At 40.4% G+C, this 57,671-nt stretch carries 38 protein-coding genes and 1 pseudogene (1 of these 39 only partly in view); 20 read left to right on the top strand and 19 right to left on the bottom strand.

Going from position 1 to position 57,671, the window contains the following annotated elements; translation table 11 throughout:
• The 7 genes from U2718_RS25510 to U2718_RS25540 all read left to right on the top strand — a co-directional run.
• Window positions 1-3,640 carry the 3' portion of an amino acid adenylation domain-containing protein gene (locus U2718_RS25510; RefSeq protein ID WP_342002890.1) on the top strand. The gene continues 950 nt to the left of window position 1, outside the view, so the window shows 3,640 of its 4,590 coding nt (coding positions 951-4,590); the start codon falls outside the window, past its left edge; it ends in the stop codon at window positions 3,638-3,640.
• A 12-nt stretch (window positions 3,641-3,652) separates the two neighbouring features.
• Complete coding sequence (locus U2718_RS25515) at window positions 3,653-6,790, top strand: condensation domain-containing protein (protein WP_342002891.1); 3,138 nt, start codon at window positions 3,653-3,655, stop codon at window positions 6,788-6,790.
• Window positions 6,791-6,903: 113 nt separating this feature from the next.
• A complete protein-coding gene (locus U2718_RS25520; protein WP_342002892.1) occupies window positions 6,904-11,487 on the top strand; it encodes an amino acid adenylation domain-containing protein in 4,584 nt (1,527 codons plus the stop codon).
• 1 nt (window position 11,488) lies between these two features.
• Window positions 11,489-15,907 carry an amino acid adenylation domain-containing protein gene (locus tag U2718_RS25525; protein ID WP_342002893.1) on the top strand — a complete coding sequence of 1,473 codons (4,419 nt, stop codon included), beginning with the start codon at window positions 11,489-11,491 and terminating at the stop codon, window positions 15,905-15,907.
• Between the two features lie 25 nt (window positions 15,908-15,932).
• Window positions 15,933-17,336, top strand: a complete 1,404-nt coding sequence (locus U2718_RS25530) for an aspartate aminotransferase family protein (RefSeq protein ID WP_411813365.1) — start codon at window positions 15,933-15,935, stop codon at window positions 17,334-17,336.
• A gap of 47 nt (window positions 17,337-17,383) precedes the next feature.
• The gene (locus tag U2718_RS25535) at window positions 17,384-18,142 is read left to right on the top strand and encodes a class I SAM-dependent DNA methyltransferase (protein ID WP_342002895.1); all 759 of its coding nucleotides are present in this window, start codon (window positions 17,384-17,386) and stop codon (window positions 18,140-18,142) included.
• A gap of 28 nt (window positions 18,143-18,170) precedes the next feature.
• Window positions 18,171-18,401, top strand: a complete 231-nt coding sequence (locus U2718_RS25540) for an MbtH family protein (protein ID WP_342002896.1) — start codon at window positions 18,171-18,173, stop codon at window positions 18,399-18,401.
• A 378-nt stretch (window positions 18,402-18,779) separates the two neighbouring features.
• Here the strand turns inward: U2718_RS25540 and U2718_RS25545 are convergent, their stop codons facing one another.
• Complete coding sequence (locus U2718_RS25545; RefSeq protein ID WP_342002897.1) at window positions 18,780-21,374, bottom strand: tetratricopeptide repeat protein; 2,595 nt, start codon at window positions 21,372-21,374, stop codon at window positions 18,780-18,782.
• Window positions 21,375-21,565: 191 nt separating this feature from the next.
• The gene (locus U2718_RS25550) at window positions 21,566-21,973 is read right to left on the bottom strand and encodes a universal stress protein (RefSeq protein WP_342002898.1); all 408 of its coding nucleotides are present in this window, start codon (window positions 21,971-21,973) and stop codon (window positions 21,566-21,568) included.
• Between the two features lie 366 nt (window positions 21,974-22,339).
• Here U2718_RS25550 and U2718_RS25555 point away from each other — a divergent pair, with 366 nt between their 5' ends.
• From U2718_RS25555 to glpK, 4 genes are all read left to right on the top strand, one after another.
• The gene (locus U2718_RS25555; RefSeq protein ID WP_342002899.1) at window positions 22,340-23,542 is read left to right on the top strand and encodes a phosphoglycerate kinase; all 1,203 of its coding nucleotides are present in this window, start codon (window positions 22,340-22,342) and stop codon (window positions 23,540-23,542) included.
• 501 nt (window positions 23,543-24,043) lie between these two features.
• Window positions 24,044-24,589, top strand: a complete 546-nt coding sequence (locus U2718_RS25560; RefSeq protein ID WP_342002900.1) for a CAP domain-containing protein — start codon at window positions 24,044-24,046, stop codon at window positions 24,587-24,589.
• Window positions 24,590-24,782: 193 nt separating this feature from the next.
• Window positions 24,783-24,974 carry a hypothetical protein gene (locus U2718_RS25565; protein ID WP_342002901.1) on the top strand — a complete coding sequence of 64 codons (192 nt, stop codon included), beginning with the start codon at window positions 24,783-24,785 and terminating at the stop codon, window positions 24,972-24,974.
• Window positions 24,975-25,121: 147 nt separating this feature from the next.
• Window positions 25,122-26,642 (top strand): glycerol kinase GlpK, encoded by a 1,521-nt coding sequence (gene glpK / locus U2718_RS25570; protein ID WP_342002902.1) that lies wholly within the window; start codon window positions 25,122-25,124, stop codon window positions 26,640-26,642.
• 142 nt (window positions 26,643-26,784) lie between these two features.
• Here the strand turns inward: glpK and aspS are convergent, their stop codons facing one another.
• The 4 genes from aspS to U2718_RS25590 all read right to left on the bottom strand — a co-directional run bounded on the left by aspS (window position 26,785) and on the right by U2718_RS25590 (window position 31,354).
• Window positions 26,785-28,083, bottom strand: a complete 1,299-nt coding sequence (aspS, locus tag U2718_RS25575) for an aspartate--tRNA(Asn) ligase (RefSeq protein ID WP_342002903.1) — start codon at window positions 28,081-28,083, stop codon at window positions 26,785-26,787.
• 876 nt (window positions 28,084-28,959) lie between these two features.
• Window positions 28,960-29,958, bottom strand: coding sequence for a glycosyltransferase (locus U2718_RS25580; RefSeq protein WP_342002904.1), 999 nt, complete (start codon window positions 29,956-29,958; stop codon window positions 28,960-28,962).
• Between the two features lie 113 nt (window positions 29,959-30,071).
• A complete protein-coding gene (locus tag U2718_RS25585) occupies window positions 30,072-30,725 on the bottom strand; it encodes a DUF6391 domain-containing protein (RefSeq protein ID WP_342002905.1) in 654 nt (217 codons plus the stop codon).
• 350 nt (window positions 30,726-31,075) lie between these two features.
• Complete coding sequence (locus U2718_RS25590) at window positions 31,076-31,354, bottom strand: helix-turn-helix domain-containing protein (protein WP_016873275.1); 279 nt, start codon at window positions 31,352-31,354, stop codon at window positions 31,076-31,078.
• Between the two features lie 350 nt (window positions 31,355-31,704).
• On the opposite strand from U2718_RS25590, the gene U2718_RS25595 reads away from it, so the two are divergent.
• Window positions 31,705-32,688: a carbohydrate kinase gene (locus U2718_RS25595; protein ID WP_342002906.1), complete on the top strand. Its 984-nt coding sequence runs from the start codon at window positions 31,705-31,707 to the stop codon at window positions 32,686-32,688.
• A gap of 15 nt (window positions 32,689-32,703) precedes the next feature.
• Here the strand turns inward: U2718_RS25595 and U2718_RS25600 are convergent, their stop codons facing one another.
• The 3 genes and pseudogenes from U2718_RS25600 to modB all read right to left on the bottom strand — a co-directional run bounded on the left by U2718_RS25600 (window position 32,704) and on the right by modB (window position 36,034).
• Complete coding sequence (locus tag U2718_RS25600; protein ID WP_342002907.1) at window positions 32,704-33,702, bottom strand: DUF6745 domain-containing protein; 999 nt, start codon at window positions 33,700-33,702, stop codon at window positions 32,704-32,706.
• Window positions 33,703-33,914: 212 nt separating this feature from the next.
• Window positions 33,915-34,154 (bottom strand): annotated as a pseudogene (locus U2718_RS25605) (MFS transporter); the annotation flags it as partial.
• Between the two features lie 68 nt (window positions 34,155-34,222).
• The gene (gene modB, locus U2718_RS25610) at window positions 34,223-36,034 is read right to left on the bottom strand and encodes a molybdate ABC transporter permease subunit (protein WP_342002909.1); all 1,812 of its coding nucleotides are present in this window, start codon (window positions 36,032-36,034) and stop codon (window positions 34,223-34,225) included.
• Here modB and U2718_RS25615 point away from each other — a divergent pair.
• Entirely contained in the window at window positions 36,026-36,160 is a 135-nt protein-coding gene (locus tag U2718_RS25615; protein ID WP_342002910.1) for a hypothetical protein, read from the top strand. The genes modB and U2718_RS25615 overlap by 9 nt on opposite strands.
• A gap of 141 nt (window positions 36,161-36,301) precedes the next feature.
• Here U2718_RS25615 and modA read toward each other — a convergent pair whose 3' ends face one another.
• Window positions 36,302-37,081 (bottom strand): molybdate ABC transporter substrate-binding protein, encoded by a 780-nt coding sequence (gene modA / locus U2718_RS25620; RefSeq protein ID WP_342002911.1) that lies wholly within the window; start codon window positions 37,079-37,081, stop codon window positions 36,302-36,304.
• 94 nt (window positions 37,082-37,175) lie between these two features.
• Here modA and U2718_RS25625 point away from each other — a divergent pair, with 94 nt between their 5' ends.
• The gene (locus tag U2718_RS25625; RefSeq protein ID WP_342002912.1) at window positions 37,176-37,616 is read left to right on the top strand and encodes a molybdopterin-binding protein; all 441 of its coding nucleotides are present in this window, start codon (window positions 37,176-37,178) and stop codon (window positions 37,614-37,616) included.
• Between the two features lie 171 nt (window positions 37,617-37,787).
• Here the strand turns inward: U2718_RS25625 and U2718_RS25630 are convergent, their stop codons facing one another.
• Both U2718_RS25630 and U2718_RS25635 read right to left on the bottom strand, forming a co-directional pair.
• Window positions 37,788-38,141, bottom strand: a complete 354-nt coding sequence (locus U2718_RS25630) for a circadian clock KaiB family protein (RefSeq protein WP_342002913.1) — start codon at window positions 38,139-38,141, stop codon at window positions 37,788-37,790.
• Window positions 38,142-38,522: 381 nt separating this feature from the next.
• Window positions 38,523-39,212 carry an MBL fold metallo-hydrolase gene (locus U2718_RS25635; protein ID WP_342002914.1) on the bottom strand — a complete coding sequence of 230 codons (690 nt, stop codon included), beginning with the start codon at window positions 39,210-39,212 and terminating at the stop codon, window positions 38,523-38,525.
• A 1,544-nt stretch (window positions 39,213-40,756) separates the two neighbouring features.
• Between U2718_RS25635 and U2718_RS25640 the strand changes: the two genes are divergently transcribed.
• On the top strand, window positions 40,757-41,851 hold the full coding sequence (locus U2718_RS25640; protein WP_342002915.1) for a glycoside hydrolase family 5 protein: 1,095 nt from the start codon (window positions 40,757-40,759) through the stop codon (window positions 41,849-41,851).
• Window positions 41,852-41,969: 118 nt separating this feature from the next.
• Here the strand turns inward: U2718_RS25640 and U2718_RS25645 are convergent, their stop codons facing one another.
• The 4 genes from U2718_RS25645 to U2718_RS25660 all read right to left on the bottom strand — a co-directional run bounded on the left by U2718_RS25645 (window position 41,970) and on the right by U2718_RS25660 (window position 48,169).
• Window positions 41,970-42,911, bottom strand: coding sequence for a fused MFS/spermidine synthase (locus U2718_RS25645; RefSeq protein WP_342002916.1), 942 nt, complete (start codon window positions 42,909-42,911; stop codon window positions 41,970-41,972).
• 326 nt (window positions 42,912-43,237) lie between these two features.
• Window positions 43,238-43,687 carry an adenosylmethionine decarboxylase gene (speD, locus tag U2718_RS25650; RefSeq protein WP_289792092.1) on the bottom strand — a complete coding sequence of 150 codons (450 nt, stop codon included), beginning with the start codon at window positions 43,685-43,687 and terminating at the stop codon, window positions 43,238-43,240.
• Between the two features lie 218 nt (window positions 43,688-43,905).
• Window positions 43,906-46,173, bottom strand: coding sequence for a serine/threonine-protein kinase (locus U2718_RS25655; protein ID WP_342002917.1), 2,268 nt, complete (start codon window positions 46,171-46,173; stop codon window positions 43,906-43,908).
• 268 nt (window positions 46,174-46,441) lie between these two features.
• The gene (locus tag U2718_RS25660) at window positions 46,442-48,169 is read right to left on the bottom strand and encodes a serine/threonine-protein kinase (RefSeq protein ID WP_342002918.1); all 1,728 of its coding nucleotides are present in this window, start codon (window positions 48,167-48,169) and stop codon (window positions 46,442-46,444) included.
• 297 nt (window positions 48,170-48,466) lie between these two features.
• Between U2718_RS25660 and U2718_RS25665 the strand changes: the two genes are divergently transcribed.
• Entirely contained in the window at window positions 48,467-49,975 is a 1,509-nt protein-coding gene (locus U2718_RS25665) for a phenylacetate--CoA ligase family protein (RefSeq protein WP_342002919.1), read from the top strand.
• Window positions 49,976-50,587: 612 nt separating this feature from the next.
• Here U2718_RS25665 and U2718_RS25670 read toward each other — a convergent pair.
• The 3 genes from U2718_RS25670 to U2718_RS25680 all read right to left on the bottom strand — a co-directional run bounded on the left by U2718_RS25670 (window position 50,588) and on the right by U2718_RS25680 (window position 53,047).
• A complete protein-coding gene (locus U2718_RS25670; protein WP_342002920.1) occupies window positions 50,588-51,445 on the bottom strand; it encodes a phosphatase PAP2 family protein in 858 nt (285 codons plus the stop codon).
• A 329-nt stretch (window positions 51,446-51,774) separates the two neighbouring features.
• Window positions 51,775-52,011: a hypothetical protein gene (locus tag U2718_RS25675; protein WP_342002921.1), complete on the bottom strand. Its 237-nt coding sequence runs from the start codon at window positions 52,009-52,011 to the stop codon at window positions 51,775-51,777.
• 166 nt (window positions 52,012-52,177) lie between these two features.
• Window positions 52,178-53,047, bottom strand: coding sequence for a universal stress protein (locus U2718_RS25680; RefSeq protein ID WP_342002922.1), 870 nt, complete (start codon window positions 53,045-53,047; stop codon window positions 52,178-52,180).
• Window positions 53,048-53,309: 262 nt separating this feature from the next.
• Here U2718_RS25680 and U2718_RS25685 point away from each other — a divergent pair, with 262 nt between their 5' ends.
• The 4 genes from U2718_RS25685 (at window position 53,310) to U2718_RS25700 (ending at window position 57,652) form a co-directional block, all read left to right on the top strand.
• Window positions 53,310-56,048 (top strand): cation-transporting P-type ATPase, encoded by a 2,739-nt coding sequence (locus U2718_RS25685; RefSeq protein ID WP_342002923.1) that lies wholly within the window; start codon window positions 53,310-53,312, stop codon window positions 56,046-56,048.
• A 123-nt stretch (window positions 56,049-56,171) separates the two neighbouring features.
• Complete coding sequence (locus tag U2718_RS25690; protein WP_411813366.1) at window positions 56,172-56,774, top strand: DUF2459 domain-containing protein; 603 nt, start codon at window positions 56,172-56,174, stop codon at window positions 56,772-56,774.
• A gap of 100 nt (window positions 56,775-56,874) precedes the next feature.
• Window positions 56,875-57,042 (top strand): hypothetical protein, encoded by a 168-nt coding sequence (locus tag U2718_RS25695; protein WP_342002925.1) that lies wholly within the window; start codon window positions 56,875-56,877, stop codon window positions 57,040-57,042.
• 481 nt (window positions 57,043-57,523) lie between these two features.
• Window positions 57,524-57,652, top strand: a complete 129-nt coding sequence (locus U2718_RS25700) for a hypothetical protein (protein WP_342002926.1) — start codon at window positions 57,524-57,526, stop codon at window positions 57,650-57,652.
• Window positions 57,653-57,671: the final 19 nt, after the last annotated feature.

Below are 57,671 nucleotides of genomic sequence, written 5' to 3' on the forward strand. Positions count from 1 at the left end.
TTCCTGGATGCAGAGATTACAGGTTCAGCAAATTGAGTCCAGACAGTATGAGTACTGTTCATTGATCGATATTCAAGCCGGGAGTGAAGTTGCACGGGGGGTGCCACTGTTTGAAAGTATTATCGTCTTTGAAAACTACCCTAAGGACGCTTCCTTACAACAACGGGTTGGCAGTTTGCAAATACGTAAAGTTAATTCTATTTTAGAAACTAATTATCCTTTGACAGTATTAGTAGGAGCATTTCCTAATTTTTATCTCAATATTTTATATGAGCGCGATCGCTTTGCAGATGCCACTATCACCAGAATGCTGGGGCATTTGCAGACAATGTTGGTAAATATCATTGCTCATCCCGAACGGTGTTTGGCAGACTTACCATTATTAACAGAGGCAGAACTACACCAGGTACTCCAAGAATGGAATAATACTTCGCAAGAATATCCATTAGATAAGTGTATTCATCAGCTATTTGCCGAGCAGGTAGAACGCACACCGGATGCAGTGGCGGTAGTATTTGAAAATCAGCAACTCACCTATCGGCAACTCAATCAGCAAGCCAACCAACTAGCACATTATTTGCAAAAATTAGGTGTTGGGCCAGAAGTATTGGTAGGGATTTGTGTAGAGCGATCGCCTTTAATGGTAATTGGACTATTGGGCATTCTTAAAGCTGGTGGTGCTTATGTACCGCTTGACCCTAGCTATCCCCAACAGCGTCTAGCTTTCATGTTGGAGAATTCCCAGACCCCAATTTTATTGTGCCAACATCACTTAGCTGAAAACCTCCCTACAGACAAAACCCAGTTGCTCTGCTTAGACATCAACTGGAAACAAATTGCCCAGGAAAGCAAAGAAAATCCTGTCTGCAATATCCAACCGGAAAACCTAGCCTATGTAATTTACACTTCTGGCTCTACAGGTAAACCAAAGGGGGCAATGAATAGCCACCAAGGTATCTGCAATCGCTTACTGTGGATGCAAGACACTTATCAATTAACAGCAGTAGATTGTGTATTGCAAAAGACACCTTTTAGCTTTGATGTGTCAGTTTGGGAGTTTTTCTGGCCTTTGCTAACAGGTGCGCGTTTAGTCATAGCTCGACCAGATGGGCATCGAGATCCTACATACTTAGTTAATTTAGTTCAACAAGAGCAACTTACCACCTTACATTTTGTGCCTTCTATGCTGCAAGCATTCTTAGAATCAGAAGGTCTAGAAAATTGTAAATCTCTCAAACGGGTGATTTGCAGTGGTGAAGCGCTATCAGTCGAACTACAAAAACGCTTCTTTAATCGTTTGCAAGCCGAACTACACAATCTGTATGGGCCAACGGAAGCTGCGATTGATGTTACCTATTGGATGTGTTCACTTGACAGTACACATCACCAGACAGTTCCCATTGGTAGTCCGATCGCCAATACTCAGATTTATTTACTAGATAAATATTTTCACCCCGTACCTGTGGGAGTTATAGGCGAACTTTACATTGGTGGTGTGGGAGTTGGTAGGGGTTACTTGCGTAATCCCAAACTCACAGCCGAGAAATTTATTCCTAACCCTTTCTGTACAAAGGCGGGAGAACGTCTTTATAGAACTGGTGATTTAGCCCGGTATTTACCAGATGGCAACATTGAATTTTTGGGGCGAATCGATCACCAAGTAAAAGTGCGCGGATTCCGCATTGAACTGGGAGAAATTGAAGCTGCTATCAATCAACATCCAGCAATACAAGCATCTGTGGTGATTGCTCAGGCTGAGGGCAGGCTAGTTGCCTATTGGGTAGCAAAACAACAGCCTGTACCCACAATGAGCGATCTGCGCCGTTTTCTGGGCGAAAAATTGCCCAACTATATGATTCCGGCTGTATTTGTGCAGATTCCAGCCCTACCATTGACAGCAAATGGCAAAATAGACAAGCAAGCATTGCCAGCAGCAGATTACCTCCGAGCAGAATCGGATCAATTCGTTCCTCCCCGTACCCCCACAGAAGTCCAATTAGCCCAAATCTGGGCAGAAGTTTTGCGTGTCGAACAAGTGGGCATTGAGGATAACTTCTTTGACTTAGGCGGAGATTCTATTTTAACTATCCAGATTGTTGCCAAAGCTAACCAAGCAGGTTTACAACTGACTCCACAACAGTTATTTAAGTACCAAAGTATTGCTGAATTAGCTGCCGTTTGTGAGACGAATGAGATCATCCAAGTTGAGCAAGGACTTGTAATTGGTGCAGTACCTCTGACACCCATCCAGCATTGGTTTTTCCGCCAAAATTTACCAGATCCACATCATTTTAACCAAGCTGTTTTACTGGAAGTTCGAGAAGCGATCGCTCCAAATTTACTACAGCAGGCGATACAGCATTTATCCATTCACCACGATGCTTTGCGGTTACGGTTTGAGTATACCGAGTCTGGCTGGCAACAGATAATAGCAGCACCTGAGACAGAGTTATCGTTGCTCCGATACGATTTTTCCACATTGGCAGCAGCAGAACAACCAGCAGCCATAGAAGCTGCTGCTAACAAATTGCAGGCAACTTTCGATTTATCAAGTGGACTTTTAGTTAAAGTAGCACTTTTTGATTTGGGTACTCATCGGCCAAACCGTTTGTTGATTATCATCCATCATTTAGCTGTAGATGGTGTGTCTTGGCGAATTTTGTTAGAAGATTTGCAAACAGCCTATGAGCAGCTTGATCAAGGTAGAGTGATCAAATTACCAGCCAAAACTACATCCTTTCAAAAATGGTCAAATCAGTTACAAGCGTATGCTAATTCAGAAGTTTTAGCACGAGAGCAGCATTACTGGTTAGCCTTATCGCAAGAGAAAATTCCCCCCCTACCAGTAGATTATCCTGATGGAGAAAACACAGAATCTTCGCAACAAAAAGTATCAATAAAACTAAGTACCGACCAAACTCAAGCATTATTAAAAGAAGTACCACAAGCCTATAACACTCAAATTAACGACGTGTTGCTCACGGCGCTGGGACAAACTTTTGCTGATTGGACTGGTAATCAATCTCTATTAATAGAGTTAGAAGGACACGGACGGGAAGAAATTTTCGAGAATGTGGATTTATCTCGTACCGTCGGCTGGTTTACAACTATCTTTCCATTACACATCAATTTAGCAACAGCCTTCGATTTAGGAACAGCATTGAAGATAGTCAAAGAACAACTGCGGAGTGTTCCTCAGCGGGGTATTGGTTATGGTGTACTGCGCTATTTCAGCCATGACCAACAAATTAAAGAAACGCTAGATAGTATGCCACAAGCACAAGTGCTTTTTAATTACTTGGGGCAGTTTGACCAAACATTTTCTCAGTCTTCTTTGTTTGACTTTGCCCAAGAATCTAGCGGATTGACTCGGAGTTTGGCAGGTACAAAAAGTCATCTTTTAGAAATTAACTGTTTGGTAACAAATAGTAAACTCCGAGTGGATTGGACTTATAGTAAAAACCTTTATCGTCAAACTACAATTGCATCTCTAGCACAGAAATTTCAGGAAGTTTTGTGTGAACTCATTGATCACTGTTTATCTCCAGAAGCTGGAGGTTATACTCCTTCAGACTTTCCTGATGTGACACTTGATCAAAATCAATTAGAAAAAGTTATGGCTGAAATGGATTTGGGTTAGGAGGAAAAGGCAATGAATAAGAAAAATATTGCAGCTATTTATCCCTTATCTCCAACCCAACAAGGGATGCTATTTGAAACTTTATTCACTCCCAATTCAGGTATTCATCTTGAGCAATTCACCTGCACTTTAGAGGGAAATGTGAATGTGTCAGCTTGTGAGCAAGCTTGGCAAAGGATTATTGCTCGGCACTCAGTTTTAAGAACAGGCTTTGTTTGGAAGGAGCAAGAACAGCCACTGCAAGTAGTTTTGCAGCAAGTCGCAATTAACATTGAGCAGCAAGACTGGCGAGAATATTCTTTGCCCGAACAACAGGCACAATTACAAGCTTATCTGCAAAGCGATCGCGATCGTGGTTTCAACTTATCTCAACCACCTTTGATGCGCCTAGCGCTTTTCCAAACTCATGAAAATACTTATCAATTCGTTTGGACTTTTCATCATATTCTCATGGATGGCTGGTGCAGCCCGTTACTGTTTCAAGAATTCTTATGTTTTTACCAAGCTTTAAATCAAGGGCAAGATTTACATCTCAAACCAGTTCGTGCTTACAGAGATTATATTGCCTGGCTCAAGCAACAAGATGAATCACAAGTTAAAGAATTTTGGCGGAAAAATCTCCGAGATTTTGCCAAACCCACCCCACTAGGCATGGCTGCTGAGACTAGATGTGATAGTGAGCAAACAGCAACCTATGGTAAGCAAGAAGTATATTTAGACTCCACAAACACAGCAATTCTCAAATCTTTAGCGAAAGCTCATCGCTTGACATTAAACACTATAATTCAAGGAATTTGGGCATTACTTTTGCATCGCTATAGTAGCGAAGATGATGTCATTTTTGGGATTACAGTCTCCGGTCGTCCAGCAAATTTGTCAGGTATCGAATCAACGATTGGGCTGTTTATTAATACTTTACCTTTAAGAATAAGAATTTTGCTATCAGAAAATTTATGGTGCTGGCTCAATAATATTCAAAATTCTAATTTGGAATTACGCCAATACGAATACAGCAATTCCGGTTTAGTTCATGAATGTAGTGAATTACCTGGATATTTATCTCTTTATGAAAGTATTTTAGTTTTTGAGAACTATCCTGTAGATATCAGTGCATTACAGCCACCAAACTTAAAAATAAATATATCTGGTTCTCGTTCGATTGGCGCACAAACTAAATATGCCCTCACCTTTTTAACAATTGTTAATTCAGAACTGAATTTGCAATGCGTTTACGACCAACGCCGTTTTGATAGTCCTGATATAGCAAAAATTTTAAACCATTTTTTAATCTTATTAAATAGCATTATTTCTCAGCCAGAAACAACACCGCAAACTCTTTTAGCGCACATTTCCCTAGAGCAAATCCCCAAAGTTAGATCTGTGCCAAAATCTGCATCTGTGACGAAAAAGCAAGCTATTCCAACTCAACGCACGGCTGTAGAAGAAGTATTGGCAGGAATATGGGCAGAAATTCTGGGTAGAGAATACGTTGGTAATGACGAGAACTTTTTTGAGTTAGGCGGACATTCACTGTTAGCAACTCAGTTAATATCTCGTCTCCGGGATGCTTTTAGTGTTGAGATACCACTAAGTTACTTGTTTGAATCGCCAACTATAGCAGGATGCGCCCAGAAGATACAAACTAAAATCAGAACTGGGGAAAAATTGGCGACTTTGCCAATAAAACCTGTCAACAAAAGTGAAAATTTACCTTTGTCTTTTGCCCAACAAAGATTGTGGTTTCTCAACCAATTACACCCAAACGATGATACCTATAATATTCCTATAGCTGTGCGCTTGACTGGTTCACTCAACATTACAGCTCTAGAGCAAAGTCTGAATGCAGTTGTCAGTCGTCACGAAAGCTTACGCACTGTTTTCACTACAGTTGCAGGGCAACCGGTTCAAAACATTATCCCGGCTATGCATTTTACTATACCCCTAGTGGATCTAGTAGTAAATGAGCGATCGCTCCAACAACGAGAAGCCGAAGCAAAACGCATTGCCCTCGAAGAAGCACAACGCCCATTCAACCTAGCACAAGGGCCATTACTACGAGTGACGCTACTCCAGCTAGACACAACAGAGTATGTATTACTGCTGACAATGCACCACATTATCTCCGATTTGTGGTCAATGGCGATACTGATTCGGGAACTAGCGGAACTTTATACAGCCTTTTGCCAGAGTAAATCTCTGACACTCCCAGACTTGCCAATCCAATATGCTGATTTTGCTGTTTGGCAGAGAGAATGGATGCAGGGAAAAGTGCTAGAAACTCAGCTAACTTACTGGAAACAGCAACTCCAAAACGCTCCTACAAGGCTAGAGTTACCCACTGACAAACCTCGACCTGTGCAACCTACTTATACTGGCACAACTCAATCGTTTCAGCTACCAAAAGACCTCAGCAATGCCCTGAAATTACTTAGCCAGCGAGAAGATGTCACCCTCTCCATGACCATGCTAACGGCATTCAACGCCTTGCTCTACTACTACACGAAGCAAGAGGACATACTTATAGGTTTAGCTATTGCTAATCGCAACCGCAGTGAAATTGAAGGATTAATTGGCTTTTTTGTCAATAGTTTAGTTCTACGGACAAATCTTTCAGGAAACCCTAATTTTCGAGAATTGCTACGTCAAACACGCCAGATAACTTTAGGAGCTTATGCTCACCAAGATATACCTTTTGAAAAGTTAGTACGAGAATTACAGCTAGAGCGAGACTTAAATTACAATCCACTATTTCAAGTGTGGTTTGCTTTCCAAAATGTAGCCACATTAGACATCCAAAAACTAACTTTATCTTTACCCAATCTCACCCTTAGTCCATTTGAGGTTAACAAGCAAAGAGTTCCCTTTGATTTAGGAATATTACTTTCAGAGCAATCAGAATTTATTAGTGGATGCTTTGAATACAAAACTGATTTATTTGAACCTGCCACTATAATCCGCATGACAGAACAATTAGAAGTACTTTTGCAGAGTGTAGTTGTACAACCAGATATTCAACTCAATCAGCTAATAGAAAAACTCCATGAATCTGATTGTCAAAAAAAATTAACTCAAGAACAAGAATATAAACAAACCATTCGCAATAAACTCATGAAAATTAAACAAAAAACAAATATTAGTAATAACTCATAACTCTCGGCATCTGTGATGAAAAACCTAATTAACCGTCGCAGATGCAAAGCGATTTTCCGTAGAGTTGGACGCGGATAAAGACCGATAAAAATTAAAAGTAATAACTGATTTATATGCAAACTCAAATTCTTGAAGGTGTTCGAGTCTCTCCACTCCAAAAACATCTGTGGTTGTTACAACATCCCGATCAGCATACACCATTTCGCGCTCAATGTGCAGTTTTAATAGAAGGAGATTTAGACAAAAATATTCTCAAAGCAGCTTTAACAAATATTGTTAATCATCATGAAATTTTGCGAACAAAGTTTCAGTTTTTACCAGGAATGGAAATTCCAGTTCAAGTTATTGGTGATAGTGACATTTGTTGGGAAAATGATCATAATTTAAGCGACTGGGAGCCTCAGCAGCAAGCAGCTAAAATTGATTTGATTTTTCAAAGAATGCTTCAGTTGCCTTTTAATTATGAAAAAGGACGAGTTTTGCGGGTATGTTTGATAACTTTATCACCACAAAAATATATATTAATCTTGAGTTTACCTAGTTTGTGTGCGGATTATGTGAGCTTACAAAACTTAGTACATGAAATCAGGAAATATTATGCAGCTTATTTACGAAGTCAGGATTTAACTGATGAAATTCTACAATATGCTGATATTGCCGAATGGCAATATGAATTACTTGAATCAGAAGATACAGAAATAGGCAAAGAATATTGGCGTAAACAGAATATTACTCATTTTTTGGATTTACATTTGCCTTTAGAAAATCAATTACAAGTGAATCAAGAGTTTCAGCCTCAAGTTGTAAGCTTGCAAATAAATCCTGATTTTACTAATGAAATTAAAACTTTAGCTCAGAAATATCATACTTCTATTTCTGTAATATTATTAACTTGTTGGCAAGTTCTACTGATGCGCTTAAGTGGACAATCGGAAATAGTCATTGGTATGGCTACTGATGGTCGCAATTATGAAGAATTAGAAACGGCATTAGGATTATTTGCTAAATATTTACCGTTACAGAGTTATTTAACATCAACTAGTATTTTTAGTGAGGTTTTACAACAAAATCAAGAACGAATTTTAGAAATTTATAAATGGCAAGACAGTTTTAATTGGGAACAAATTAAACACAACAGTCAAGAGATAAATACATTATTTTTTCCATTTTGTTTTGAGTTTATATCACAAAATGATAAATGTGCTAATGATGATTTTGGCTTGAAAATTTACAATCAATATGTTTGTGTTGATAGATTTAAAATCAAATTTTTATGTCTAGAAAATCATGATAGTCTGACTGTAGAGTTTCACTACGATTCTTACCTATTTAGTGCAGAAAATATCAAGCGTTTGGCAGATGAGTTTGAGACTTTACTGTATAGTGTTTTGCATAATCCGCTATGTACAATTAGTAAGTTAAAGCTAGTACCGCCAAATGAGTTACAGCAATTACTATTTGAATTTAATAATACTCAAATTGATTATCCACAAAATAAGTGCATTCATCATTTATTTGAGGAGCAGGTAAACTGTACACCAGGAAATATTGCTGTTATTTATGAAAATCAGCAGTTAACTTACACCGATCTCAATACCCGCGCTAACCAACTAGCACATTATCTACAACAATTAGGAGTTAAGCCAGAAGTAGCAGTGGGGATTTGTGTTGAACGCTCCCTCGAAATGGTGGTTGGTTTGTTAGGTATCCTGAAAGCAGGTGGAGCATATCTCCCGATTGAGCCAAGCTATCCTTTAGAACGTCAAGCATTTATCTTAAAAGATGCTCAAATCCCTATAGTCATAACTCAGCAACATTTAGCTGCAAATTTACCAACAGCAGCAACTCAAGTTATTTGCTTAGATACTGATTGGCAAATTATCACTCAACAGCCAACACATAACCCAGACAGTGAGATTACAACTCTCAATTTGGCTTACATTATCTATACTTCTGGTTCGACTGGTAAACCCAAAGGAACGTTAATTCACCATCAAGGACTAGTTAATTACTTGAGCTGGTGTACTCAAGCTTATACTGTTGACCAAGGTACAGGAACAATCGTTCACTCTCCTTTAGGGTTTGATTTGACGATTACCAGTTTGTTTTCTCCGTTACTGGTGGGAAATCAAGTAGAAATTCTCTCGGAAGATGAAGGTATTGAAACTTTAGGGAATGCACTACGCGATCGCACTAATTTAAGTTTAGTTAAAATTACGCCTGCTCACCTCAAGTTATTGTGTCAAATCCTATCACCAAAAGAAGCGGCAGATCGTACCAGAGCATTTATTATTGGTGGTGAAAATTTGTTGGCAGAAGATATTGCTTTCTGGCGGGAGTTTGCACCAGATACAATGTTGGTGAATGAATATGGGCCGACAGAAACGGTGGTTGGTTGTTGCGTTTATCAAGTACCAATAGGAGAACGTCTTGCCACTTCCGTTGCGATTGGGAATGCGATCGCTAATACTCAGTTATATGTACTTGACGAACACTATCAACCTGTACCTATAGGTGTGGTGGGTGAGTTATACATCGGCGGTTTGGGATTAGCAAGAGGTTATCTCAATCAGCCAGAATTGACAGCGCAAAAGTTTATTCCTCACCCGTTTTCAGCAAAATCAGGGGAGAGGCTGTACAAAACTGGTGATTTGGCGCGTTACCGCCCAGATGGAATTCTAGAATTTTTAGGACGAATTGACAATCAAGTAAAGATTCGTGGTTTTCGCATTGAACTAGCAGAGATTCAGTCAGTAATTTTAGAGCATTCTGGAATCAAGGAAGCTGTAGTTATAGCACGAGAGGATGTTCCAGGTAACAAATATTTAGTTGCGTACATTGTTTGGAATGCACAATCGCCCAGTTCTATCAACGTTCTGCAAAGCTTCTTATCAGAAAAATTGCCTGATTATATGGTTCCTGCGGTTTTTGTACCGTTAAAAGCTTTGCCTTTGACAGTTAATGGCAAGGTAGATACAAAAGCCTTGCCAGCACCAGAACAAGTTAGAGCCGAGTCAAATACTTTTGTGGCTCCGAGTACGCCGACTGAGAAATTATTAGCAGAAATTTGGACTCAAGTTTTGCGTGTGGAACGAATAGGCATCCACGATAATTTCTTTGAGTTGGGCGGCGATTCTATCTTGAGTATCCAGATTGTTGCTAAAGCTAATCAAGCTGGTTTGCAATTAATTCCCAAGCAGATGTTTGATAACCAGACAATTGCCAAATTGGCAGCAGTAGCGGGTATGGTTCGCTCGATCCAAGCAGAACAAGGATTAGTGACAGGCGAGGTATTTCTTACTCCAATTCAAAACTGGTTTTTTGAGCAAAATCAACCGGAGCCACACCACTGGAATCAATCAATTTTGCTGGAAATGCAGCAAAATCTGGACACAGAGATTTTACAGCAGGTGATGCAGTGGTTAATCTTGCATCATGATGCACTGCGTTTGTATTTTGTTAAGGAAAATTCTGAATGGCAGCAATTTATGGCTAGTTCTGTAGATATTGTGCCAGTTACATACTACGATTTTTCTACATTGTCACAGCCAGAACAAGAATTAGCGATCGCTTCTATCGCCACAAAATTACAAGCTAGTTTCAACCTTGGTAATGCGCCATTAATACGAGCAGCTGTATTTGAGCGTGGTGCAAATCAGCCCAGCTACTTATTACTAATAATTCACCATTTAGCTGTTGATGGTGTTTCTTGGCGCATCCTAATAGAGGATTTCCAAACGGCTTATACCCAAATACAAGCGGGTGAGGCAATTAAATTACCAGCTAAAACAACTTCTTTCCAGCAGTGGGCGCAAAAGTTGAAACACTACGCTCAGTCAGATGAGCTTCAGGAAGAACTAGAATACTGGTGTGCGCAATCCCGTCAGCAAGTTTCTCATATCCCAGTAGATTTCCCTGAAGGTGATAACACAGAGGCTTCGGCTCGTACTATATCTGTTGCCTTGAGTGTGGCAGATACCCAAGCTTTGTTACAAAAAGTACCAACTTTTTACCAAAGCCAAATTAATGATGTGTTACTAACAGCACTGGTACAGACTTTTGCTGACTGGATGGGAGAACCGACACTACTGTTAAATTTAGAAGGGCATGGGCGGGAAGAAATCTTTGACGATGTAGATTTGTCACGGACTGTGGGCTGGTTTACGACAATTTTCCCAGTATTATTAAACTTACTCGCAAGTTCTGAGGAAGCAACGGCGGTAAAAACTATTAAGGAGCAGTTACGGGAGATTCCGAATCGGGGAATTGGTTATGGTTTACTGCGTTATCTGAGTAACGAAGAATCAATAGTAGAAAAACTGCAAACCTTACCTCAAGCTGAGGTGCTGTTCAACTACTTGGGGCAGTCGGATCAAGTTCTTTCAGAATCATCACTGTTTAGTCTAGCTCATGCAGATATTGGCGCTACACACAGTCCCAAAGGAAGCCGTCGCCATCTATTAGATATTAATGCGATTGTGGTTGCACAGCAACTACAAATTAGTTGGACTTATAGCAATAACATTCATCGTCAAACCACAATTGAGAATCTGGCTGAGAATTTTCTCAACACCCTGCGATCGCTAATTCACAATTCTCAGGCTTCTGACAACAACTCACTTCCAGGAGATTTATCAGACTTCCAATGGAGTCAAACTGACATCGAAAACATCATTGCAGCAATTGGAGACGTTTGAAATGGGTATGCAAAATGTCGAGGATTTCTATCCTCTTTCACCAATGCAACAGGGATTACTTTTTCATACCCTATCTGCACCAGATACAGGAGCGTATTTTAATCAGCTAGTGTGTACTCTTTCTGGTCATCTGAATATTCCTGTATTTGAGCAGGTTTGGCAACAGGTGATTCAGCGTCATCCAATTTTGCGGACTTGTTTTCGCTGGCAAAATTTAAAAGAACCTGTACAAGTGGTGTTGCGTCAGGTACAACTGCCTTTTAAACATTACAACTGGCAGAGTTTTTCAGCTGTTGAGCAGCAAGACAAGTTAGCAGCTTTTTTAGAGAGCGATCGCACTTTAGGTATTGATCTCACCCAAGCGCCGTTGATGCGTTTAGTGTTAATTCAACTTAGCGAAAATACTTACCAATTTGTCTGGAATACCCATCATCTCATTATCGATGGGTGGTCTACATCATTGTTACTAGAGGAAGTCTTTAGATTTTATACTGCCTTCTGCCAAGGTGAAGAATTACGCTTAGAGCCTAAGCGCCCTTTCCGAGATTACATTAAATGGCTACAGCAACAAGATTTACAAAGGGCTGAGACTTTTTGGCGACAGACGTTAAGCGGTTTTTCTGCTCCTACTAGCCTACGTATTGAAAAAATGCTTGGTAGTAAATATAGCAAATTTTCACATCATGCAACTCAACAAATCAAACTCTCAGCTAGTCAAACCGCAGTAATGCGATCGCTTGTTCGTCAGCACAAAATTACCCTTAATACTTTAGTACAAGGCGCTTGGGCTTGGCTTCTTAGTTATTACAGTGGCGAGAAAGACGTAATTTTTGGTGTTACCGTCTCTGGTCGTCCGGTAACGCTAGCGGGAGCTGAATCGATGATAGGATTATTCATCAATACCTTGCCTCTTAGAGTACAGGTATCTGATGATACTTCAGTTGTGGCTTTGCTCAAACAAATTCAAGCTCAACAAGCAGAAATTTCCCAGTATGAATATAGCCCCTTAGTACAGGTACAAGGGTGGAGTGAAGTACCACGGGGGATATCCTTATTTGACAGTATCTTGGTGTTTGAAAATTACCCGGTGGATACTTCAAAACAGCAAATTGACAATTTAGAAATCTTGAATGTTTTTGTAGATGAACGGACAAATTATCCTTTAACCGTCACAGTCATACCTAATCAAGAGTTGTTGGTGGAAATTGCTTATGAGTGCGATCGCTTTGATGATGATGCCATAACTCGGATGCTGGGGCATTTGAGCAATTTATTAGCTGGTATGGTTGCGAATCCTGAAAAGCGCCTGTCAGACTTGTCATTGTTAACAGCAGCCGAAAAACAAACTTTATTAGTCGAGTGGAATAATACTGAAATTGAGTATCCACAAGATAAATGCATTCATCAACTGTTTGAGGCACAGGTAGAAAAAACGCCTTATGCTGTCGCAGTAGTATATGAAAATAAATATTTAACTTATCAACAACTCAATCAAAAAGCCAATCAACTCGCCCACTACTTGCGAAAACAGGGAGTCAAGCCGGAGGTACTGGTGGGGATTTGTGTAGAGCGCTCCCTAGAAATGATTGTTGGTTTATTGGCAATTCTCAAGGCTGGTGGAGCATATCTTCCACTAGATCCGGTGTATCCACAAGAACGGCTAGCGTATATGTTAGCGGATGCCCAGGTGTCAGTATTGCTTACCCAGGAATCTCTCTTCGTAAATTTTCTAGATACCTCAGCCAAGATTATATGTACAGATAATGCAGAGTTAATAGCACAGCAACCACAAACCAATCCCATCAATCTCAGCAAACTTGATAATTTAGTATATGTAATCTACACATCTGGTTCGACTGGCAAACCTAAAGGGGTGATGATTGAACAAGAGTCTTTAGTTAACTATACACAAGCAGCAATCAGAGAATATGGCATAAAATCTAGCGATCGCATTCTCCAATTTGCCTCAATTAGCTTTGATGCAGCTGCCGAAGAAATTTTTCCTTGTTTAATCCAGGGAGCAACTTTGGTACTGCGAACTAATGAAATGTTAACTTCAATTCCTCACTTTTTGGAAAAATGTCAACAACAATCACTGACTGTATTAGATTTACCAACAGCTTTTTGGCAACAATTAATTTCTGAGTTAACTGTACTCAAATTAACTTTACCGTTATCTCTACGATTAGTGATTATTGGTGGAGAAAAAGTCTCAGTAGATAAAGTATTAACTTGGCAAAAATATGTAGATTCAAACATCCAGCTAATCAATAGTTATGGCCCTACTGAAGCCACTGTAGTAGCAACAACTTGTGATTTATCAAGACAAGATTTTAGCCAAGAAGTACCTATTGGCAAACCTATTTCTAATATTCAAACTTATATCTTAGATAGATATTTGCAACCCGTTCCTATAGGTGTTATTGGCGAATTATATATTGGCGGTAAAGGTTTAGCACGTGGTTATTGCAATCAACCTGAATTAACTGTTGAGAAATTCATTCCTAATCCTTTTGAAGAGGGTAAAAGACTATATAAAACAGGAGACTTAGTACGCTATTGTAATGATGCTAATATTGAAATTATTGGTCGTATAGATCATCAAGTAAAAATTCGTGGCTTCCGCATTGAATTAGAAGAAATTGAAACCAAACTAAATCAACATTTTGCTGTACAAGATGCTGTAGTTATAGTTAGAGAAGATAGCCCTGGTGACAAACGTCTAGTAGCGTATATCGTTCCTAATACTCAAAATTTAGAGCTAGACAATAAGAGTGAATTCACACTACATTTACGACAATTACTCAAAGCAAGTCTACCAGAGTACATGGTTCCTTCTGCTTTTGTAATACAGGACAAACTACCACTGACAACAAATGGTAAAATAGACAAACGAGCGTTAACTATACCTGACTATTACTTGTCAAATAACGAAACCAAGTATATAGCACCACGTACACCAATTGAAAAAGAATTGGCAAATATTTGGACTGAGTTACTAAAGGTAAAACAAGTTGGCATTGAAGATAACTTTTTTGATTTGGGAGGGCATTCTTTACTACTCACACAGCTTGTTTTTCGAGTACGTCAAACATGGCAAATAGAACTACCTTTAAGCAGTTTATGGGAAATGCCGACAATCGCTCTTTTAGCCGAAAGTATTGAAATGGCTCAAAAAATGGGTGATTCTACAATTGCTATTACTCCAAAAAATAAAATTAATTGGCAAGCTGAAACTGTTCTTGATTCTGTAATACGTCCTCACACACCAACTAAATTTCCAACTGAGCCTGCCAATATTTTCTTAACTGGAGTCACAGGTTTTGTCGGAGCATTTTTACTTTATGAACTTCTGCAAAAAACTAATGCAGATATCTATTGCCTAGTACGTGCTGATAATTCAGAAGAGGGCAAAAAAAGAATTCAAAATAGCCTCAAATCATATTTGATTTGGGACAATTCTTTCAACTCCAGAACTATTCCCATTGTCGGTAACTTATCTGAGCCACTTTTGGGAGTTTCTAAACCAGAATTTCAAGCACTGGCTGAGTTAATAGATGTGATTTATCACAACGGCGCATTGGTTAATCATGCTTCTCCATACCATACACTCAAGCCTGCGAATGTGTTAGGAACTCAAGAAGTTTTGAGATTAGCAAGCCAAGTTAAAGTCAAACCCGTGCATTTTATGTCAACCGATGGGGTTTTCTCCCCCGCAGGTTATTCGGGTGTGAAGGTAGTTCGAGAACAAGATAGCCTCGATGATTATCAAGTGCCATTTGGTGGCTACACTCAGAGTAAATGGGTTGCTGAAAAGTTAGTTACCATTGCACGCGATCGCGGTCTTCCTGTATGCATATATAGAATAGGACGCGTATCCGGACACAGTAAAACCGGAGTTTTTAATCAAAATGATTTCTTATACAGACTGATCATAGGCTGTATAAAACTTGAAAAAGCTCCACAGGACAATATGATTGAGGACATAGCGCCTGTAGATTACGTAAGCAAAGCTATAGTCCATTTATCAAGACAAGAAAAATCTATAGGCAAGGCATTTCACTTTGTAAACCCTCAACCTTTTCATTCCAGCAAGTTAATCAAATTACTCCGTTCCCTTGGCTATCCACTGCAACAAATTTCTAATGAGCAATGGCGAGCAGATTTACTCAAAATAGCCGAATCCTACCCAGAACATCCACTATATCCACTTGTACCATTGCTGATTAACAAAGATTCCAACAATAGTAATCATACCTGGGCAGAACTAAAGTTTGATTGTCAAAATACACTCGATGGGCTTGCAAATACCTCTATTTTTTGTCCACCTATAGATGAGAATTTGCTGAGTGTTTATTTGCAATACCTTATGCAACAAGACTTTTTAGAAGTCCGAAAGCATGAATTTATCAATATTTAGCAAAAAAATACTACCCATTAATGCCATGCAATTAATCAATTCATTATCTACAACTACCTTAAATTCTCAACAGCAATACCTAGAAAAATTTATTGCCCGTTATACTAATAAAACACAAACATCAAAGCAGCTAACCCAAGCATATCGTTCTGTGCTGGCAGATAGAAGAGGCTCCGCAGGATTTCGCCAAACAATCAAAGAAATAGTTTATCCTATCATTGGTAAATATGCTTCCGGTTCTAAAATTTGGGATATTGATGGTAACGAATATATAGACCTTGTAATGGGTTTTGGAGTCAATCTGTTAGGACACAATCCAGCCTTTATTAAAGAAGCCATACAAGAGCGATTAGAGCAAGGTATACATATCGGCCCACAATCAGATTTAGCTGGTGAAGTTGCACAGTTATTCTGTGAAATAACAGGCATGGAACGGGTGACTTTTAGTAATACTGGTACAGAAGCTGTAATGACGGCATTACGTTTAGCACGCGCTACAACAGGTCGTCCAAAAATTGTTATGTTTGCAGATTCTTACCATGGACATTTTGATGGAACCTTAGTAAAAAGACAGAAGTTAGATGATAATTTAGTTGTAGTTCCAAGTTTTTCAGGAGTATTACCTAATGTAGCTCAAGATGTTTTAGTTTTGGATTATGGTGATTTTAAATCATTAGAATTAATCAAAGCTTATAAACATGAATTAGCTGCTGTTTTAGTTGAACCTATTCAGGATTTCCGTCCAGATATACAGCCTCGTGAGTTTCTTAAACAATTAAGAGAAATAACTAAAGAATCAGGGATAGCGTTAATTTTTGATGAAATTCTTACAGGCTTTCGCATCCATTTAGGTGGAGCGCAAGCATGGTTTGGTATTGAAGCAGATATAGCAACTTATGGAAAGATTGTAGGTGGTGGTTTGCCTATCGGAATTATCGCTGGTAAAGCAACCTACATGGATAGAATAGATGGTGGAATGTGGAGCTATGGAGATGCATCTTTCCCTGAAGTAGAAACAACATTTTTTGCAGGAACTTACTGCAAACATCCCCTAGCTATGGCTGCTGCACGAGCAATGCTTAATTATTTAAAAAGTCAAGGTAATGCTCTTCAAGAGAAATTAAATGGGCGTACTTCTCAGTTTGTAGAAACACTGAATACTTACTGTCAAGAAGATGGAGTACCGATTCGGTTAGTTAATTGCGGTTCGATGTTTAATTATTCTTCTGTAGGGAATTCTAGCGCTTCTAGTGATTCTAGTTCAGAAAATATGGATTTGATATTCTATCATCTTCTCAATCGCGGAGTCTTTATTCTTCCAAGTGGTGGTTTACTATCTACAGCCCATACCAATGAAGATATTGAATACATAATTCAAGCTGTTAAAGATAGCGTCAAGGAACTACGAGAAAGCGGTTTTTTACCATAGAAATGATAATGAGAATATAAACAAATAATTAAGAGGAGAATAGGCAAATGATTGCAGTAAATCCTAAGGCTAAATACGACCCTTGGGCTAAAATTTATAATGATTATTGGGGGTTAAGATACTGTCAAAATATTTTACCCGCTTTTGAAAAGTTACTACAACAATATAATATTCATCAAGGAGCAAATATTCTTGATTTATGTTGTGGTACCGGACATATAGCTCAACATTTAATCGAGCAAGGCTATCAAGTCACAGGTCTTGATATTTCTGAAGCTATGTTGCAATATGCTTGTGAGAATGCACCCAATGCTAAATTAATTCTTGATGATGCTCGTTTTTTTAATTTACCACCTGCTTTTCATGCAGTGATTTGTGCTAATGCTGGACTTAATGAAATAATCAATCTTGAAGATTTACAAGAAGTATTCACAAAAGTATATAATTCCCTTTTTGATCATGGGATATTTTTGTTTGGATTAAATTTGGAAAATTTCTATAAATCTTGGCATGGTACAATTTCAGATGGTGATGTCAAAGATGATTTCGCTTGGGCTTGTTGCGATAGCTATAACCCAGAAGAAAAAATCGGACAATTTAGGATTACAGTTTTTCAGTTGGTAGAAGAATCTTGGCAACGTTTAGATATTAATAATCTAGTCAGGGGTTATTCTCGAACTGAAGTTGTCACGGCTCTTGGAAATGTAGGTTTTACAGATATTAATATCTACGATGAAGAAGGAAATTTAGCAGATTCTCAATATGACCATCATGCTATATTTTCTGCATACAAGCAATCTAAATAGATAAAACAGAAAAATTTGGAGTCAAAGAATGAGTAGTCTGGATACAGAAGAACAAACAATTTATAAAGTTGTTGTTAATCATGAAGAACAGTATTCTATTTGGCCTATAGATCGAGAAAATGCTCTCGGTTGGAAAGACATAGGTAAAAGTGGACTCAAATCAGAATGTCTAGAATACATTAAAGAAGTATGGACTGATATGAGACCTTTAAGTTTACGGAAGAAAATGGAAGAGTTATCGAATCAAATTAATACTTAAATAACTTTAATATTACTATTTGCCGAGAAAATAAACTAGGTGGATATAAAATTTTAAAATGCCACAGGCTATAAGCTTGGGGCGATAAATACGAAGCCTGCCTGTGCAAGCAGGTTTTTTAGTGTAGCAATACCCTATAAGGGTATTGATTAAAAAAGTGGTATACTCCCAATTGGCTCCCTTTACTATAATTTTATTTAGCAAAAACTAAGAGTATTATTATACGTGCATAATACAATAATCAAAGTGATTTATTTTTCTGATTTTATTGATGAACGACAACTTTACTAACACTCAAGAATGGTTCACTGTGTTAGGTTACTTAAGCTTTACGGTTTTTATTGCATGGTGCGTATTTGCCACCCAGAAAAAATGAGTTTACGCTCGCACATTGGTGTTTGCTACTAGCTCCTGAAAACGTTTATCTGTGGCAATTAAATCAAAATCTATGTCAGCTTCTGCCTGTTGCCTGTATCTAGGATTGAGATTAATAGCCTGTTGTAAATTCTCCAAGGCTAATTCTACTTTTTCCTGCAAAGCGTAACAGGTTGCTTTGTTGTAATAAGCGTTGGCATAGTCAGGTTTAATTTTCAGGGCTTTGTCAAAGCTTTCAATTGCTTCATCGTCATAACCAAGCATGACTAGTGCGTAACCTCGATTATTCCAAGCTTTATAAGAATCAGGGTTAAGTTGAATAGCTTGATCAAAAGATGCGATCGCATCTTCATATCGTTCTAAATCTTCCAGTGCTAACCCTCTGTTTAACCATGCCACAGCGTCATCTGGGTTAATTTTCGTGGCTTTGTTAAAAGCAATCAAAGCTTCTTTATGTCGCCGTAAATATCCTAAGGCGACACCTAAATCGCACCAAGCTTGATGGTAATCAGGTTTGATTTTCAATGCTTTTTCATAGGAAGCGATCGCATCTTTGTATTGTTTTAGCCTTGCTAGCGCCATCCCCCGTTTTAACCAGATTGCAGGCTCATCTGATTTAATTTTAAGTGCTTGCTCGTATTGAGCGATCGCCTGTTCATAGCGTTTTTCTGAAAACAGAAGTTCTGCTTGTTTAAAGTAATCATCAGCAGTTAGCGTATCTTGCACTTGGTGCGTTTCTGGCTCTGGCGCTGGTTGTAGTGCTGACTCTATTTTTTCTTCTACCTTTTCTTTTACTTCCGCAGTAACAGTATTTGCGGAGGGTGGGGGTGTAATATGAGAAAGTTGTTCTAAGATTTGTTCTTTTCTTTGTTGAGCATCTGTTTGCAAATCTGAAAGTTGAGATACAAACTCAGACTCTAATCTTCCTAGCTTTTCTAAAACTAGAAGTTTTTGTTCTTGGGCATTCCACTGCAATTGCGAAAATTGAGAAGCAAATTCAGAACCAGATTTTTCTAAATTTTCAATTACTAGCTCTTTTCTTTGTTGAGCATCTACTAGTAATTCATTGATTTGCGAGGTAAATTCTACTTGTAATTTCTCTAAACTCTCAAGAATAATTTGCTTTTGTTGTTGAGCGTCCAACTGCACTCCAGACAGTTGAGATTTTACCTCAGATATAGAATTTTCTAAATTCGCAAATACTTCTTCTTTCTGTTGCTGATTTTCTAACTGTAAATGTGCTACTTGACTCGTGAATTCTGCTTGTAACTGCTGTAAATTTTCAAGAATAATTTGCTTTTGTTGCTGTACTTCTGACTGCCATTGGGTTGTTTGCGAATTAAGTTGAGAAATAAATTCCTGTTTAGATTGCTCTAAATCTGTAAATACTTGTTGTTTTTGTTGTTGAGTTTCTGATTGGAGTTGTGCAACTTGCTCAGTCAATTCTGCTTGGAGTTGTGAGAAACTTTCCAAAGTCTGCTGCTGCTGTTGCTGCACTTGAGATTGCCATTCCAATAGTAGAGATTTAAATTCGTGCCGCGAATTTTCTAATTCTGCAACAGTTTGCTCCTTATATTGTTGATTACCTAACTTTAATTCAGCTATATGTTCGGCTAACTCTGCTTGTAATTTCTCTAAATTCTCAAAAGTGTGCTGCTTTTGCTGCTCGGCATCTGAGTAAATTCCCGAAAGCTGAGTTGACAACTCAGATAAGGCTTGCTCTTGATTTTGTTGAGCACCTAATTGCAATTCAGCAAGTCGCAAAGAAAATTCTGTCTGTAAATTATCCAAATTAATTAAATTTTGGTCTTTGTGCTGTTGAACTTCCTCCTGCCATTGGGCGAGTTGAGATGTCCATTCCTGCCGAGAATTTTCTAAATCAGTAAAGACTTGCTGCTGTTGCTTTTGATTTTCTAGTTGCAAAGCAGTAATTTGTGAGATTATTTCTGATTTTAAATTTCCTAATGTCTCTAAAGTTATATGCTTTTGTTGTTGAGCATCTATTTCTAATTCTGCTAATCGAGAATTAAACTGTGATTCTAGATTTTTTAATTCTTGTTTCGATAAATTGATTTGTTTATCTAACTCTACTAACATTTGCGCCTTTGACTGAGATATCTCTGATGGAATCACAGATACTATCTGTTGTCGTAAGGCTTCTGCTTGTTTTTCTAATTCGTCAGTAATACTTTTAGCTTGCTGGATGTTGTTCTCGGCTGTTTGTTTGACAGTATTTAGCTGGTTTTGTAAATCTTCTAGCCCCTGAAACTGTGCGATCGCGCGATCAACAATTTCACGAACTACAGCTCGGCGCAGCAGCCAAAATGAGGCAATTACTGCTACAGGAAATAGAGTAAGTATAACTACCCAAATATTCAGTAGAGTGCGTGTACGTCCAAAAGCGCGATCAACTTCTGTTTGGATAAAATCTCGCGTTTGCTGTTCTGGTTGCAGTTGTGCTAGTTCTTGTGGCTGCTGATTGGCTTGGGGAGATGACGTAATTTGGGCATTTGCCTCACCAACAGATAGCAGTAAAGGAGAAAAGACTATAGCGCTTTTCAACAAGAGTGCATAGACGAATTGATGCTTGCTCTTCATAAAACCATCCTCATCTGTTGGTTAGTTTTTGAGCTACGTGCCTATCTCCAATCTACCAGCTGCCAGAAGAGGACGGGGGGACAAGGGGAAAGAGGACACAAAGACACGGGGAAGAATTCTACACTTCCACACTCTCCCTCTCCCTTTCCTTTTCTGTAACCAGTTCATAACTTGGAGCATCTCGCTATTACTTATGGCACAATCAACACTGGACAGGGGGAAAGGTTAATCACGCGGTTGGTAACACTTTCAGTCGCTCCTTCTTCCGTCAATCCTAATCCCCGACAGCCCATGACGATTAAATTTGCGTCTATTTCATCGGCAACATCGCAGATCACAAATGCCGGTATTCCTTGCCGTTCAATGGTTTCGGTTTGTATTCCTTGCTCGGCAAACATAGACTTAGCACTTTCTAGCAGTTGAGCAACTGTCTCTGGTGAAGACATTACCTCTTCACTCGGCGTGTCTTTGTCGGGTTCTTCTACCACACTAATTAGCACCAAGCGGCTGTCGTACTTTTTTACGATGTTAATTACGACATCAGCCGCTTCCCGCGCTTCACGGCTTTGATCAATCGGAAACAGAACTGTTTTGAACATAGCATTTACCTGCTGCTCTATAGATTTAGTGATGAAAGTTAATCTGGAAAGATTGCTTTAGTGTTTACTTCCTGCTTTTGGTAAGAGCATGGGAGTGGTTATCCCTCCACAGGCTGAGACAAGCGAGTTGAGCGCTTCGGTTTGAAACAGGACTATTTATTATTTCCCCGTATTGTTTGCATTTTCGCAATACTCCATCGAAATACACCAACCGAATTTAGTTAATTCCATGCAGTGTCAAGTTTTTTGCGAATATATCGCTAAGAAACTCATGGCTTAACAATTCTTTGCACCCCTCACTCCGGTACAATTCTGGATGAGTCTAATTACAAAACATAACAAAAAGGCAATCAGGAGGTTTGTGCCGTGTCAAAAAAAACTTTAGCAAATTTATCTGCATCAGACTTGTCTGGAAAGCGTGCCTTCGTGCGGGTTGATTTTAACGTGCCAGTAGATGATTCAGGTAAGATCACAGACGATACTCGGATTCGCGCCGCACTACCAACCATCAAGGATTTGGTGCAGAAGGGAGCTAAGGTAATTCTAGCCAGCCATTTTGGGCGTCCCAAGGGTGTAGATGACAAATTGCGTCTCACTCCGGTTGCCAAACGCCTCTCTGAGTTATTAGGGCAGGAAGTTGTTAAGACTGACGACTGCATCGGTGAAGAAGTTGCAGCCAAGGTGAGCGCTCTGCAAAACGGACAAGTGCTGTTGCTTGAGAATGTCCGCTTCTATAAAGAAGAGGAGAAAAACGATGCGGATTTTGCCCAAAAATTGGCAGCTAATGCTGATTTGTATGTCAATGATGCTTTTGGCACTGCACACCGCGCCCATGCTTCTACTGAGGGTGTGACTCATTATTTGAGTCCTTCTGTTGCTGGATATTTGATTGAAAAGGAATTGCAGTATCTGCAAAGCGCAATTGAAAGCCCCCAACGTCCTTTAGCGGCGATTATTGGTGGTTCTAAAGTTTCTAGCAAAATTGGTGTGATTGAAACACTCTTAGAAAAGTGCGACAAACTCATTATCGGCGGTGGAATGATTTTCACTTTCTACAAAGCCCGTGGTTTGAATGTCGGTAAGTCTTTGGTGGAAGAAGATAAGCTGGAGTTGGCAAAGTCTTTAGAAGCTAAGGCGAAAGAAAAGGGTGTTACCTTCCTGTTGCCTACAGATGTGGTAGTAGCAGATAAATTTGCTGCTGATGCTAATTCTCAAACCGTCAGCATCGAAAATATCCCCGATGGTTGGATGGGTTTGGACATTGGCCCCGATTCAGTAAAATTGTTCCAAGAAGCCCTTGCTGATTGTAAGTCGATTGTTTGGAACGGGCCGATGGGTGTGTTTGAATTTGATAAGTTTGCTGTTGGTACAGAAGCGATCGCCCACACCCTCGCTGAGGTGAGCAAACAAGGTGCTACCACTATCATTGGTGGTGGTGACTCTGTAGCGGCTGTAGAAAAAGTTGGTTTAGCCGAGCAAATGAGCCACATTTCCACTGGTGGTGGTGCTAGCTTAGAGTTGCTCGAAGGTAAAGTATTGCCTGGAATTGCAGCGCTAGACGAAGCTTAAAATACTTCTTGTTTTTACTTCAAGCAACTAAAAAACAATAATAGCTTTTGTCACAAACCCGGTCATAGCGATCGGGTTTTTTATCGTCATACGGGTGAGCGGATTTTGCCGGGGCTTACTGAAAGCACGCGATCGCTTTTTTGACTGTTATAAATTTGACTTTAATGTGAGCATCTATCTTATTTAACTTTTATAAGTTTATTAGATATATAACTATAGAGTTTGTTATTTGTATAAAATACTTTTATCTTTATTTTAAAGTAGAAAATAAATAGTAGAAAAGCTAGCTATAAACTGCAATCCAGGCTAATTCTATAGCTGTATTAAATGCATTTTATTTACATAAAAATAACTAGCACTAAATTTGAGAGCTAAATAATAGATAGTCACAGATTTTGCTCAAATTTGCACTTTATCTTCCGCTCGCTGTCTTTGTGTCTTTAACCACTAGTGTGTTTAGATGTAAAAGTTTATTCTCAGTGGCTATAGGACAAACTCTTGATGAATCAAAAAACCATTTTCGGCATTGCTTTAGGAGCTTGTGCCTTAAGCAGTGCAACAATGGCCATTTATACGCCAAGCCAAGCTTATACCAAGAAGCACTTAGAGCCTTCTCATTCACCAAGTCGTAGCTTTCAGATAGCACAAGCTTCCAGCACTAGTGCGATAGAACAGTCGGTTCACGAGAAAATTAATGCTTACCGTGCTACCAAGGGGAAATCAGCTTTAACTCGTAACTCTTCTATTGACAGTCAGGCTAGAACTCATAGTCAGAACATGGCTAGTGGTAGTGTCCCATTTGGACATGATGGATTTCGACAGCGAGTCATAAATACTGGTCTTTCATACAGTGCAGCTGCGGAAAATGTTGCCTACAACTGTGGAGCTAGCGATCCTGCTAAGACAGCTGTAGACGGTTGGATAAAAAGTAGCGGGCATCGCCGCAATATCGAAGGTAATTACAACCTCACTGGTATTGGTGTGGCTGCCACCACCAAAAACAATTGTGTTTATTTTTACTTCACGCAGATTTTTATGAAATCATGATAGGCATTCTTGCTCTATTTTCTGAGTAATAATGCTGTGTCCGTAACTTTTTTGATCAACACTACATGGGGGCAATATAGCCCCCTATACTATTTCACATTAATGTTTCAAGTCCAGGACTTACGCACGAGTTATGGAAGAATCAACCGCTCCAGGCGCAGGTTCCTTGTTCCCCGTTCCCTAAATCTACACCATGACTACTGCCACCATTAACTTAGTTGTTGGTATCGAAGAATTTACCTTAATAGTGTTTTATAGTGAGGATGACGAATGGCAGTTTCGAGTCCTAAGCAGTGGTGGTGCAGTGTTTGGTGAGCGTAAGCTTTATTATTCTGCTCACGCAGCTGAAAAAGCAGGAAGAGAGTGGATTGCACAGGGAAATTGATTAAAACTACCGATATTAACTTCCGTTGCTGATTGGCATAAAATAGCGATCGCTACTGTATTAAGTAGGTGGACATAATTAAACGTAAAATACTTATCACCAGCAAGTCAGATAGGATAAGCTTCTGCCTTCTACTTAACAACAGCTATGCAAGAAATTGGCACTAAAACTCCATCATCAGGGCATATTCTCGCACTGGACTTGGGTACCACAGGCAACCGCGCTTTCGTGTTTAATGCCCTTGGCAAAATAGTTGGGCAAGCATACAAAGAACTAACACAGTATTATCCTCAACCTGGATGGGTAGAACACGATGCCTTACAAATTTGGCAGGATACTTGTTGGGTAATGGAAACAGCAATTGAAAATGCTCAAATTACTCTCAGTGAAATAGCCGCAATTGGGCTAACTGTACAGCGAGAAACCTGTTTAATTTGGAATAAAACCACTGGGCAACCACTGCATCGGGCAATTGTTTGGCAAGATCGTCGTACTGCTCCTCTATGTCAACAATTGCAGCAACAAGGATATGCTGAGGAAATTTACGATCGCACTGGCTTAGTCATTGATGCTTATTTTTCTGCTACAAAACTCAGATGGCTGTTAGATAACGTCACAGGTGTTGACCTCAACAATGTCTTAGCAGGTACAATTGATACCTGGATATTGTGGAAATTAACAAGTGGGAGAGTTCATGCTAGCGACCATAGTAACGCCAGCCGCACAATGTTGATGAATCTGGCTACCTGTAAATGGGATGAAACACTTCTGGACTTACTTAAAATTCCCGCTCAGATCCTACCCCAGATTCAACCCAGTTTAGGAAAATTTGGTGTTACCGATGCGACTGTAGTAGGCGCAGAAATTCCCATCACTGCCATCTTAGGTGATCAACAGGCAGCTTTATTTGGACATGGTTGCGATCGCCCCGGTTTGATGAAATGTACTTATGGTACAGGTAACTTTTTGGTGGCTCACACTGGCTCAAATATAGTCCGTTCCCAACACCAACTTATTTCCACAGTCGCATGGACGCAAGCTAATAATAGTAGTAATTTAGACGTTGGCTATGCCTTGGAAGGCAGTATGTTTACTAGTGGGGCGTGCATCCAATGGTTGCGGGATGGCATCAAAATTATTAAAACTGCTGCCGAAACAGAAGCGATCGCCAATCAAGTTGCAGATAATGGTGGTGTCTATTTCGTACCTGCGTTTAGCGGACTAGGTGCACCCCATTGGGATATGACGGCGAGGGGAGCATTTTTAGGAATTACCGCAGCAGTGCAACCCCAGCATTTAGTCAGATCTGTCTTAGAAGCGATCGCCTACCAAGTTAAAGAAGTAGTGCAAGCAATAGATGCATCTTCTCGCACTTCAATGCAAAGATTAATCGTGGATGGTGGTGCGTGTGACAACAATTTTCTGATGCAGTTCCAAGCAGATATATTGGGTATTCCTGTCGAACGTCCGGTGATGCGCGATATAACTGTACAGGGTATAGCATTTGCAGCAGGATTAGCGGTTGGATTTTGGCATAGTTATGAGGAACTAGTGCAACAACGGCAAATTGATCGTGTCTTTGAACCTGGCGTGGGTAGAGAATATGCAATAGCTAACTTTGCTACCTGGCAAAAAGCGCTAGAACGGGCTAAACATTGGGTGGAATAAAGGTGGGGATAGGCGATCGCTTTCCCATGATTGTGCGATCGTGCTCATTCAACATTCTTTAGCTCGCATAACCGGACTTGGTTTGTTTGGCACTGACTTCCAGTCGCTAGGGGAAAGAGTAGTTGTGAAGGCGGAGTTGAGATTATGGCGATATTCGATATCTATCCCGTGGGTAAAGTGTCGCTTGCCTAACATTTGCTAAATGCAAAATTCTCGATGTCAGTCTTTCTAGTCCAATCGCTAATCCTCCATGCGGCGGCATTCCGATTTCAAACATTTGTAGATGATGTTCAAAAGGCAGAGGATCAATATTACGGTTATAAAGTGCTTGCTCTAAATCACTGCGTTTGTGAATTCGTTGTCCACCTGTTGTGATTTCAATACCTTCAAAAAGTAGGTCAAAGCTTTGAGAAGCTCCTTGCTCACCTCGTGGCTGAGTATAAAATGGTCGTCCGGTAAGCGGAAAGCCAAGTACAAACACAGCAGATATTCCTGTTTCTGATTCTGCTAGTTCGCATAGCTGGCGTTCTGCTTCCGGATCTAGATCATCTATCAAATCAGTACGACCAAAGTAGTGCTTGAGTTTTTCTAAACATTGATCAAATTCCCATGTAGGGATATGAAGCATTAAAGGTAATGGGTTTGAACGATATTTTTCAACTATAGGAGCGTAATCTTGATTAAGTCGTTCAAAAATGAAGTTTAGGAGTTCTCGCTCTAACTGTATGACTTCTTCAAGACTATCGATAAATCCTAGCTCAATATCTAAAGAGTAATATTCAGTCAGGTGACGACTACTAGCGTGTGGTTCAGCACGATAAACATGACCAGTTTCAAAAACTCTTTCTAAGCCTGCCACCGCCTGTTCTTTATAGAATTGCGGACTTTGAGCGAGGTAAGCTGAACGCTCAAAATATTTGATTTCAAATACATTTGTTCCACCTTCAGTTCCACCTGAAACTATTTTTGATGTGACTATTTCAGTGAAGTTTCGCTCCCTTAAGAATTGGCGAAAGTAATGCAGAATTGCCGCCTGTATCCTGAAGATATCACCAATACTGTCATTTCGGAGTGATAGCGGACGGTAATTCAAAATGGTGTCGATGCTGATATCACCCAGATCGGTAGCAGAATTGAATGGCAATAAATGAGTAACTCGATTGAGTAAAGAAATCTGCAATACTTCCACCTCAAAACCTTTACGGGCGCGCGAGTCTGCTCTAACTTTACCTCTAACTTCAACTGGCTCGTCTAACTTAAGTGAAATTTCCCGTAAGGCATCTGAATCAGCAACACACTGAATTTCTCCACTACAGTCTTTAAGAATAATGAATGTTGTGCGAGCCAGCACTCGCAGACGATAGATCCAACCTCGAATGATAATCTCTTCTACAAGTGATGAGTTGAGCGAGGCAATCAACGTTCGTGTAACGTTCTCCATATCAAATGTTCCGCAAAAACTATCAATAGGCTCAGGCTAAAGCCTGCACTATGTTGTTGCTGGAACCATAGAATGGCGGTGCCATCCAGCTTCCACGAACTTTACTTTCAGCTTGATGGAAAGTTGATGATAAGAACGTGGCACTCACTTGCTGCGATATCGTTGCAGATACGTTTCACCTTACTAATGCCCATTTCTGCCAGTTTAAGACTGATCGGAAATCTCCTTTTCAGGTAAACCTCTCCGAGGGGTCTATCCTCTTCTATGAGTTGAGCAAATCATAACGTTAAATTAAATGAGTATCAAGTGGATTTTAAACGTATGATGTGATCTACAACCCCGATGACTGGCGACGCAATGGACATTTACCTTTTGAGGTGTATTGTTTAGTTAATAGTTCTTATCAATCGCAGATTGAAGAACCTTTGTGGATGCCATAAATTTCTGAGGAGAAAATTTATTTATGATGCGATTTTATCTCCCAAAAACAACAACACCCAAGCTCTTAGTAGCTTAAATATTCCCTCTCTTTTGTGATTCTATCTAGGCTTGCTGATTAACAATTAATAACCAGCCATATTGCCTCTTGATACTACTAATATGAGGAAATATAAGCGTTTGTCTTGGGTGTTGCTGTTAGTTGACAAGACAGATGCTTCAACAGCGTTTTTACCTCTTAACTAAATTGAACCATTGAACCTTTGGAATCGAGGCTGTTTTATCTGCCAAGGAAGCTTTTTAGCTTCTACTCTTAGATTATCACTAACAATCATAAACGGTATTTTTTGAAACTAAACTTTACTTTTGTTTTGTTTGCTTCATAACAATATAAACACTTCTTAATACTCCTAGTGCCAATTATATTAGCACTGCTGCTCACATTTTTAGATATTTCTTTTTCGCTTTTTTGAATATTGTCTGTATATGTAATTTTGCCAGACGCATTCTTGTCAGATTTTTGATATTAGAAGAATACCTAGCTTTGTGGTCAAAGAAAGCGTTTAGCTCATCCAAAATTACTTGTAAACGCTTAGTAATATTTTCAGTGCGATATTCCGCAAAAAAATCTGGATACAACTCTGGTAGATTTACAGATGTTAGCGCCTTCAGAATTCTTTGAACATCATACTCTTTTGAATATCCAGCAATTTTATAGCAATTAAATCCAGGATCTAAATAATCAGACAACCCACCATTGACACTAGAGAAAACCTGACAGCCACAAGCAAGCGCTTCCATTGGTTGCAATCCAAATCCTTCGCTTACACCTTGTTGCGCCCAGTATTCAGCAGAGTCATACAGGTAAATCTTAGTGCGATTGAATAACCCAACTAAATCTTCTACGTAGGAATCAACAACAAATACTTGACACTGCTGCTGCAAAGCTGGAATTAATTCCTGCATTAAATATTTAGAAGATTTTCTTGCTTGGACTAAAACATCAATATCTCTTTCAAAATTTAAATTTTGAAACTCCTCAGATATTTGATTAGGTAAATAATAAATGAGAGAGTTGGGAGAGTGTTGTCCCCAATATCCCATTGTATTTCGGCTGACAGTAATAATTGGAATACTTGCAGGAAGTTTAAATCCATAGCCCGTACTGTGGGCATGGTAAACAACATTATATTGCTTGAGTTTGATAGCTAGTCGAGCGACATCAAATCCCCAGCTAATAACAAAAATGACATCATTTAAGTTTTGCTCTTGAAGTACGTCATCTATAAAAAGTTTACCTTCCTCTCGGTGACGGTAAGTTACAATCTCAGCACTACAAATTTGTTTGGCAAGATTCAATGTTTTTAATTCTGCCCAAAGTCCCCCACAAGCAAACTTGCCATCTGTCCCAGGAAGTAAAAAGTACAGTTTTCTCATTACGCAATTTTCCTAAATGCAAGAATATAGGGGACAGGGAACAGGGAACAGGAGGAATTTGAATAAAAGTTTCTCCGCGTCACCGCGTCTCTATCCTCCCCGCGTCCTCTTTCTTATTCCCGCCAACGCACTTTCACGAAATTGGCTTCACGTCCCCATACATCTCGTGTAGGTGTTATGTTTTCCACTTCTACATTAAAGGGAATGGCTGTTGTTAAATAACGCTGTGCTAAAGCACCAATATTAGGAGCTAATTCTGCCGCAGTTGTGGCTGCTAACCCCAAACCGATGAGTTGTTCAATCGGCCCTCGTGGTAACAATAGATGTGTACCTACAGCAAGTCCAGCTGTTAGCAACATTGCCACTGATAAATTTGTACCACAACGAGGATGTACGGCTAAATGCCATTCTCCATTGGTCAAGCGATTGAGAGCAAGGTTGACTGCACGTCGCAAATCGCTAATATTTACCTGACCATAAAGATAAAATCCTTGCTCTGTAGATAAACCACTCAACAGTTCGTTATCTAATTGAAAATTGCTAGGGCTTCTTTGATTAAAATGGGTTGCTTTTGATTCGCTTAAAACCCATACAGTAGCATGTTCTAAAGCATGAACCTGCCGCAGCATAAGAATTTCTTTCAACCCCGGAATAAAAGATAGCAGCCTAAGTAAATCGGCATCTAATGTAGGTTGAGGTGCTGTAAAATCAAAATTAAATAAATCAAAAGTGAAGTCGCCAGTTTCGGCAGAAGCAGAAGTAGTCATAGGAAAACTGCTCCTAACGCTGATGGAGCAATATGGTTTTTTTCAAATGTACCTTCTCAACGTGGAGATTGTTGCTAATTTTTGTTGACTAGCCTAAAAATAGGGCTAGGAAGAGGACAAGGGGCAGGACAGACAAGGTGACAAGGGGAGAAGACGTGACTCACGATCCTTTCCCTTGTCCACGCCAGTCGCTACAACGCGCTGGCTCCCCCATCCTCTTTCTCCGTGTCCCCGCGTCCTCTTCCCAATCCCCAATACTCTGTTACGCTTGATTTTGAGAGGTTCACACTGAACACGAGGCGTGAGGAGGGGAACGAAAGATAACCTATCCAAATTTGCTTAACAACATACTAGTAATTTGTTGATTCTCCATTTTGATTGGGCAGAGAACAGCAGTTGACATCGTCTAAGCAAACTTTACCCCAGTGTAATGCCCAGCGAACAAGAGCTACTCGATTATCTGTCCCCGTTTTGGTGAGAATGTTGCTGATATGATTATCAACTGTACGTTTGCTAATTTCAAGTTTACCTGCAATTTCTTGGTTAGTTAAGCCAGCGGCCACCAAGTCAATTATTTGCAGTTCTCTGTCTGACAGACTAACAGGGGTCTGAGACTCGCCACCAGCCATGCGTTATTTTCTCCTCCTTAGTATATGTACTTAATGCTCTCTCTCATTCTAGAAGATTCTTTAGCTGGTAGGCATTTCCAGTATAATTAAAAGTGCTATATGTTAATACTTTAATGTTTAATTTAAGATTGGCAGTAATACACGATCGCACTACAATGACTTTTTTGAGTTTTGTGTAGAATTCAAAGAAAATTTTACTAGTCTAAAAAGCATCAGGTGCAAGCGTTTTCAGCTATTTTAATTAGCAAAAAATGCGATGGAAATGTATGAATGACTGCCGAAAAAAATAGAAAGTATTGTAGATTTTATACTGGATAATTCCTCTTCCAACATCGAAAATCAAAAATCAGATGAGTAATCCCCGTGTTTTGTGCCTGGGTGAAATTTTGTTTGATTGTTTGGCCGATCAATTGGGGCGATCGCTCTCAACAGTCGAGTCTTGGACTCCCTACCCAGGGGGAGCACCAGCTAATGTAGCCTGTGCTTTGGTAAAGCTGGGGATACCAGCAGGATTTATCGGATGTGTGGGTGAAGACGAGCCTGGGAATGAGCTGGTAGAGCTATTGCAAAAAATAGGTGTAGATACGACTGCTGTACAACGACATCCTACGGCACCAACGCGGCAAGTTTATGTTGTACGCTCTTTAGAAGGCGATCGCACCTTTGCCGGATTCGGACATTATAACACCACAGAATTTGCTGACACCTGCCTACAAGCAGAACGATTACCCATTCAGCTATTTGAAGCAGCGGATTTTTTAGTGTTAGGCACTCTGGAATTAGCCTACCCAGAAAGCGGGCAAGCAGTTAAGCGTGCTTTAGACTTAGCAGAAGAATACAACCTTAAAGTTTTGTTAGATGTCAATTGGCGTCCTGTATTTTGGACTGATCCTGAGATTGCACCGCAAAAAATTCGAGAATTATTTCAAAAAGTCGATTTTCTCAAACTCTCACTAGAAGAAGCCGAATGGCTGTTTGACACCACCAAGCCCAGAGAAATTCTTAGTCGCCTCAACTCAGTTGAAGGAGTAGTAGTAACGAATGGGGAAAAGGGTTGTAGCTACTCTTTTGAAGAACACGACGGTGAGTTACCAGCCTTTGATGTTTCTGTTGTTGATACCACTGGGGCAGGAGATAGCTTTGTTGCTGGGTTTATCCATCAGTTGTTAACTCATGGAATTAAAAGCTTGAGCGATCCACAAACAGCAAAACAAGTAGTCACCTATGCTAGTGCTGTGGGAGCGCTGACGACGATGAAACCAGGAGCGATCGCTTCTCAACCAACAGCAGCGGAAGTGGAAGCTTTTTTGTTGAATGTGGGTGTAAAGGGGTAGCTCTGTCAAGGTTGATTATGGGTTTGTGCGTCGGTTTACCCAGTGTACTGCCTCAATCGCAGACGCGATCCGCAGCGGCACCCGGTAAACGCGCACTTCCCCAGTGGTGGAATTTGTCGCCTTCAGGAACTGCATGGGCTGAACATTAACTCGCTGCCTGATAATCCGTAACAAACTGTATTCTTCCCACGAGTCTATTTCAACTGTATTGATTTTTTCCAATAGGCGTACCCATTCGCTATCATCCATTGGCTTGCGCGTGCGTTCCAGTTTAATTCGTCCGCGATCTGCGTACAGGCTATACCCATCCGCAAACGCGATCGCCGGCGCATTGTCGGCGTGAAGGTAATTGTCGCTATCAATACTTATTTTGGTTGGATGGTTGGAGATAATCGCGATCTTCTCAAAAAAGAAAGTCCAGCCGCAATTCCTGACAAAATCTTCTAAAATCGCTACTTTGTCTTGAAATGGGTGGTAGTTGAAAATGTGGACGCAAAAGTCAAAATAACTACACCCTGCAATTAAACTTTCGGGCTGTCGGCACGAGGAGAATATATCTTTAATCGTGTTGCGAGCTTGCTTGCCAAGGTGCTGGGAAAAAATATCTTGCCACTGGCACTCTAACTGACGTTTTAGTAAAGAGGCATACTCATTTGCAAGATGGTTTTCAAACAACGAATTCAAATTGGTTTGTAGAGCAATGGGTAGTCGTGCAAGCAACTGCGATTGCAAATTACTGTAGATTTTACTCCAATCCGAATTTATGATGACATCGCCCAGGATTGTATAGGAACCGAGTTGGAGTAAATTCCAGATATACTCGAACGCGGCGTTAGGGCTATCAACGATAACTATTTCGGGTTCGCTGAGTTCGAGAACAGTATATATTGCTCGAACTGCATCAATGGCGTGTTGTTGGCTCAATTGCTCGGTAGATAAGCCGAGATGTTGCCATTTTTCTCGATAACGGGATATCAATGCGTGTTGTTCTGGTGTCAGGCGATCGGCGAACATAGCAATGATGCGATACAGTAGCTATTTTGTATTAAACCAGACTGTAGGGCTTGCTCTGTATTAACAAAGCGCGATCGCTCTTCAATATCCCTATTGGAAGGAAATTATTACTCTGCGAGTATTTGACAGGAGTGGTGAGTGTTTTAGTGGCGAGAAAACTACTCAAAATGTTGAAGATGACGAACAAAATCAGCAAATCTGATTTTGCATCTTTAAGCTATTGTTGCTGACAGATTGTTTTTTGTATCTGCTTGCCACTTCACCCATAGTAAAAACGGAATAGCCATGAACTGGCTAAAAACAGAAAAGACAACTAGTACAGTAATCGACCAATCATATAATACTCCCATTAAAGTACTACCCAAGAACCACGCCAAGCCATAACCTGCACTGAAAATACCATAGGCAGAAGCGCGTTTATCTGTCGATACTAAACCCGTGATCGTTGCTGCTGCCACAAGAGCCACAGCACCAAATGTCCCAAAATAATTAGGTGCATCTTCATGGAGAATTGATACAACTATTTTGTAGATTGCTCCATTAACATCAAACGTAAAGGCTCTAATTGAACGTGCCACGGCAAGGGCTGATCTTTGAGGATTGCCCATTTCTCCTTAAATACTTCTGCTTGCAGATTGTAATCATGGAAACTTGTGGGGGAAGAATGCAATTTCAAAAATAGCGTCATCCGGTGTGGTGTTTCGCTGGTTCGTACCAACCAGCAAGGAAAGGTATTCTCTTGGTTGGGTTCATTAGTGAAGCTAATTTGATGAGCGCGGATACCAACGTGAGAGAAGGAGTTGGGAATTGATTCAATTACTCGTAGAGTGCAATCCCAATCAACAGCTTCTACTTGACGATCGCCTTTGAGAATTGCAGGAGAGAAGTTTTTACAACCTGTTAATTTGGCAACGTTAACTGTTGTAGGATGTTCAAAAATATCGTATCTAGAACCAGATTGAACTGCTCTCCCCTGTTCCATCACCAGAAGATTTGGACAAACTCGATAAGCTTCTTCCATGTTATGCGTCACAAACAGAGTTACACCTTGGTAATCTGCTAAGGTTGCCATCATTTGTTGTTCAAGTTGGCTACGTAAATGAGTATCGAGAGCAGAAAACGGTTCATCCAAAAGTAAAGCTTCTGGTTGAGAAGCCAAAGCTCTTGCTAGGGCAACTCGTTGCTGCTGCCCACCAGAAAGTTGATGCGGATAGCGATCGCCTAATCCTTCTAACTGCATTTGGACTAATTGTGCTTCTACTCGCTGCTTGATGGCTACTGGAGATAATCCTGGCGGTAAACCAAAAGCAATATTCTGCGTCACATTCATGTGGGGAAACAAAGCATAGTTTTGGAATAAAAAACCAACACGGCGATCGCGGCTAGGGATATTAATACCCTTTTGAGAATCAAACAAAACTCTGTTATTTAAAATAATGGAGCCTCTAGTTGGTGTTTCTATCCCAGCAATACAGCGCAAAATCATACTCTTACCAGCACCAGAACCTCCCAACAATCCCAAAGGTTGCTCATCGGTGTTGAAAGAAACTTTTAAATCAAAACCAGCAAGTATTTTCTCTATATTTACACTCAATTTAGTTGCAGAGAATTTTGTAGGTAAGACAGAAACTTCACTCTCTTTTCCCCTCGTTTTCGTCTGCTTTGTTCTCCTTGTTTCTCTTGGCTCCTGCCAGAAGTTGACAGCAATAATTCCCGACAGAGAAATAACCATAATCGCGATCGCCCAGAACCAAGCTTCGTTCATTGCTCCTGCTTCCACGGCAAAATAAATCGCCATTGGAATCGTCTGAGTTTGTCCAGGGATATTACCAGCTAGCATCAGTGTCGCACCAAATTCACCCAACGCACGAGCAAATGCCAATGTTGTTCCGGCTAAAATTCCAGGTAGTGCCAAAGGTAACCCGATTCGCCAAAAAATAGTTGCTTCGCTTGCACCCAGAGTTCTAGCCACCCGTAAGAGATTCTGATCGATTTGTGCAAACGCTCCTAAAGAAGTTTTGTACATTAAGGGAAAGGCAACCACCGTGGCAGCGATCGCCGCACCATACCAAGTGAAAACAATGGTAAAGTCAAAAGGCTCTAGTAGTTTTCCGATTGGGCCATTTTTACCAAAAAATACCAGTAATATAAAGCCTACAACTGTCGGGGGTAAAATCAGAGGAGCAATAAAGATACTTTCAATCAGTGATTTCGCCTTACCCCGATACCCCAACATCCAATAGGCAGCCGCAATGCCAAGGAAAAAGGTAATAAATGTAGCCAGTAATGAAGTTTTGAGCGATATCCAAAGCGGAGATAAATCTTGTGGCATGGTTATAGAAGACAGCAGGAGATAGAAAATATCCAGCCATCAAACACGGTTTTAGCTCGATTGCTAGATAAAAATTCCTCAACTTTTTTGGCAGCTTGGATGTTACTTGAGCTACCTACCAACTAATTTATAAAAAAGTTGGTAGGTAAAAAGGTAAAAATAAAGACAGTTTTGCAAAACAGCTAAAAAAATTTATTTATTAGCTGTCATCAACTGTTTGAAGCACTCAAGTGTAATTTTTTACTTCTTACGACTCCTAGCTGCTGACTAAGGCAAGACAAACCCATATTTTTTCAGTACACCCTTTGCTTGGTCGCTTGATAAAAACTTAACAAAATCCTGAGCTACTTGAGCATTTTTACTTCTTTTTAAAACTCCTACCGGATAGATAATCGGAGAATGGTACTTTTCATCAGCAGCTACTACAACTTTTATCTTGTCGGAAATTTTGGCATCAGTCACATAGACTAAGCCCGCATCAGCATTACCGCTTTCTACTGCTGCTAAAACTTGACGCACGTTGTTAGCATAGACAAACTTAGATTTGATTTGCTCGTAGATACCTAATTTTTGCAGAACTTGTTCAGCATATTGTCCGGCAGGTACGCTCCTTGGTTCGCCAATGGCAATTTTTTTAATCTTAGGATCTTTGAGATTGTTAAAGCTGCTAACACCTGTAACATTGCTCGGCACAATCAGAACCAAGCGGTTTTTTGCTAAGATACTACGATTATTAGCAAGCAATTGTCCTGATTGCTCCAAAGTATCCATCTGCTTATTTGCAGCAGAGATGAAAACATCCACAGGCGCTCCCTGTTGAATCTGTTGCAGTAAAGCACCGGAAGCTCCAAAGTTATACTTGATATTGATGTTTGGTTTACTTTGCTGATAAATTGGCTTGATTTCTTCCAGTACATCTTTCAAACTAGCAGCAGCTGACACAAGCAATTCATTATTGGACTGTGCTACTACAAATGGCAACTGAACTGTTAAAATCAAGCTAATAACTGCTATGCCAATGAAGGCAAAAAGTTGTCTTCTTTTCATTGAAAAACTACTCGTGCAGAAAATTTATAGAATTAGAGATTGGTAGTATCGTACCAAGACAACCAACAAATTACCAATTAATTTGGTAAAATTTATGCCAAGAAAAGAACAAGGATGGATTACATTTCAAACTTCAGAAGAAGAGCGGAGAATATTAGAGGAATTCTGTCAACAGTCGCAGCGCACTAAAACAGAAATCCTCAGAGAGTTAGTCCGTAATCTCAGTCAACGCTCCTCGCCATCACCACAGCCAATACCAACCAAGCGCAGGGATCATAAAGATACTGATATCCCTGAGATAGCAAATAATACTCAAAAAAGACCTCTCAAAGTCAGTTCTCGCAACCTTCTTAAAGGTGTAGTAACAAAAGTCGTGAAGGGAGAAGTGAGTAGCCAGGTAACGATTAAAGTGATCCACGAAGTTGAATTAACTTCGATTATTACTACAACCTCAGTAGAGGAGTTAGAGCTATACGAGGGAACAGAAGCTTATGCAGTGATCAAGTCTAACGATATTGCTATTGCCAAGGACTAGTGTCTGGTTTATCTCTGTAAATTTTAAGAAGGGTAGTCTTATTTTTTATCTTTCAAAGCTTTACTTTGTGAAGAAGATACTGGTATTTTGATTTTACATCACTTACAGCAATTTCTATTTCTATACGTAAGAAAACAAAATTCAATATATCAATTTTGGCTTGATTCAATTTTAGAGAGCTAAAGCAATAATTAATTTTTCGGTATCTGTTAAGTCGCCAATCAGCTTCTTGAAAGGTGGTGGCAATTCTTTAATGAGTGTAGGAATTGCAAAAATTTGGTCTTCTTCTAGACGTTCCGGTTGCTGATAAATATCAATTACCTCTAGTTCATAGCGCCCGTGCAGACGCTCTTCGCAAAGTTTTTGAATATTTTCAAGAGCACTTAAAGACTTCTGATTATAGTTAGCAATATACAATCGCAAGACGTACTTGTCTAATTTGTGGTCAGAGAGCAAATCCATTGCATCTTCTGAGTCATCTAAGAAGTCGTTCGAGTTGTCCTTCTCTTCTCTAGAATGATCCATAAATATCCTGATTGAATTAGTTTTTACATCCAAAACTTAAAACTATATCTATTTTTTGACCTCTATCCTGAGAAAGTGAATTAAAATCTACAGTACAATAGAGGCTTCTTAACCGTTTTTTGATACAAATAGGGTGAGAGAAGCAGGCAACAGATTTGAGCAAGGCAAATATAGCATCAACACCTTGCTGGTGCTAATTTAGAAGACACAGCAAAACACGAAGAAATCGCAACTCAATTATGAAGAAATTTACTGCCTATCTTTAGTAAAAAATAGCACCAATTCAAAATCAGAGATTGCGCGATCGCAGCCGTATTAGTTTACTTTTTTCAGTTCATGCCAGTCTTTTCATCCATGCAGATTTTTATGTTTTTGAGCGACTTATATTACACTGCCGCAATGTTCATTAGCAGGAACTGCTTCCATCATCTTCTTCGGATTGGGTAAGTTCAAAGCAGACATTAATTCGATAAAATTTTCACGGCTACGTCTTACAAATCGCGGATTCCAATGCTTTTCTTCTCCAATCGTGGATACTGTATGCCCACGATAATCATGACCTGGATACACTAAGGTGTCATCTGGCAAAGTAAATAAACGCTGTGTCACAGAATCATAAAGAGTTCCTGCATTGCCGCTTTGAAAATCTGTACGACCACAACCTCTGATAAATAATGCATCTCCAGTAAGTACTCGGTCATGATTGAGCAGATAGGCATAATGGCTATCGGTATGACCTGGAGTAGCAATAGCTTGAATAGATATTTCTCCTAATTGTAATACATCCCCATCCTTAACATAGCCATTAGCACAGACTACATGAGAATTGTCTGGTACAATACTCAAACAATTAGTAGCAGATCGTAATTTATCGCTTCCTGTGATATGGTCTGCATGAATGTGAGTTTCTAAACAGTAACAGAGAGTGATTCCTAATTCTTGCAGTAATTTTAGGTCGCGTTCTACCTGCTCTAGCACCGGATCTACAATAACAGCCTCTTTGGTGTTGGTATCAGCAATCAAGTAAGTGTAAGTGTTAGATTCCGCATCAAATAACTGCCGAAATAACATATATACCATACTCCTATTTACTTTATTCCTGCTCCAAAATAATTTTGGTGAGGCTTCTTATCCAAATCAACTAGTATCAATTTGAACATTAAAAATCAAACTGGATTTTTTGTATATATATCTATATAGCAATATATTTATATTTTAATATATTTCATAAATTTATTTTTTAGCGAAAAGAATACGAAGCCGAAGCGAGTGAAATATGGTCTTTTAAGGAAGCCAATGATGAGAATTTGTAGTGCGATCGCCTTCTTACCCACTCCGATTCATTGGAGCAATTACGGCAACTCAAGCGGATAGTATTTTTATTAAATGACCATAAATATTTGCAACACAATCTTACAGAAGACTAAAAATCAAAGACTTTTTCTAACACTCATTCTCCTGGCAAGAATGTGAAAAAAGTAATTGAAAAAGTTAGAGCCAGCTTCATGCAAGGGTTTGAAATATTTATAGTCCGGTTCCTGAACACCCTAATCCTTTGGCTAAAACTAAATCAGTAGACTTTCCCTTTGAAAAAGCAGGCAGAAAGTGCTAATCTAGCCACAGTCAATTTACGTGTAAAATTTGATTCATTAACAAACCAAGGAGGTGAACACTATCACAGTAGTATATTTGGGTAACAAAAACGTCAGTTGACTACTGTTACATCAGTACCGATATTCAAAGGACTTGGCGGTCGGAAAAATCGAAAATTCGATTGCTGATGATAGCTTACAACTCGAACCCTATGGACAATAGGTTATCACATAGGTATAGGGAAAATGTATGCCTTTTTTTAAAGAAACAGTAAAGTAAAAAAGGCATCATCATCAAAGTTTCATCTACTTAACCCTGAGTTGCACATCCTTTGAAAAAACTTAAGAGAGATGTTAACTTAGCCACAGCTACTTAGAAGAAAACACTGAACACACAAAACTTGAGGAGGTGATTAATATTGAAGTTCGATGTTACAGACAGTCAAAATGTTAGGTGAGCCGCTTGTACTTCAGCATTGGTTTTGAAAAGACTTGGCGGTCGGAAAAACCAAATTGTTGACAGCTAAAAAGTCTCACGACTCAACCCCTATAGGCAATATCTTAGCACATAGGGGCGGGGGAAGTATATGCCTTTTTTTAAAGAAACAGTAAAGAAGGCATCTGGCTCTACAGTTTCTCCCAACTCAATATCAAGTTGCATTAAAGGTAGTAATTAGGACAGCACAAGAAGAATAATTAACCGTGCCTCCTTTTCCGTATAGCCTTCACGACTATAGGAATTTTTTCATCAGAACAGGTCTTTGCACAAGTCAGTTCAAGAGCAAAGTAAAGGTTAAACCTTTAATTTTTCCTATCACTTGCAAAATTAACTTTTGCAAGAGATTTACTGTAGTGCAAAACTTTATATTCCTATAAATATCTAGTTGAAGTTAGTTGAGAACTACTATCAACGCAACTTTGTATTGACTCGAAAGCGGAAAAAAGCGCGTTAGCTATTTATTAACCGCAAACATTTTAGGGAGAAATCTCACGGCTGGGTGCCTTATATGGAGGATAACCGTCGTGAATATTTCAAGATTTCAGTCCAAAGCTGCTTTGTTTTGCTGTCAAGTAGTACAGATTGCATCGCTTTTATCCCTGACAATAATTGGGAATGGTGAAGCTCTTGCACAAGGACGTTTCAAAGTTGTAGGAAACAAGATTTTAGATCCCTCAAACAACGAATTTGTTGCTAAAGGAGTAAATATAAACGGCCCTAACGCCGTATGGCCACACGACATGACACGAGATGTTGATAAGATAGGAAGTTCGTGTTGGAATTTCAACTTGGTGAGAGTTAACAGCTGGCTGTTCTCGGCAGGTGTACGTCAGTACACAAGCAATAATGACATTGACAAGATTGTGCGGACATTTACAAGCCGCAAGATTGTAGTCATGTTTGAGGCACACGACAGAACTGGAGGATTTTACGAAGGAGCTGATCTTACAAAACTCGTAGATTGGTACAGAACTCTCGCGAAGAAATACAAAAATAATCCCTATGTGTGGTTCGATGTAATGAACGAGCCAGGAACGCATAAATATGATGCGACAGCTCGCAGCAAATGGCTTGCTGTACACCAGGCTGTGATCAAAGCAATTCGCGATGATGCGCAAGCGGATAACTTAATTATTGTTGAGGGAACAGCTTGGGGACAAGACGCTGGTAATTGGAATTCATCTTCCGTGCCGACAGCAAATAGTGCGATTCTCAGTGACTATGCAAGTATTATCAATTTTGGTGGTAAGAGCTATAAAAATATAGTCTTTAGTATCCACGTCTATGACCAGTGGACTTTTGGGGATGCTAGATTGGCAGATTATGCGGATCGTGTTTTAGCTCTCAATATACCGCTTTTAGTTGGTGAGTTCGGTGTCAAAAACGGAAATATGAACGTTACCTCTGCAATGTATTCCATGTACAACGTAGTCAAGCCTCGAAAAATAGGACGCATTGTTTGGCATTGGTATCATGGAGGGGCAAATAATACGCTTACAAACCATCTAACAACAATGCCAAATGGATCGACAGGAGCAGCCATTGACAGCTGTACCGATCCTTCCAATCTCACAAATCTTGGAAGGGAAGTTTGGAATGACAATCATAGTCAGGATTAAGCTCAGTTAATAAATATCTCTGAGCGTGCTTGGTAAGATTGAGATTGAAAGTGGTTAGTTGTTTGTAGAAAAACAACTAACCACTAAACTACCTTAACTTATCCGAATTAGGAATAAATTATTTGACCGAACCTTGTCCAAAAAATTTTGGAGGTTCAGCAAGGGTATAGACTTGAGTTTCTTGGGCGATCGCTTTTCGCAGATGTAGAGGCAAATTCAGCATACCCAAAAGCGCAACTCCGTCTAACATCCGGAATCCACCGCTTGTATTTTCCTCTAAAAGCCGATCTATTTTTTCTGGATCGGGTCGGGTGTTAATTTCCTGCTCTGAAGCCAGGACAAAACCCCAAGCTCTACCATAGGTACAGGTAGGACTACTGTAAGATTGTACATTAGGAAAAACTGTATTCAAAGTATTCGCTAACCGGGCATGAAGAATTAATTCTCCTGGTGAGACTGGGCCTGCTTGAACTACAAAAAAACCTTGTGGAGCTAACACTCGACGTGCTTTCTCAAAGTATTCTTTAGTAAATAGTTGAAATGATGGCCCTGATTCAATCGGATCGGAAAGGTCAGAGATAATTACATCCCATTTCTCATCAGTGGTATCTAAAAAGTTGAGTGCATCTGCTATTACCACATCCAGACGTGGATCGTCAAAGGCATTTTGATGCATTTCGCTCAGGTGTTGCTTGCATGCTTCCACCACTTCGCCATCAATATCAATCATTACAACTTTTTCCACTGTCTGCCATCGCAATACTTCCCTAGCTGTGGCTCCTTCACCACCACCAAGAATCAGTATCTTTCGCGGTGTGCCATGAAAAATCATACCAGGGTGAACTAACGGTTCATGGTACAAAAACTCATCACCAGTACAAGATTGCCATTTACCATCTAGAACCAGAGCTTTGCCGTAGGTTCCAGTTTCCACAATGTACATTTCCTGATATGCAGTTTTCTTGTAAGCGAATACCTCTGTGACTCCATGAGCATAAATATCCCAAGGAGTGATATACTCGTTCATCCAGAAATCTGCACCCACATCGCTACCTGGCATAAATTTACTCTCTCTACTTCACTCAAAAATTGCCAAATGTTATGTTTTGTCGGTAATTTTTTGTAATATCAAACCCAGTTATTATTATCCCCATCCCAGAGTTGCAAAGGAAAGTTCACAAATCAAAGGGAAAAGGAAACAGGGAAGTTGGGAGAGGGACTGTTACCTCAACCCAAACTTACAACTTAATATTAGACTTCCATAGGGGAACAAATAAAAATCTGCCTTGACTGCAAGCAGATCGAGGCAGCAGTTTCTATAGTTCATTCCTAGATCTAGGCTGGTAGTCTATAGGTAGTTTTTACCCCACTAAGGAGCCAACAAAATCATGTATTCACCAGCAGAGCTTCTTCCAACTGTTTGATAGTTGGTTGAATAGTTGGTGAAAATTTACCTCTAGGAAGCGTCATGAGTACATGCTTGCTAGCTTGAAAAGCTTTTACAAGGTATTCGCAAGCTTTCTCCGGTTTTGTATGTTGCCCGCAGGTAAATATATCCACTGCTATGTAGCCTGTTTCTGGCCAAGTATGAATCGAGATATGAGACTCGGCTAAAAGTGCCAGTGCAGTTACTCCATAGGGTTCAAATTGGTACGATATCTCTTTGAGTAGAGTAGACTTTGCTATTTTAGCAGCTGTTTGTAAAGCCTCTCTGATGAACCCAATATCATTGAGTAAGCTTGTTGGACAGTTATACAGTTCTAGAATGCAGTGTCTGCCAACCGGAACCGAAGATAACTCTTCGGGAGGGTAAGATTGCTTTTCCAATTCTTTCACCTTTACAATCAACTAGATAAAAATCAACCCCCAGAAAAAATTGGGCTACTTCTTTAAATTTGAAGTGCGCCACGAGACTTTGGAATTTTTATGCATTTATGCACAGAACTACAATTATCACACAAATAAAGTAATTTTAATGAGTGTGATTGATAAAGAATTGGTTTTAAATCTTTCACTAAGTTTCGAGCATCTTTAGAATTCTTCTTGTCGCCACTCTAGGGGCTATTTGGTGGTGTAGAAGTTGGTTCAGGTGTCGGTGTGTTTGTCTCACCAGATGTGGGTGTAGGTTCAGGTATAGGTGTAGATGTTGGCTCTGTAGTTGGCGTCGGCGATGGAGTTGGGTTAGGATTTACCACTTTCAAGCTCAGTCTGTATTCTAGTGGCACCGATGCTCGTGATACTAAAACAAATTCATAAAATCCACTTTCTGGCAGTTTCTCTGACAAAGAGCGTTTTTGAGAATCTTCTAAAAGCTGATATTGACCGCTAGGAGAATAAATTGACCATAAAATTTTAGAATTGGCTTCTAGCTTCACTTCCATCAACTGATCTTGGCTAAGTTCGGCGATAAAAACTTTGCCAGCCGCGCCCTTAAGAGTGCCACTGACTGTTTTACTATTAGCACCAGAACTAAAGACAATTTTTTGAAATGCACTTTTGGCACGAATGGCATTGAGTTTGTCTGCAACAAAAGCGTGCCAAACTTGTCCGATGGGTTCCTCAATAAAATCCTTGCCCTCTTTTGCTGGAAAATGCTCAAAGAAAGCCGCATCTCCTAAATCATATAAGGCACGGCTGGATACATTGAGGTTGTTGACATCCACTTTCCAGCGATCGCGATCGGCTCCACTATAAGTACCTAGTCTTTGACGTGCCTCAGAACTGAGTAGAGTAAGTGTTTTTAGAACTTGGGCTGCTGTATTGTCCCATTGTTTCCGCAATTGGGCATCGGCGGGATCGTCTTTGAGGCTGCGTTTTTGTAAACTGGGATTTTGCTCCCAAAAGATTTGATTTACCAAGCTGACATAAAAGTTTTCATCAACACCCAAGCGTTGACGGCGCTCTTGTAATTTTTGTTTGCGCGATCGCTCTTGGGGTGAATATTTCGCTAGGGGATCGATGGGTTGCTTGGCTGGGCTAAAAGTGGGCGTTGGTTGCGGTGTAGTAACGTTACCATCATCGGGATTGGATGATATTAAATTACTTACTCCCCAATAGCTAACGCCAGAAGCACAAGCAAAGAATAACAGCACAAGGATGATTTTTCCTGGTGTCCACCACGATTTGGAGGAGGGAGTAAGAGGGAGAGAGGGAGAGGAGCCAGCGTCGTGGTGAGCCAGCACTGCGGACGGGTTTCCCGCCGCAGGTGACTGGTGAAAGGGTTTCCCGACTTGGGCAGACTGGCGTTGGGAAAGTGGGAGAGGAGCCAGCTGCGTGGGCGGGTTTCCCTCCACAGGCGGCTGACGTGGAGAGAGTGGGAGAGTTGGAGCAATGGGTGGTGGGGTGAGTGCTTGCAAAACTTGACGGGCGCTTTGGTAACGATCCGTTGGAGATGGAGACAGCATCTTATCTAAAACTGCCCCAAAAGCAGGACTGAGACTAATTTCTCGTCGCCATTGCCAAGTTAAAGTGTGATTGTCAATTAGTTCTGATGGTTGTTTGCCTGTGAGCAAGACTAATACTGTTACCGCCAAAGCATACAGATCGCTGTGAGGCTCTACCAATCCTCTTTGCATCTGTTCTGGGGGAGCGTAGCCAAACTTACCTAGCAAGGTTGGTGGTGGCGTTGTCGCATTGACACCAGGTTGGTAATACTGAGAAGCAACAGTTGCCGCTACTTGTTTGACACCACCAAAATCAATTAACACTGGCATACCCCCCGTAGCCCCCCCTTGGTAAGGGGGAGTTTGGGGGGGGTTACGAAGCATCAAGTTATCTGGAGAAATATCACGATGAATTACTCCCAAAGAATGAATGTATTCTAATACAGGCAAGATTTGCTGTAATAATTGATAAACTTCTGGTTCTGTAAAGCGCAAATCCTGTTTGAGACGAGCATCTAATAAAGAACGGTAAGTTTGTCCTTCTACGTAATCCTGTACCAAAAATAAGTATTCTTTATTATCTAAACTACTGCGGAATAATTCACGAAAGCGGGGAATTTGGGGATGTTGTAGTTTGTAGAGAACAGTTGCTTCTCGCTCAAACAATTCTTCCGCTTTTTGTAAGACGTAGGCAGTTTGAACTTGGGGAGAAAATTCTTTTAAAACACACAACTCTCGGAAGCGGTTGACATCTTCGGCTAAATAGGTGCGTCCAAATCCCCCTTGACCGAGTTGACGTACAATCAAATAGCGATCGCCTAAAAATCGTCCCGGTTGAATCCCCTGACTTACAGCCGGATCTAATTTCTCGCCGCAATGAAGACAAAAGCGACTATCAGGTGGATTTTCGTGTCCTTGGGAACAATAAACAGAATTCATAGTGAATTAGTTAATATTCATTAGTCATTAGTCATTAGTCAGTACAGACGCTTCTGTTCCGAAGTGTCTATACAATTAGTGGTTGTTAATTGTTGTTGGTTGTTGGTTGATTACCACTAACCGCTAACTACTGTACGGGCGGGGTTTAGAAGATAAATTGTCGGTTTTAACCGTTCATATAATCAACAAAACCCGCACGGCAGTCGCTACAACCGGGGGAACCCCCAAGGGCGCGCTGCCTCCCCTACTAACTACTTTGTCTGCTCGTTTAATTAGCAGATTCTAGTTTACTAACTTGATCTGCTGCGATCGCATACCAAATTTGACCAAAAGTCTTTGAATCTGGTTTCTGGTTGCCACGCCGTTGTCCCGGAAATAATCGGTCAAATTTTCGGTTTGTTTGTGTATTGAGCTGTTCAATTGTATAGTTCCCAAATTCTCCGGCTTGCGCTCGTCTTCTCCAAATTTCGTAATCTCTGTTGCTATAGCTGCCTAAATTTCGACGGACTGAACTACTGAGATTAGCTTGTTCTATTTTATTCAACAATTCTTCAGCGGTACTGAACCATTCCTTACGTAAAGCCTCATCATCAGCATTAGAACTAAGAGAGCGCCCACCAAGTTCGGGATGTTTAGTATAAAAAGTATTATCTACTGTCTGAATAAAAAACCCTTCTGGAATTTGGAGTTGTTGGCGACGATTGAAAATTTGACTGATACGGCTTCCTTCTTGAGAGTTTGATGGCTGAGTCGGAGAACCAGAACCGCCTGGTAGTTTTGGCAGTTGCGGCAGTTCTGGTAATTTTGGTAATGAGATGCTGGGAATACTGATGGATGAAACGCCCCTAATGACGGCATTAACTAACGCCCAAGAGCCGACAAAAGTCAGGGCAGCTACACTTGTTGCTACCAAACTGATTGCAAAAGGACGCATCCAAACAGGTAAAGGAACCTTTTGGGCGATCGCTTTTGTTTGGTTATGGAATCTACTGGTAATTGCTCGGACATGCTTTCGCCCAGGTGCAACTACCATCGTCTGAATTTTGCTGATTTGAGGATTGAGAGTTTTAGCAGGAACTGGATACTGTAAATCTTTTAGAACTTGATCTGCGGTTTGATAGCGATCGCTTGGTTTATAAGCGAGCATCTTTTTTAAGATTGCTTCCAGGTTGGAGCTAACTTTGATTTCCTTACCCCAGCGCCAAGTTCCCTGATAGGAGTCGTAGAGTTGTTGCGGTTCCTTACCCGTCAGCAATACAAGCGTTGTGACTGCCAAGGAGTACAAATCGCTATTGGGAAAAGCTTTACCCTGTCGTAATTGCTCCTCTGGAGCATAACCTTTTTTACCTAGTAGAGTGCGGATTCCACCCAATTGAGTAAACCAAAAACCCGCAGAAGCAGGTAATTGTTTCACACCGCCAAAATCAATCAACACTGGCAAATTATCAGTATCTCGCAAAATCAAGTTATCAGGAGAGATATCGCGGTGAACCACATTTTGAGAGTGGATATAAGACAGAACAGGTAAGAGTTTTTGTAGAAGTGCGATCGCTTCTTGTTCGCTAAAACTTTGCCCTTGAGCCAGACGTTGTTCGATTAACTCAAGGTAGTTATCACCCTCCACATAGTCTTGTACCAAAAAGAAAAAATCCTTACTGCCAATTTGTGCTTGTAGTGAAGCATGAAAGCGAGGAATCTGTGGATGCTTGAGTTTTTTCAGTACACTTGCTTCTCGCTCAAACAACTCTTTCGCCTTTTTTAAATCCTGCTGTTCTTCGACTTGAGGAGCAAATTCCTTCAGCACACACTTTTGATGAGACTGCTTAGTATCCTCCGCCAAATAAGTGCGTCCAAAGCCTCCTTGCCCTAAAAGCTTAATAATCCGATAACGATTAGCAATCATCTCATCTTGATGAATGGGCAAAGGTTCACCACACTGGGTGCAAAAGCGGTGACTTCCAGGATTGGTGTGTCTTTTACTACAGTAGACCTGCATGGTGCTGAAGGAATGATAAAGGATTTTTATAATTAGCTACAACTAGGGAAGCTGGAATTACAGAAATTTAACTTCACTCTTTTAGTAGAGGATGTAGAGGAAACTAACTATTAGGGACTAGGAGAAAGACGCGGTGACGCAGTGTTATCAGACACGGAGAGGGAAAGACGCGGTGACGCGGAGAAATTATCAAAAATATTCCCCGTGTCTCCCCTGCCCCATGTCCTCTTGATTCCCCGTGTCACCGCGTCCCTGTGTCCTCTTCTCAGTACCCTATTTTTACAACCATATAATGTTATGAATACTGAATCACAAAGACAGCGGGCAGTAAGCGCATATACATCTTTTTTAAACACCCCCTTAGACACCCTACTACAACAGCATCTTCACACCAAACCCGAATCGGCAATCTTGTCTTTATTTCATGATGTAGCTACTAGTGTACCTGCATACAAAAATTTCGTGGCAGAACATGCGATCAATCCCGACTTAATCCAAACAATTGAGGATTTTCAAACACTGCCGTTGATTACGAAAGAAAATTATTTACTGCGTCATCCGCTTGCGAACCTGTGTCGCTACGGACAATTAGAAAAGTGTGACATGATTGCGGTTTCTTCTGGCTCAACGGGTAAACCGACATTTTGGCCCCGTTTTTTTACAGATGAACTGCAAATTGCCACACGCTTTGAGCAGATATTTTACGACAGTTTTGCTGCTGATACTAGACGGACTCTAGCTGTAATTTGTTTCACCTTAGGAACTTGGGTAGGGGGAATATTTACTACAAATTGCTGTCGCTATCTTGCCAGCAAAGGTTATCCGATTACCGTCATCACCCCAGGCAATAATAAAGAAGAAATTTTACGTGTGGTACAGGAACTCGGTACAGCTTTTGATCAAGTTGTTTTGCTAGGATACCCACCATTCCTTAAAGATGTAATTGATACTGGCATAGCTCGTGGTCTAGAATGGCAGCGGTATCAAATAAAATTAGTGATGGCAGGAGAAGTCTTTAGCGAAGAATGGCGCACTCTGGTGGGTGAAAGGGTTGGTTTTCAACATCCCTGCTTTGACTGTGCATCACTCTATGGCACAGCAGATGCTGGTGTATTGGGAAATGAAACTCCCTTAAGTATTTGCATTCGCCGTTTCTTAGCGGCACATCCAGATGCAGCACGTACTTTATTTGGGGAATCTCGCCTACCAACTCTTGTACAATACGATCCGATGAGTCGCTTTTTTGAAGCCAAAGAAGGCACATTGCTATTTTCTGGAGATAACGGTATTCCCCTAGTGCGTTACAACATCTTAGATAGCGGTGGGATAATTTCTTACGATACCATGCTGCAATTTTTAGCGAAGCATGATTTCGATCCAGTAACGGAATTACAAACTCATCGTGGCAGAGGTGTTCGTCAATTACCTTTTGTTTATGTTTTCGGACGCTCTAACTTTACAGTCTCTTACTTTGGTGCCAACATTTACCCAGAAAATATCAGCGTGGGATTAGAACAGCCAGAAATTAGAGATTGGGTAACAGGTAAGTTCGTCATGCAGGTAAAAGAGGATGGAGACAAAAACAAATTTTTATCTGTAGTTGTAGAGTTGGCACCAACACAACAAGGTAGCGAAGACAAAAGACAAGCCATAGCATCCTCAATTTTAAGCCAATTATTACGCCTCAACAGCGAATTTGCTAACTATGTTCCTCCTGAATATCAAATACCACAAGTTTCGCTAACCCCAACTGGTGATCCAGAGTATTTTCCTGTAGGAGTGAAGCATCGTTATACACGTCGGTAAGTAGAAGGCAGAAAGCAGTTGTAGGGTGTGTTGTCGCCAAGCGCAACGCACCATCCTAGATTCTGTGTGCGTTATGGACGGTAGTCCTAACGCAGGCTACAAAGGCTTTTATTATTTTAGAACTTGTGTATACACCTAGCCTTGGTAAGAAGAGGGATAACGTAGCTAGGGTGAGATGACTTTCATCTTAAACAGTACAGATGTAGTCAAAGCCACTTTTTAACGTTGGTGATAAATGTTTTGATCTCAATAAAAAACGTCACAACGTTTGTTGCAAATGCTTTAATCTTCTCTATGCATGATTGAACATTAACAAGAAATGTTAAAACGTTTGTTGCAAATGCTTTAATCTTCTCTGTGTATGATTGAACATTAACAAGAAATGTCAAAACGTTCGTTGCAAATGCTTTAATCTTCTCTATGCATGATTAAACATTAACAAGAAATGTTAAAACGTTCGTTACAAATACTTTCATCTTCTCTGTGTATGAGTTGATATTAGTAACGAAAGCTTAGTTTGCAAATGTGATCGCTTGCAGTGCTTTTAAAGACTTTAAGACTCATACAAAGTAAATTTTGTGTTCTAGTCACATCTAGAACCTATGTTTGAAACTATAGTCTCATACATGCGAATAATGCTGGTGCTAAAAACAAAATCCAAAATGCTCCCAAACTAAAACGGATAACATCACGTACTGATTCATCCTCACTCATGAGGCTAGAAGTAAAAAAAATCATTCCCAGCACTCCCAAACCAATAAAAACTTTCAACAACTGTTTTCTCTGAGATATTTTAGCTGGGGAGTAGCGAACATACCACAATTCAAGTGGTACAGCAATTCCTGCTCCTACAGCAGCACCGAAAACTTCCCATCCTTCAGGGAAAGAGTCAGCAAAGGGAAACACAGCGATGGGTGTTGAAAGACTGAGAACTAAAAATAATTTAAATGTCCGCCCGCCAAACCAAGATAAAACAATAGGCCACAATCTTAAATAGATTTTGAATAGAATCAATCCAATTATCAAACCCCCAATTACATCTCCAATATAGTGGACGCCAAGATATAGGCGAGACAACATCACTAATAAAATGACACACACTGTAACTGCTAGTGGAATCGGACTCAATGTAGTTAATGTTGTCCAAAAAATTGTTGCTGTGCCAGTATGTCCACTAGGAAATGAAGATGTATCTAACTCTCTATAAACATTAATCTCTGGATGATTTGGACGCGGTATATCAAAAATTGACCAAAGAATCATATTAACTGCTGTGACTAAGACGACAGCACCGACTAAGCACCAAGCTGATCGTCGTCCAGAAATCCAAAATACTAAAGCAAAAACTACTGCTACACCCGCAACTTCTCCTAATTCTGTAACAATTTGAAAAAACAAATCCCAACTATCACCAAAAAATCTTTGAATATAAACAATTGGCTCTGGACTCCAGAGTTTGTCAATTCCCATGCTAACTATTGAAAATAGTTTAATTAGTGTCTACTAAATATAATAGTCTTCTTGCAGCAATCACGATCTAGGTTAATTACAACCGCAGATGAACACAGATAAACACCGATAAAATCTGTGTACATCTGTGTGTATTTGTGGTCGATTTTTTTGAAACTAGTAGAACTGACGCAAAATTCCTCTAAAACCCTCTTTTCTCCGTGTTCTCCGCGTTCTCTGTGGTTGGTTCTTCCGTAACTCATACGTAAGTCTTGACTAGAATGAGTGCAAGAAGTTTAATACACCCTTTTAGCAACCCACCGCACAATTGTGGTGCATTACGCTAGTTCTTATTCTCTTAAACTCTCAAATACTTGCATAGCCGTAACACAACGGTAATAAAACGAGAACTCACAGCTGCGGCTACTTACCCTACGGGAAGCCGGGCAAAGCCCGTCTACAGAAGCCACTACTCTATGAGAAGCCGGACTACGTCCGTCTACGTGTCTACCGCTATTAGCGTAAAGCCCTGCGGGCATGGTTGCGCTTACCGCGTAGCGTATCGCTTTGCGACTTAGCTCCTCCACCAGGAGGCTCTGAAGTTCGGTGGGCAGAAAATCTGACCGTTTTTACCTCCCCTACTGGACTGACATGACTAAAATGATGTAGTAAATTGTTTTGTGGTGCAGACAGTCTAAATTGGCACAACTTCATCCACCGACGTATTAAGCTAATAATGCGGCTTTGGGTTTGTTAAGGAATAAACAGTACAGGATACCAACTATGACGTAATACTTCCGCCGCAAAACTAGAAACCAACCATTCCTGAAATTTACCTATTGTTCCTGAAGACACAGCGATCGCGCTAACATCTGTCATGGCAGCTGCCTTTAAAACCTCGGTAACAGAGTGTCCTTCTCGAACTTCTATCTCCACTTGTAAATTTACTCCTTCCAAATCAGCTTTAATTTGAGATAGAGTTTCGCTAGCTTGCTGTGGTAAGATTTTCTTTGGTACTTCTCGACGACCAGTATTTTCTAATACCCAGCAGAGCTTGCACTGTTGGAGAAATCTACCAGACTGATTTTGAGCCAAGTGCTTTACCTCTTGCACCAGGTGATTCGCCGCTTGAGTATTATTGTAGGGAAGCAGTAAAGAGCGGAATAAGTGCTGACAACGAAGTGTTAATTCTTCGGAAGTATAAGCAGAAATTAACTGAGGACGCAGTACCAACAAAGGAATCTTTGATTGGCGAGATAATTCAGCCATTGTACTACCCACCAGTTTTTCTGTGAGTAAGCTACGACTTTGAGAACCTAGTATGATTAACTGAGACTGATAGGTTTTAGCTACTTTAAGAATTGTTTCAACAGGTTTTCCCGATTGAACTTCTATTTTAACTTCTATATCAGTAGGACTTTTGCCAAAAGCTTCTGTCAACTGGGTTTGAGCTTGTTCTACTTTCTCACTATCGACTTGGGGAATAATCCCTTTTTCCCATAAGGGAACGACGTGCAGGAAAACAATTTGCTTCATTCCTGCCAGTGCCAGACTAGAAACAAAATGTGCTAGACGATGTAAACCGTCAGAAAAATCTGTGCTAATTAAAACTCTCTCAAACATAATATAACTAATAAAACTACAGACAAAAATATTCTACTTGAATCGCTTTTGTGATTCATTAGACTAAATATAGAACGGACAAGACGCCCATTCTACAATACTATGACTGGAGATTAGCTAAAAAACAAAAGCGCGATCGCCTGCAATAAATACTGTCACTTTTGCATCACATTTATTTCCAATAATTTTGAATGATTAGCTAAAAATAAATAGCTAATAGTCTTAATTTGTCCTGCCTATGGGAAATTCTGAGGCAAACAAAATGACAGCAACAGCTAAAGAAATAATGCAGTCACATCAATGGCACAATCTTTCTGTACTCAGGGTAGCTCAACATCTAGGTACAAATATAGAAGCAGGTTTAAATGCTGACGAGGTAACACAACGACGGGAACGCTTCGGCTCTAACGAACTCAAGAGCAAGCCCGGAAAAAGCCCATTGGTAAGATTTTTACTGCAATTTTACCAACCGTTACTGTACATTTTGCTGATTGCGGGTGCAATTAAGGCATTGCTGGGGCAATGGGTAAATGCTGGGGTGATTTGGGGTGTCACCTTGATTAACGCTATTATTGGTTTTATTCAAGAATCAAAGGCTGAAAGCGCGATCGCTGCCTTAGCCTCCTCGGTTCAGACTAATGCAACTATCATTCGCAACGGCAAAAAGGTGCAAGTTCCATCTCCAGAGCTAGTACCGGGAGATGTAGTGTTGCTTGCTTCTGGAGATAAAGTGCCAGCCGATTTACGCCTCATACAAGCACGAAATCTACAAGTTAATGAATCGGCGCTGACAGGTGAGTCAATCGCAGTAGAAAAAAGTACGCAAATCATTGATGCAGACGCACCCCTAGCAGAGCGCACAAACATGGTTTATGCTGGTAGCTTTGTCACATTTGGCACTGGCAGCGGCATTGTGGTTGCGATTGGAGAAACTACAGAAACCGGGCGTATTTCCCAGTTGATTGAACAAGGAACCAGCTTAAAAACTCCGCTCACTCGTAAATTTGATAAATTTAGCCGCACCCTGCTTTACATTATTCTGGGAATAGCTGCGCTGACGTTTGCTGTTGGTTTGGGATATGGCAACTCCTGGGCAGAAATGTTTGAAGCTGCTGTCGCCTTCGCTGTCAGCGCGATTCCAGAAGGATTGCCAGCAGTAGTAACAGTAACATTGGCAATTGGTGTTTCCCGCGTGGCAAGGCGTCATGCGATCGTTCGCAAATTACCAGCAGTCGAAACTCTCGGCGGTGCTACAGTTATATGTTCTGATAAAACTGGTACCTTAACTGAAAACCAGATGACTGTACAAGCCATTTATGCTGGAGGTGAAAATTATACCGTTACTGGTACAGGCTATGCTCCCCAAGGGGAAATTTTACTAAATGAACAGCTAGTCAATTGGGATCACACTCCTGCTTTGGCAGAATGTCTCAAAGCCGGGTTGTTATGTAATGACTCGCACCTGGAAAATAAAGATGGGCAATGGCAGGTGATTGGCGATCCTACAGAGGGAGCATTGATAGCCATAGCTAATAAAGTTGGGCTTACCTACAGTAATTTAGAACAAGAAATGCCCAGGCGGGATGTCATCCCCTTTGAGTCTGAATTTCAGTACATGGCAACTTTACACGCAGCTTCGCCATCAGCAAATCATAGAGGACAAGCAACTATCTACGTTAAGGGTTCGGTAGAAGCTATTCTCAAACGTAGTCAGCAGATGTTGGATGCTCAGGGAAATCTTGCCCCCATAGATGCAGAAACGGTACATCAAGAAGTTGATGCAATGGCTCATCAAGGGTTGAGGGTATTAGCTTTTGCTAAAAAAACTGTGCCAACTTCTCAAGATGCGCTCGATCATGCAGATATCGAAACAGATTTGATTTTCTTGGGATTGCAGGGGATGATCGATCCACCGCGAGCAGAAGCAATAAAGGCAGTACAAGCCTGCCAAGAAGCTGGTATTCAAGTCAAAATGATTACAGGCGATCATGCTGTTACCGCACGGGCAATAGCTGAACGTATGGGCTTTAATAAAAATGGTCAAGTTCTTGCACTGACAGGAAGTGAACTTGCCCAAATGAGTAATTCAGAACTTGCCACAGCGATTGAAGATGGGGTAGTGTTTGCCCGTGTTGCGCCAGAACAGAAACTTCGTATTGTTGAAGCGCTTCAGTCAAAAGGAGAAGTTGTGGCGATGACGGGGGATGGTGTCAACGATGCACCAGCCCTCAGACAAGCAGATATCGGCATTGCGATGGGAGGTGCTGGCACAGAGGTGGCAAAAGAAGCCTCAGACATGATTTTGACTGATGATAACTTTGCTTCCATCGAAGCTGCGGTTGAGGAGGGGCGAACTGTTTATCGAAATTTACTGAAAGCGATCGCCTTTATCTTACCTGTTAACGGCGGTGAGTCGATGACAATTTTGATTAGTGTACTACTTGCTAGAGCATTGCCAATTCTATCTTTACAAGTTCTGTGGCTAAATATGGTTAATTCCATTACCATGACTGTGCCTTTGGCTTTTGAACCAAAATCTGAACGAGTGATGCAACAACCACCGCGCAACCCTCGCGAACCGTTGCTCTCCAAAAGTTTAGTCAAGCGTATCATCGCAATTTCTGTTTTTAACTGGATCTTGATTTTTGGCGTCTTTGAATGGATTGAACAAACCACAGGAAATATTAATTTAGCCCGTACAATGGCAATTCAAGCTTTAGTAGCAGGAAGAATTTTTTATCTTTTAAGTATTAGTCAATTAGGAATTGCTGCATTCAATAGACTTCGCGGTATTAGGCAGACAGTTACCGATGCTTCGGCAATTGGAATTGGCATTGCTTGTACGATAATTTTGCAGATAATATTCAGCCAGTGGAACATCATGAACAAATTGTTTTACACTGCTCCACTGAATTTGAATCAATGGTTAATTTGCTTGCTGATTGGATTACCGATGATTTTACTATCAATTTTAGTGAACCGTTTTGACCCTCTGGATTAATGCTTACAGCTATTTTGAGATGAATTACTGTAAGGGCGGGTTTGGCAGATATCCTTTCGGCTTAAGCTAGAGATGGAAACAAACACCGTCCCTACGAGATAAACATTTGCTGTAATAGCATTGGTGCTAACTAGTATGCACATCCGCCGCATAGCCACATTTACTTTGATAGCAGTTACGTGTATTCTTCTGATTTGGATTTCCACTCCCGCAAGTATCATACCTCCTGCTCGCCCGACTGCGGCGCTCACCGTCCATGTCCTTGATCTTGGCTTGCACCCAGAACTAGTTTTACCTAATAGCAACGGCGAATTAATAGTGTATGCCTACGGTGATTGGAATTATTTTGCCCTCAATAACCAAGGATTCACCGATGGCTTGGCAGCACTTTTGCTCCCAACTCAAGGTACACTTGGGCGCCAAAAGTATAGCAATCTTGAGCAGTTGCAACAGACGGTTAAGGAAAAGGATGGAACTCTACTCAGTTTTGAAGTGACAAAAACTAAAGCCTTACAGTTAGCGCAAGCCTTAGATCAACGTTTCATTCGTAACATCAACACACGCCTTGAAAATCCTCAAACTGGACTAACTTTAGTCAAAGACGAGCAAGAATACACCATGTTACACAATAGCAACCATGAATTGGTTAAATGGTTGGAACAGTTAGACTGTCAAGTCGAGGGCTTCGTAATGTGGGCTAATTTTCAGGTAAAGTACCGGGATTAGCTCTTAAGTGCTTCTGATGCAGCGTTTATATGTTCTCTTCACCAATATTCTGAATAATCATATCCTAAATTGGTAAGTCGTAACTCTCATGGAGAGGATGATGACTAATACTATTACCGCCCCTAGCCAACGCATATTTGATGTTGAACAATTGGTTCAGTTTTTGCCAAAGAAAGCAACCGTTACAGAAGTAGTCATCACAAAATACTCCAGCATAGCAGTTGGGAGTGTACATCCCGGACAAGAAGTGCCTGCATTGGCGTGGTGAGGGGAGAATTAACTTACTATCTCGGCAACGGACAGAAGAAAAATAAAGAAATTGAGTTTATCAATAGAATATCAAAGTAAGAAATTTATCAGAGTAATTTGTAAAAGTTACTTCGTGGTAAATATATCAACGCAGAGCAGAATTTCAAGCAATAAATTTTAAAGCCAATTTATTAATTTCTTATTTTTAGGCTACTAAGTTCTTATTCTTAGACTGTATCCTTACGGTAATTATTTAACTGTTAATTTACAAACTGCTCGTCCTGCCTTCCTATCGAGGATAGGCGATCGCTCAAATATCCTCAACCTCTAATACGAAGACACCAATTTTATATCTAGCTATCCACGTATTCTAATTGTGGCAGTAACTCAAACAAGTTTCTTCGTTAGAACTAGCAGGTAAAAACTCGCGGCCAGTTTTAGGTGACAACTACAACAACACATGAGCAATGTTGCCTCAAGTATAAGGAGTGTGAGGACAGATGTTCAATCATCAATGGAAGTTGTGGGAGTCGAGAAAACTCCAACAAGAGTTTGCGGTAGAACTTGCAATGCTACCTGATCGCATTGATAGCTTAGAAGCCAAAGCTGCGTTCTTAGCCCTGATGTGAATAGATTCAGGGCTTAAAT

Source organism: Chlorogloeopsis sp. ULAP02 (assembly GCF_038404745.2).
Lineage (GTDB): Bacteria > Cyanobacteriota > Cyanobacteriia > Cyanobacteriales > Nostocaceae > Chlorogloeopsis.

Bases quoted from the DNA above. Each gene is read 5' to 3' on its own strand.
- U2718_RS25515 (WP_342002891.1), top strand. From the start codon at position 3,653: ATGAATAAGAAAAATATTGCAGCTATTTATCCCTTATCTCCAACCCAA.
- U2718_RS25520 (WP_342002892.1), top strand. From the start codon at position 6,904: ATGCAAACTCAAATTCTTGAAGGTGTTCGAGTCTCTCCACTCCAAAAA.
- U2718_RS25525 (WP_342002893.1), top strand. From the start codon at position 11,489: ATGGGTATGCAAAATGTCGAGGATTTCTATCCTCTTTCACCAATGCAA.
- U2718_RS25530 (WP_411813365.1), top strand. From the start codon at position 15,933: ATGCAATTAATCAATTCATTATCTACAACTACCTTAAATTCTCAACAG.
- U2718_RS25535 (WP_342002895.1), top strand. From the start codon at position 17,384: ATGATTGCAGTAAATCCTAAGGCTAAATACGACCCTTGGGCTAAAATT.
- U2718_RS25540 (WP_342002896.1), top strand. From the start codon at position 18,171: ATGAGTAGTCTGGATACAGAAGAACAAACAATTTATAAAGTTGTTGTT.
- U2718_RS25545 (WP_342002897.1), bottom strand. From the start codon at position 21,374: ATGAAGAGCAAGCATCAATTCGTCTATGCACTCTTGTTGAAAAGCGCT.
- U2718_RS25550 (WP_342002898.1), bottom strand. From the start codon at position 21,973: ATGTTCAAAACAGTTCTGTTTCCGATTGATCAAAGCCGTGAAGCGCGG.
- U2718_RS25560 (WP_342002900.1), top strand. From the start codon at position 24,044: ATGAATCAAAAAACCATTTTCGGCATTGCTTTAGGAGCTTGTGCCTTA.
- U2718_RS25565 (WP_342002901.1), top strand. From the start codon at position 24,783: ATGACTACTGCCACCATTAACTTAGTTGTTGGTATCGAAGAATTTACC.
- glpK (WP_342002902.1), top strand. From the start codon at position 25,122: ATGCAAGAAATTGGCACTAAAACTCCATCATCAGGGCATATTCTCGCA.
- aspS (WP_342002903.1), bottom strand. From the start codon at position 28,083: ATGGAGAACGTTACACGAACGTTGATTGCCTCGCTCAACTCATCACTT.
- U2718_RS25580 (WP_342002904.1), bottom strand. From the start codon at position 29,958: ATGAGAAAACTGTACTTTTTACTTCCTGGGACAGATGGCAAGTTTGCT.
- U2718_RS25585 (WP_342002905.1), bottom strand. From the start codon at position 30,725: ATGACTACTTCTGCTTCTGCCGAAACTGGCGACTTCACTTTTGATTTA.
- U2718_RS25590 (WP_016873275.1), bottom strand. From the start codon at position 31,354: ATGGCTGGTGGCGAGTCTCAGACCCCTGTTAGTCTGTCAGACAGAGAA.
- U2718_RS25595 (WP_342002906.1), top strand. From the start codon at position 31,705: ATGAGTAATCCCCGTGTTTTGTGCCTGGGTGAAATTTTGTTTGATTGT.
- U2718_RS25600 (WP_342002907.1), bottom strand. From the start codon at position 33,702: ATGTTCGCCGATCGCCTGACACCAGAACAACACGCATTGATATCCCGT.
- modB (WP_342002909.1), bottom strand. From the start codon at position 36,034: ATGCCACAAGATTTATCTCCGCTTTGGATATCGCTCAAAACTTCATTA.
- modA (WP_342002911.1), bottom strand. From the start codon at position 37,081: ATGAAAAGAAGACAACTTTTTGCCTTCATTGGCATAGCAGTTATTAGC.
- U2718_RS25625 (WP_342002912.1), top strand. From the start codon at position 37,176: ATGCCAAGAAAAGAACAAGGATGGATTACATTTCAAACTTCAGAAGAA.
- U2718_RS25630 (WP_342002913.1), bottom strand. From the start codon at position 38,141: ATGGATCATTCTAGAGAAGAGAAGGACAACTCGAACGACTTCTTAGAT.
- U2718_RS25635 (WP_342002914.1), bottom strand. From the start codon at position 39,212: ATGTTATTTCGGCAGTTATTTGATGCGGAATCTAACACTTACACTTAC.
- U2718_RS25645 (WP_342002916.1), bottom strand. From the start codon at position 42,911: ATGCCAGGTAGCGATGTGGGTGCAGATTTCTGGATGAACGAGTATATC.
- U2718_RS25655 (WP_342002917.1), bottom strand. From the start codon at position 46,173: ATGAATTCTGTTTATTGTTCCCAAGGACACGAAAATCCACCTGATAGT.
- U2718_RS25660 (WP_342002918.1), bottom strand. From the start codon at position 48,169: ATGCAGGTCTACTGTAGTAAAAGACACACCAATCCTGGAAGTCACCGC.
- U2718_RS25665 (WP_342002919.1), top strand. From the start codon at position 48,467: ATGAATACTGAATCACAAAGACAGCGGGCAGTAAGCGCATATACATCT.
- U2718_RS25670 (WP_342002920.1), bottom strand. From the start codon at position 51,445: ATGGGAATTGACAAACTCTGGAGTCCAGAGCCAATTGTTTATATTCAA.
- U2718_RS25680 (WP_342002922.1), bottom strand. From the start codon at position 53,047: ATGTTTGAGAGAGTTTTAATTAGCACAGATTTTTCTGACGGTTTACAT.
- U2718_RS25685 (WP_342002923.1), top strand. From the start codon at position 53,310: ATGACAGCAACAGCTAAAGAAATAATGCAGTCACATCAATGGCACAAT.
- U2718_RS25695 (WP_342002925.1), top strand. From the start codon at position 56,875: ATGACTAATACTATTACCGCCCCTAGCCAACGCATATTTGATGTTGAA.
- U2718_RS25700 (WP_342002926.1), top strand. From the start codon at position 57,524: ATGTTCAATCATCAATGGAAGTTGTGGGAGTCGAGAAAACTCCAACAA.